At 64.8% G+C, this 57535-nt stretch carries 52 protein-coding genes, 2 tRNA genes and 1 pseudogene (1 of these 55 cut by a window edge); 38 read left to right on the top strand and 17 right to left on the bottom strand.

Going from position 1 to position 57535, the window contains the following annotated elements; translation table 11 throughout:
* The 9 genes from obgE to NQJ30_RS08730 all read left to right on the top strand — a co-directional run.
* Window positions 1-1570: the 3' portion of a GTPase ObgE gene (gene obgE, locus NQJ30_RS08770; RefSeq protein ID WP_255769505.1), read on the top strand. 20 nt of this gene lie to the left of the window's left edge; only the last 1570 of its 1590 coding nucleotides appear in the window; its start codon lies off the left edge, out of view; its stop codon occupies window positions 1568-1570.
* Window positions 1560-2711: a glutamate 5-kinase gene (proB, locus tag NQJ30_RS08765; protein WP_255769504.1), complete on the top strand. Its 1152-nt coding sequence runs from the start codon at window positions 1560-1562 to the stop codon at window positions 2709-2711. The genes obgE and proB overlap by 11 nt, the downstream gene beginning before the upstream one ends.
* Window positions 2712-2737: 26 nt before the next feature.
* On the top strand, window positions 2738-4114 hold the full coding sequence (locus tag NQJ30_RS08760; protein ID WP_255769503.1) for a glutamate-5-semialdehyde dehydrogenase: 1377 nt from the start codon (window positions 2738-2740) through the stop codon (window positions 4112-4114).
* Window positions 4115-4193: 79 nt separating this feature from the next.
* The gene (locus NQJ30_RS08755; RefSeq protein ID WP_255769501.1) at window positions 4194-4427 is read left to right on the top strand and encodes a hypothetical protein; all 234 of its coding nucleotides are present in this window, start codon (window positions 4194-4196) and stop codon (window positions 4425-4427) included.
* Window positions 4372-5097, top strand: coding sequence for a nicotinate-nucleotide adenylyltransferase (gene nadD / locus NQJ30_RS08750; RefSeq protein ID WP_255769500.1), 726 nt, complete (start codon window positions 4372-4374; stop codon window positions 5095-5097). Before NQJ30_RS08755 ends, nadD begins: the two co-directional genes overlap by 56 nt.
* Window positions 5098-5104: 7 nt before the next feature.
* Window positions 5105-6325 (top strand): hypothetical protein, encoded by a 1221-nt coding sequence (locus NQJ30_RS08745; RefSeq protein ID WP_255769499.1) that lies wholly within the window; start codon window positions 5105-5107, stop codon window positions 6323-6325.
* A 46-nt stretch (window positions 6326-6371) separates the two neighbouring features.
* Window positions 6372-6773 (top strand): ribosome silencing factor, encoded by a 402-nt coding sequence (gene rsfS, locus NQJ30_RS08740; RefSeq protein WP_255769498.1) that lies wholly within the window; start codon window positions 6372-6374, stop codon window positions 6771-6773.
* Window positions 6774-6873: 100 nt separating this feature from the next.
* Window positions 6874-6946, top strand: a tRNA-Ala gene (locus tag NQJ30_RS08735).
* Between the two features lie 217 nt (window positions 6947-7163).
* Window positions 7164-7239, top strand: a tRNA-Ala gene (locus NQJ30_RS08730).
* Window positions 7240-7394: 155 nt separating this feature from the next.
* Here NQJ30_RS08730 and NQJ30_RS08725 read toward each other — a convergent pair.
* The gene (locus NQJ30_RS08725) at window positions 7395-8702 is read right to left on the bottom strand and encodes an SAM-dependent methyltransferase (protein WP_255769497.1); all 1308 of its coding nucleotides are present in this window, start codon (window positions 8700-8702) and stop codon (window positions 7395-7397) included.
* Between the two features lie 84 nt (window positions 8703-8786).
* On the opposite strand from NQJ30_RS08725, the gene NQJ30_RS08720 reads away from it, so the two are divergent.
* From NQJ30_RS08720 to NQJ30_RS08690, 7 genes are all read left to right on the top strand, one after another.
* A complete protein-coding gene (locus tag NQJ30_RS08720; RefSeq protein WP_255769496.1) occupies window positions 8787-9140 on the top strand; it encodes a zinc ribbon domain-containing protein YjdM in 354 nt (117 codons plus the stop codon).
* A gap of 19 nt (window positions 9141-9159) precedes the next feature.
* Entirely contained in the window at window positions 9160-10218 is a 1059-nt protein-coding gene (locus NQJ30_RS08715) for an FAD-dependent oxidoreductase (protein WP_255769495.1), read from the top strand.
* A 41-nt stretch (window positions 10219-10259) separates the two neighbouring features.
* Complete coding sequence (locus NQJ30_RS08710) at window positions 10260-11459, top strand: class I SAM-dependent methyltransferase (protein ID WP_255769494.1); 1200 nt, start codon at window positions 10260-10262, stop codon at window positions 11457-11459.
* A 158-nt stretch (window positions 11460-11617) separates the two neighbouring features.
* Complete coding sequence (locus tag NQJ30_RS08705; protein WP_255769571.1) at window positions 11618-12820, top strand: ROK family transcriptional regulator; 1203 nt, start codon at window positions 11618-11620, stop codon at window positions 12818-12820.
* A 106-nt stretch (window positions 12821-12926) separates the two neighbouring features.
* Entirely contained in the window at window positions 12927-14279 is a 1353-nt protein-coding gene (locus tag NQJ30_RS08700; protein ID WP_255769493.1) for an extracellular solute-binding protein, read from the top strand.
* 9 nt (window positions 14280-14288) lie between these two features.
* Window positions 14289-15200 (top strand): carbohydrate ABC transporter permease, encoded by a 912-nt coding sequence (locus NQJ30_RS08695; RefSeq protein WP_255769492.1) that lies wholly within the window; start codon window positions 14289-14291, stop codon window positions 15198-15200.
* Window positions 15197-16081 carry a carbohydrate ABC transporter permease gene (locus NQJ30_RS08690; protein ID WP_255769491.1) on the top strand — a complete coding sequence of 295 codons (885 nt, stop codon included), beginning with the start codon at window positions 15197-15199 and terminating at the stop codon, window positions 16079-16081. The genes NQJ30_RS08695 and NQJ30_RS08690 overlap by 4 nt, the downstream gene beginning before the upstream one ends.
* Window positions 16082-16109: 28 nt before the next feature.
* On the opposite strand, the gene NQJ30_RS08685 is transcribed toward NQJ30_RS08690, so the two are convergent.
* On the bottom strand, window positions 16110-16307 hold the full coding sequence (locus NQJ30_RS08685; RefSeq protein WP_255769490.1) for a hypothetical protein: 198 nt from the start codon (window positions 16305-16307) through the stop codon (window positions 16110-16112).
* Between the two features lie 154 nt (window positions 16308-16461).
* On the opposite strand from NQJ30_RS08685, the gene NQJ30_RS08680 reads away from it, so the two are divergent.
* The 8 genes from NQJ30_RS08680 (at window position 16462) to metE (ending at window position 25477) form a co-directional block, all read left to right on the top strand.
* Entirely contained in the window at window positions 16462-17469 is a 1008-nt protein-coding gene (locus NQJ30_RS08680; RefSeq protein ID WP_255769489.1) for an AAA family ATPase, read from the top strand.
* Between the two features lie 8 nt (window positions 17470-17477).
* On the top strand, window positions 17478-18362 hold the full coding sequence (locus NQJ30_RS08675) for a DUF58 domain-containing protein (RefSeq protein ID WP_255769488.1): 885 nt from the start codon (window positions 17478-17480) through the stop codon (window positions 18360-18362).
* A complete protein-coding gene (locus tag NQJ30_RS08670) occupies window positions 18352-18822 on the top strand; it encodes a hypothetical protein (RefSeq protein ID WP_255769487.1) in 471 nt (156 codons plus the stop codon). The genes NQJ30_RS08675 and NQJ30_RS08670 overlap by 11 nt, the downstream gene beginning before the upstream one ends.
* Complete coding sequence (locus NQJ30_RS08665) at window positions 18813-19883, top strand: VWA domain-containing protein (RefSeq protein WP_255769569.1); 1071 nt, start codon at window positions 18813-18815, stop codon at window positions 19881-19883. Before NQJ30_RS08670 ends, NQJ30_RS08665 begins: the two co-directional genes overlap by 10 nt.
* Window positions 19880-20977: a vWA domain-containing protein gene (locus NQJ30_RS08660; RefSeq protein ID WP_255769486.1), complete on the top strand. Its 1098-nt coding sequence runs from the start codon at window positions 19880-19882 to the stop codon at window positions 20975-20977. Before NQJ30_RS08665 ends, NQJ30_RS08660 begins: the two co-directional genes overlap by 4 nt.
* The gene (locus NQJ30_RS08655; RefSeq protein ID WP_255769485.1) at window positions 20974-21783 is read left to right on the top strand and encodes a hypothetical protein; all 810 of its coding nucleotides are present in this window, start codon (window positions 20974-20976) and stop codon (window positions 21781-21783) included. Before NQJ30_RS08660 ends, NQJ30_RS08655 begins: the two co-directional genes overlap by 4 nt.
* 319 nt (window positions 21784-22102) lie before the next feature.
* Window positions 22103-23086 (top strand): methylenetetrahydrofolate reductase, encoded by a 984-nt coding sequence (locus NQJ30_RS08650; RefSeq protein ID WP_255769484.1) that lies wholly within the window; start codon window positions 22103-22105, stop codon window positions 23084-23086.
* A gap of 51 nt (window positions 23087-23137) precedes the next feature.
* Complete coding sequence (gene metE / locus NQJ30_RS08645; RefSeq protein ID WP_255769483.1) at window positions 23138-25477, top strand: 5-methyltetrahydropteroyltriglutamate--homocysteine S-methyltransferase; 2340 nt, start codon at window positions 23138-23140, stop codon at window positions 25475-25477.
* A gap of 117 nt (window positions 25478-25594) precedes the next feature.
* On the opposite strand, the gene NQJ30_RS08640 is transcribed toward metE, so the two are convergent.
* The 3 genes from NQJ30_RS08640 to NQJ30_RS08630 form a co-directional block, all read right to left on the bottom strand.
* Entirely contained in the window at window positions 25595-26296 is a 702-nt protein-coding gene (locus NQJ30_RS08640; RefSeq protein WP_255769481.1) for a hypothetical protein, read from the bottom strand.
* A 61-nt stretch (window positions 26297-26357) separates the two neighbouring features.
* Complete coding sequence (locus tag NQJ30_RS08635) at window positions 26358-26864, bottom strand: DUF2004 domain-containing protein (protein ID WP_255769480.1); 507 nt, start codon at window positions 26862-26864, stop codon at window positions 26358-26360.
* Between the two features lie 45 nt (window positions 26865-26909).
* A complete protein-coding gene (locus NQJ30_RS08630; RefSeq protein WP_255769479.1) occupies window positions 26910-27827 on the bottom strand; it encodes a LysR family transcriptional regulator in 918 nt (305 codons plus the stop codon).
* A gap of 124 nt (window positions 27828-27951) precedes the next feature.
* Here NQJ30_RS08630 and NQJ30_RS08625 point away from each other — a divergent pair, with 124 nt between their 5' ends.
* Genes NQJ30_RS08625 through NQJ30_RS08615 form a run of 3 tightly spaced genes read left to right on the top strand, consistent with a single transcriptional unit; the run spans window position 27952 to window position 31477 of the window.
* On the top strand, window positions 27952-29370 hold the full coding sequence (locus NQJ30_RS08625; protein ID WP_308215172.1) for an NAD(P)/FAD-dependent oxidoreductase: 1419 nt from the start codon (window positions 27952-27954) through the stop codon (window positions 29368-29370).
* Window positions 29367-30098, top strand: a complete 732-nt coding sequence (locus NQJ30_RS08620; protein ID WP_255769478.1) for a DUF1365 domain-containing protein — start codon at window positions 29367-29369, stop codon at window positions 30096-30098. Before NQJ30_RS08625 ends, NQJ30_RS08620 begins: the two co-directional genes overlap by 4 nt.
* Window positions 30095-31477, top strand: coding sequence for a class I SAM-dependent methyltransferase (locus NQJ30_RS08615; protein WP_255769477.1), 1383 nt, complete (start codon window positions 30095-30097; stop codon window positions 31475-31477). Before NQJ30_RS08620 ends, NQJ30_RS08615 begins: the two co-directional genes overlap by 4 nt.
* A gap of 112 nt (window positions 31478-31589) precedes the next feature.
* Here the strand turns inward: NQJ30_RS08615 and NQJ30_RS08610 are convergent.
* The 3 genes and pseudogenes from NQJ30_RS08610 to NQJ30_RS08600 all read right to left on the bottom strand — a co-directional run bounded on the left by NQJ30_RS08610 (window position 31590) and on the right by NQJ30_RS08600 (window position 35097).
* Window positions 31590-33127, bottom strand: a pseudogene (locus NQJ30_RS08610) (DUF222 domain-containing protein).
* Between the two features lie 137 nt (window positions 33128-33264).
* Window positions 33265-34302: an LLM class flavin-dependent oxidoreductase gene (locus NQJ30_RS08605; protein WP_255769476.1), complete on the bottom strand. Its 1038-nt coding sequence runs from the start codon at window positions 34300-34302 to the stop codon at window positions 33265-33267.
* A 45-nt stretch (window positions 34303-34347) separates the two neighbouring features.
* Complete coding sequence (locus NQJ30_RS08600) at window positions 34348-35097, bottom strand: NADPH-dependent F420 reductase (protein ID WP_255769475.1); 750 nt, start codon at window positions 35095-35097, stop codon at window positions 34348-34350.
* A 20-nt stretch (window positions 35098-35117) separates the two neighbouring features.
* On the opposite strand from NQJ30_RS08600, the gene NQJ30_RS08595 reads away from it, so the two are divergent.
* The 5 genes from NQJ30_RS08595 (at window position 35118) to nrdF (ending at window position 40011) form a co-directional block, all read left to right on the top strand.
* Window positions 35118-35621: a MarR family winged helix-turn-helix transcriptional regulator gene (locus tag NQJ30_RS08595; RefSeq protein ID WP_255769474.1), complete on the top strand. Its 504-nt coding sequence runs from the start codon at window positions 35118-35120 to the stop codon at window positions 35619-35621.
* Window positions 35622-35980: 359 nt separating this feature from the next.
* Window positions 35981-36226: a glutaredoxin-like protein NrdH gene (gene nrdH / locus NQJ30_RS08590; RefSeq protein ID WP_190988196.1), complete on the top strand. Its 246-nt coding sequence runs from the start codon at window positions 35981-35983 to the stop codon at window positions 36224-36226.
* A gap of 55 nt (window positions 36227-36281) precedes the next feature.
* Complete coding sequence (nrdI, locus tag NQJ30_RS08585) at window positions 36282-36755, top strand: class Ib ribonucleoside-diphosphate reductase assembly flavoprotein NrdI (RefSeq protein WP_255769473.1); 474 nt, start codon at window positions 36282-36284, stop codon at window positions 36753-36755.
* A 65-nt stretch (window positions 36756-36820) separates the two neighbouring features.
* Window positions 36821-38941, top strand: a complete 2121-nt coding sequence (gene nrdE, locus NQJ30_RS08580; protein WP_255769565.1) for a class 1b ribonucleoside-diphosphate reductase subunit alpha — start codon at window positions 36821-36823, stop codon at window positions 38939-38941.
* A gap of 95 nt (window positions 38942-39036) precedes the next feature.
* On the top strand, window positions 39037-40011 hold the full coding sequence (gene nrdF, locus NQJ30_RS08575; RefSeq protein ID WP_255769472.1) for a class 1b ribonucleoside-diphosphate reductase subunit beta: 975 nt from the start codon (window positions 39037-39039) through the stop codon (window positions 40009-40011).
* 139 nt (window positions 40012-40150) lie between these two features.
* On the opposite strand, the gene NQJ30_RS08570 is transcribed toward nrdF, so the two are convergent.
* The 7 genes from NQJ30_RS08570 to NQJ30_RS08540 all read right to left on the bottom strand — a co-directional run bounded on the left by NQJ30_RS08570 (window position 40151) and on the right by NQJ30_RS08540 (window position 51180).
* Window positions 40151-40798: a hypothetical protein gene (locus tag NQJ30_RS08570; RefSeq protein WP_255769471.1), complete on the bottom strand. Its 648-nt coding sequence runs from the start codon at window positions 40796-40798 to the stop codon at window positions 40151-40153.
* A 29-nt stretch (window positions 40799-40827) separates the two neighbouring features.
* Window positions 40828-41838, bottom strand: a complete 1011-nt coding sequence (locus NQJ30_RS08565) for a hypothetical protein (protein ID WP_255769470.1) — start codon at window positions 41836-41838, stop codon at window positions 40828-40830.
* 124 nt (window positions 41839-41962) lie between these two features.
* Window positions 41963-45184: a type I restriction endonuclease subunit R gene (locus tag NQJ30_RS08560; RefSeq protein ID WP_441339092.1), complete on the bottom strand. Its 3222-nt coding sequence runs from the start codon at window positions 45182-45184 to the stop codon at window positions 41963-41965.
* A 32-nt stretch (window positions 45185-45216) separates the two neighbouring features.
* Window positions 45217-46209: a PDDEXK nuclease domain-containing protein gene (locus tag NQJ30_RS08555; RefSeq protein WP_255769469.1), complete on the bottom strand. Its 993-nt coding sequence runs from the start codon at window positions 46207-46209 to the stop codon at window positions 45217-45219.
* 137 nt (window positions 46210-46346) lie between these two features.
* Window positions 46347-47417 (bottom strand): restriction endonuclease subunit S, encoded by a 1071-nt coding sequence (locus NQJ30_RS08550; RefSeq protein ID WP_255769561.1) that lies wholly within the window; start codon window positions 47415-47417, stop codon window positions 46347-46349.
* A gap of 74 nt (window positions 47418-47491) precedes the next feature.
* Window positions 47492-49120: a class I SAM-dependent DNA methyltransferase gene (locus NQJ30_RS08545; RefSeq protein WP_255769468.1), complete on the bottom strand. Its 1629-nt coding sequence runs from the start codon at window positions 49118-49120 to the stop codon at window positions 47492-47494.
* Entirely contained in the window at window positions 49120-51180 is a 2061-nt protein-coding gene (locus NQJ30_RS08540) for a hypothetical protein (protein WP_255769467.1), read from the bottom strand. Before NQJ30_RS08540 ends, NQJ30_RS08545 begins: the two co-directional genes overlap by 1 nt.
* A gap of 243 nt (window positions 51181-51423) precedes the next feature.
* Between NQJ30_RS08540 and NQJ30_RS08535 the strand changes: the two genes are divergently transcribed.
* The 4 genes from NQJ30_RS08535 (at window position 51424) to NQJ30_RS08520 (ending at window position 54513) form a co-directional block, all read left to right on the top strand.
* Window positions 51424-52086 carry a hypothetical protein gene (locus NQJ30_RS08535; RefSeq protein WP_255769466.1) on the top strand — a complete coding sequence of 221 codons (663 nt, stop codon included), beginning with the start codon at window positions 51424-51426 and terminating at the stop codon, window positions 52084-52086.
* 46 nt (window positions 52087-52132) lie between these two features.
* Entirely contained in the window at window positions 52133-52774 is a 642-nt protein-coding gene (locus tag NQJ30_RS08530) for a DUF4352 domain-containing protein (protein ID WP_255769465.1), read from the top strand.
* 265 nt (window positions 52775-53039) lie between these two features.
* A complete protein-coding gene (locus NQJ30_RS08525; RefSeq protein WP_255769464.1) occupies window positions 53040-54098 on the top strand; it encodes a hypothetical protein in 1059 nt (352 codons plus the stop codon).
* A 142-nt stretch (window positions 54099-54240) separates the two neighbouring features.
* Window positions 54241-54513: a hypothetical protein gene (locus NQJ30_RS08520; protein WP_255769463.1), complete on the top strand. Its 273-nt coding sequence runs from the start codon at window positions 54241-54243 to the stop codon at window positions 54511-54513.
* Between the two features lie 25 nt (window positions 54514-54538).
* Here the strand turns inward: NQJ30_RS08520 and NQJ30_RS08515 are convergent, their stop codons facing one another.
* The gene (locus tag NQJ30_RS08515; protein WP_255769461.1) at window positions 54539-55087 is read right to left on the bottom strand and encodes a DUF3090 domain-containing protein; all 549 of its coding nucleotides are present in this window, start codon (window positions 55085-55087) and stop codon (window positions 54539-54541) included.
* A 161-nt stretch (window positions 55088-55248) separates the two neighbouring features.
* Between NQJ30_RS08515 and NQJ30_RS08510 the strand changes: the two genes are divergently transcribed.
* Window positions 55249-56463, top strand: coding sequence for a hypothetical protein (locus NQJ30_RS08510; protein WP_255769460.1), 1215 nt, complete (start codon window positions 55249-55251; stop codon window positions 56461-56463).
* Between the two features lie 328 nt (window positions 56464-56791).
* The gene (locus NQJ30_RS08505; protein ID WP_255769459.1) at window positions 56792-57031 is read left to right on the top strand and encodes a DUF2188 domain-containing protein; all 240 of its coding nucleotides are present in this window, start codon (window positions 56792-56794) and stop codon (window positions 57029-57031) included.
* Window positions 57032-57119: 88 nt separating this feature from the next.
* Here NQJ30_RS08505 and NQJ30_RS08500 read toward each other — a convergent pair.
* A partial coding sequence (locus tag NQJ30_RS08500) for a CAP domain-containing protein (protein WP_255769458.1) occupies window positions 57120-57535 on the bottom strand: 416 nt, incomplete at its 5' end.

The raw sequence follows: 57535 nt of genomic DNA, 5'->3' as shown, positions 1-57535 counted from the left end.
GGTAGTACTGCACGTATCCGGCGGTACCGGCGGCCACGGCTGTGTCTCCGTCCACCGGGAGAAGTTCAAGCCCCTGGGCGGTCCCGACGGCGGCAACGGCGGCGACGGCGGCGACGTCATCCTGCGTGTTGATCACCAGACCACCACCCTGCTGGACTACCACCACGCCCCGCACCGCCACGCCACCAACGGCGGCCCCGGGATGGGCGACTGGCGCGGCGGAAAGAGCGGCGAGACGCTCATCCTGCCCGTTCCGGACGGCACTGTGGTCAAGTCCAAGGACGGCACCGTCCTGGCGGACCTCGTGGGCGAAGGCGCCGAATTCATTGCGGCCGCCGGCGGCCAGGGCGGCCTCGGCAACGCTGCACTGTCCTCGCAGAAACGGCGGGCACCGGGCTTTGCGCTGCTGGGCATCGAAGGCGACTCCAGCGACATCGTGCTGGAACTGAAGTCCATCGCGGACATCGCCCTGGTGGGATTCCCGTCTGCCGGCAAGTCCAGCCTGATCGCGGCCATGTCCGCTGCGCGGCCCAAGATTGCCGATTACCCTTTCACCACGCTGATCCCCAACCTGGGTGTTGTCCAGGCCGGCGAGGTCCGCTTCACCATCGCCGATGTTCCCGGCCTCATCGAGGGCGCCAGCGAGGGGAAGGGCCTGGGTCACCACTTCCTGCGCCACGTCGAACGCTGCGCCGCCCTGGTGCACGTGCTGGACTGCGGCACGCTCGAAGCCGACCGCGATCCGCTGTCAGACCTGGCCATCATCGAGGCCGAACTGGAAAAGTACGCCGTTGACATGAGCTACGCCGGCACCGACGGCGAAGTGGTTCCGCTGAACCACCGCCCCCGCCTGGTGGCCCTGAACAAGGTGGACCTGCCGGACGGCAAGGACATGGCGGAATTCGTCCGCCCCGAACTGGAATCCCGCGGTTACCGGGTCTTCGAAATTTCGGCCACCAGTCACGAAGGCCTGCGCCAGCTGGGCTTTGCCATGGCCGAAATCGTCAAGGCCGCCCGCGACACCCTGGCCGCAACGCCGCCGAAGGTGCAGCCGCCCGTCCTGCGGCCCCGTGCAGTCAATGAAGCCGGCTTCAAGATCCGCCGCGAAGAGAAGAACATGGAGCCGCTGTTCCGCGTCCTCGGCGACAAGCCCGTGCGCTGGGTCAAGCAGACCGACTTCACCAATGAGGAAGCCATTGGCTACCTCGCGGACCGGCTCGCGAAGCTGGGCGTCGAAAACGAACTGTTCAAGCAGGGCGCGAAGCCGGGGGACACCGTGGTGATCGGCGAGGACGACGGCGTGGTCTTCGACTGGGAGCCCACCATGATGGCCGGCGCCGAACTGCTGGCTTCGCCCCGTGGCACCGACGTCCGTTTCGCCGACATCGGAGACCGCCCCACCCGCGGCCAGAAGCGCGAGGAGCAGCAGGAACGCAAGGAAGCCAAGGCCGCCGCACGTGCCGAGCTCGAAGCCGAGCGCAAGGCCGGGATCTGGACCGAATCCGTCAGCAGCCGCCGGGTCGCCAAGCCGCTCAAGGAGAGTGGACTGGACTCAGACGATGACCAGTAGTGCCGTCACGGCGGTGCCGCACCCGCGGCCCGCCGACCGCGGCGTGATCGCCAACGCCCGCAGGATCGTTGTCAAGGTCGGGTCCTCCTCGCTGACCAGCATCAAGGGCGGCATTTCGGAGGAAGCGGTGACCGCCCTGGCGGACGCCCTCGCAGCCAAGCGCAATGCCGGGACCGAGATCATCCTGGTGTCCTCGGGTGCCATCGCGGCGGGCCTTGCACCGCTGGGCCTTGCCAAGCGTCCACGCGACCTCGCCACCCAGCAGGCCGCGGCCAGCGTGGGGCAGGGCCTGCTGATGGCACGCTACACCCAGGCCTTCGGCGCCCACGGCGTCACCGTCAGCCAGGTGCTGCTCACGGCCGAGGACCTGATGCGGCGCAGCCAGCACACCAACGCCTTCCGCGCGTTGAACCGGCTGGTCAACCTCGGTGTGGTGCCGGTGGTCAACGAAAACGACACCGTAGCCACGCACGAAATCCGGTTCGGCGACAACGACCGGCTTGCTGCCCTGGTGGCCCACCTGGTCCGGGCCGATGCCCTGGTACTGCTCTCCGACGTCGACTCCCTTTACGACGGCCCGCCATCCCACGGTGCGAAGCGGATTCCGCTCGTCGAAGGCCCGCATGACCTCGAGGGCGTCACCATCGGCAAGGCCGGCAAAGCGGGGGTCGGCACGGGCGGCATGACCACGAAAGTCGAGGCGGCCACGATCGCCGCCGGCTCCGGCATCCACGCCCTGGTCACCTCCACGCCCAACGCTGCGGCTGTGCTGGCCGGAGAGGATGTTGGCACCTGGTTCACCGTGAACGGTGCCCGGAAACCCGTGCGGCTGCTGTGGCTCGCCCACCTCGCGTCCGTTCGCGGCCAACTGATCCTCGACGACGGCGCGGTCAAGGCGGTGCGCCACCGCCACACGTCGCTGCTCCCTGCCGGCATCTCCGCCGTCGAGGGTGACTTTGAAGCGGGCGACGCTGTCGAAATGGTGAGTACGGACGGCACCGTCATCGCACGGGGGCTGGTCAACTACTCCGCGGCGGAATTGCCGCAGATGCTGGGCCGCTCCACGAAGGAGCTCGGTAAGTCGCTGGGCCGGGGTTATGACCGTGAAGTTGTTCACGTTGATGACCTGGTGCTGGTCTGAGGGCCGCACTCGCCTAAACTTGGATCATGACTGAGGCCCTGACCCACCCCACTGCTGCGACTCCCGAAGACAACACGGGACTTTCCGGTGCGCCGAAGGCGCCGGACGCGACATCGCCGGCGGGTGCGGTGCCGCTGTCGACGGAGGACGTCGAGGCCGCTGTCCACGCTATCGCCGACCGCTCCAAGCAGGCATCCCGGCGGATGTCCCGGGCCAACCGGGCCTGGAAGGACCGTGGCCTCCGCGCCATCGGGGCCGCCCTGCTGGAGAAGAAGAGCCTGATCCTGGCCGCCAATGCAAAGGATGTGGCTGCCGGCAAGGCCAGCGGGACCTCTGCCGCCATGCTGGACCGGCTGACCCTGAGCGATGCCCGGATCACCGGGCTGGTGGACGCCCTGGAGAACCTCGCCACCCTGCCGGATCCCGTGGGTAATGTGGTCCGCGGCCAGACCCTGCCCAACGGCCTCCGCCTGCGCCAGGTCAATGTGCCCATGGGCGTCGTGGCCGCCATCTACGAGGCCCGCCCCAACGTCACTGTTGACATCGCCGGCCTCGCGCTCAAGAGCGGCAACACCGTCATTCTCCGCGGCGGCACGGCCGCGGCCGCTACCAACGATGCCCTGGTGCAGGTGATCCGCGACGCCCTGCACAGCGTGGGCCTGCCGTCCGACGCCGTGCAGACGGTGGACCAGTACGGCCGGGAGGGCGCCAACGCGCTGATGCGGGCGCGCGGCCGCGTGGACGTCCTGATTCCCCGTGGCGGCCGGGAGCTGATCCAGTCCGTCGTGTTGAACGCCGCCGTTCCCGTCATCGAAACCGGTGAAGGTAACGTTCACATCTTCATCGACGAATCCGCCAGTGAAGAGATGGCGGTGGAGATCCTGCTGAACGCCAAAACCCAGCGGCCCAGCGTCTGCAACACCGTGGAAACGCTGCTGGTCCACTCCCGCTCCACCGTGCTGCCGGCCGTGGCTGCCGCGCTGCGTGGCGCCGGAGTCACCCTGCACGCGGATGAGCGCATCCGGGCTGCCCTGCCCGCGTCCATCGAGTCCACGCCGGCCACGGATGTGGACTGGGAAACCGAGTACATGGACCTTGACCTGGCCGTGGCCATGGTGGACAGCCTGGATGACGCCGTGAAGCACATCCGCACCTGGTCCACTGGCCATACCGAGGCGATCCTCACCAACAACCTCGCCAATGCGGAGAGGTTCATTGCGGAGATCGACTCGGCAGCGGTCATCGTCAACGCGTCCACCCGGTTTACCGACGGCGGCGAGCTGGGTCTGGGTGCCGAAGTAGGCATCTCCACCCAGAAGCTGCACGCCCGCGGGCCGATGGGCCTCACTGAGCTGACCACCACCAAGTGGATTGTGCAGGGCGAGGGCCAGGTCCGCAGCTAACAACGCGGTAACATAGACAGAAGACCGGAACGGCGGGAAAATATCCGCTGCCCACATCCTTGAAAACCTAGGGGAGAAAATGCTGCTCCAGCAGATCGCCATGACCGTTGCCGCCGCCGCTGAACATGAGGAAGCGGCGCCTCTGATCGCACCTCCGTTTGTGATCGGCGGCGTGATGTTCGTGATCCTGCTGGGACTGATGTTTGTCACGCTGTCCTACTCCAACCTGGGTAACCGGCACGCGGCGACCGAAGAGCATGCAGATCCGCACCGCCAGCACCCCAATAAGCACGACCACGGCCAAGGCCACTGACATTTCCCGTGTTCTGCACCCTGACGGTGCGCAAGGACGGCTGCGCCTGGGCGTGATGGGCGGGACGTTCGATCCCATCCATCACGGCCACCTTGTGGCGGCCAGTGAGGTTGCCGCCAAGTTCGGTCTGGACGAAGTGGTCTTCGTCCCCACCGGGCAGCCGTGGCAGAAAACGCACAAGCAGGTCAGCCAGCCTGAACACCGGTACCTTATGACGGTGATCGCCACTGCATCGAATCCCCGTTTCACGGTAAGCAGGGTGGATATCGACCGGCCCGGTCCGACGTACACCATAGACACCCTGCGCGACCTCCGGACCCAGCGTCCGGAGGCTGACCTGTTCTTCATCACCGGCGCGGACGCCCTCGCGCAGATCCTGTCCTGGAAAGACATCGATGAGCTGTGGTCATTGGCCCATTTCGTCGGTGTGACCCGTCCCGGACATGTGCTTGACGGCATGGGCCGTGAGGATGTCAGCCTGTTGGAGGTGCCCGCCATGGCGATTTCCTCCACCGACTGCCGGGTGCGGGTGGCCGCGAACAACCCGGTCTGGTACCTGGTGCCGGACGGGGTGGTGCAATACATCGCCAAATACGGGCTGTATGCGGGGGATACCCCTCCCGATGCGGTGCGAATTACTAAAATAGACGAGCCAGCAAGTACTGAATGAGTTTTCAATGAGTCAGGAACAGCCCCCCGTCCGCAGCCGCCGCGAACTGCGGCAGGCCAGAGATGAGAAGACGGCTACCGGGTCCACGGGCCCGGGCCAGGTTTCGCCTGCCTCAAAACAACGCCGCGCTGCTGACGCGCCGGTGGATTCCGTCCCGGAACAGACCCAGGCCCAACGGTCATCGCAGATCCGCGCCCGGGACCGTGCCGCGCTTCGCACCATTAAGGAACTTGAGGAAAAGGAAGGCCATCTTTCGGCGGGCGGACCGCCCACGCGCCGGCAGCTGAGGCTTCAGCAACTCAAGGAACAGGCCGTCACTTCGGCCAACCCCATCATCGCGGCCCCCATGGGCAAGCCGCTTCCTGCTGCCCCCGCGTCCCCGGCGGCCGCCAAGCCCGGATCCGTTGGACCGCGGCCGGCAGCTGCCCCCGGCACCGGAGCGGGGCTTCCGGACGGCATGAGCGTGGAGCAGGCCCTTGCAGCCCGCGCCCTGATTGCCGAGCAGGCCAAGAACCAGCTCGCCAAAATGGAACACATAGCTTCCCTCGACCCCGAGGCCGTGGACCCGGACATCCTCGCCGAACAGATCGCCCTGGCCGAGCGTGCCGCGGTCCTCAACCGCCGGGCCATGGCCAAACAGAAATTGGCAGAACAGGCGGCACCGCCCGCCGCATCCACGCAGGCCGTTCCCGCGGCCTCGAAGACCGGTCCGTCGGCCGTACAGTCCGGTCCGGCCACCGCAGACAACCTCGCCATGGTCACGCCCCTCGAATTTGAGCACGTGCCAGGGCTGGACCGGCCGGTCATGAAACCCCCGGCAACCTCGTACGTGCCGGTGCAGACCCAGTCCGGAGCCAAAGTCCGGCCGGGGAGCAAGGGCCGCCGTCCCGCAGCCGCATCACGGCAGGCGGCCCCGGCACAGGCGCCGCGGGCATCGACGGGCCGCTCCCGGGTCATCGCCCGGGCCGAGGCTGCTGCCCGCGCCGCGGCTGAACCGAAGCGACTGATTCCCAGTGTTTCGGACGTTCCGGGAAACGAGGGGGACGGCCAGTTTGAGGACCTTCGTATTCCGGCCCGCTCCGCCCACGGCCTGGAGCCGCTGGACGCGGCGACGGCAGGCCTGACCCGCGCAAAGCGGCTCAGGCTGATGCAGGTCCTGGTCCTGGCTTTCGGGATCGTGGCTCTCATTTCAGGCGTCATTCTCATCGCCACCGGCATCTCGCGCTGACCCGCTGCGCCCCCTGACAAAGCTTTAGAAAACTACAAGGAGTCCCGTGACTGCATCCGATTCATCCATCACCACAGCCCGCCACGCCGCCAAAGCGGCTGCAGACAAGATCGCCCACGACATTGTGGCGCTCGATGTCAGCGAACGCCTCGCCCTGGCGGACGTCTTCCTCATCGCCTCCGCACCGAGCGAACGCCAGGTCAATGCCATCGTGGACGGCATCGAGGAAGAGCTGTCCAAGCAGGACCTTCGTCCGGTACGCCGTGAAGGCCGCGCCGGCGGACGCTGGGTGCTGCTCGACTACTCGGACATTGTGATCCACGTCCAGCACGAGGAAGACCGCGTGTTCTACGCCTTGGAGCGCCTCTGGAAGGATTGCCCTGTCGTCGACCTGCAGCTTGACGAAGACACATCCGCCAAGGCATCAGCCGCTTCAGACGCCGAATAACCAGCCTCACCGGCGCGAATATGCCCGATTTGGAATTTTCGGAAATGCTGGTCTAAGATATTTGAGTTGCTCCGGGGAGACCGGGAAGCAACGAAGGTCCGGGGCTGTGGCGCAGCTGGTAGCGCACCTGCATGGCATGCAGGGGGTCAGGGGTTCGAGTCCCCTCAGCTCCACCGGATAGTCCGCCGGAATCGAAAGATTCCGGCGGACTTTTTTGTTGTCCCGGGCCGCCCGTCAATTCACCCCCGTCCTGCCTATTCCCGCGTCGTCCGGGGCGGGAATAAACCAGGGATTGCCGGCCGGAGCTCCCGATTGGCGCGCGGCGCGGATTTCCATTAAGCTAATCAGGTTGCTTCGACAGGCCGGAAAGGCCGGGAGAGCAGCGGTTTTGGGGCTGTGGCGCAGCTGGTAGCGCACCTGCATGGCATGCAGGGGGTCAGGGGTTCGAGTCCCCTCAGCTCCACCAAACGGACCACGTGTCCAACAAAAAGAGCCACCCCGCCGGGTGGCTCTTTTCGTTTTGCCGGCGCTTCAAACGCAGACGGTTTAGACGCAGACGGTTTAGACGCAGACGGTTCAAACGCAGACGGTTCAAATGTCGACGTTCTAAATCCAGGCCCGTCAGATCCAGTCGGTCCGTCGCAGCGGCGGCGCGTCTCCGCCGGCGCGCTGGACCAGGATCTGGTTCACCCCCGTCAGGCCGTTTTCAAAACCGAGGGCGCTTGACGCCATGTATAGCCGCCAGATCCGGGCCCTGCCCCGGCTGGTGAGGGCCACTGCTTCGTCCCAGTTGGTTTCCAGTCGCCGCACCCAGGCACGAAGAGTCAGCGCGTAATGCTGGCGCAACGCCTCCACGTCCAGGACCTCGAACCCGCCCCCTTCCAGCGCTGTGACCATCTCGCCGAGGCTGAGCATTTCGCCGTCCGGGAAGACATAGCGCGGGATGAACGAGTCCGGGTCCGGCTTGGTGGGGCCGGCGTTCCAGGAGATGGCGTGGTTGAGGAGCCGGCCCCCGGGGCGGAGCAGCCCATGGAGGACCTCCACATAGTGGGGCGTCTGTTCCCGGCCAACGTGCTCGGACATGCCGATGGAACTGATCGCGTCAAAGGGGCCGTCCCGGACATCCCGGTAATCCTGCACCCGGATGTCAATCTTCTCCGTCAGGCCTGCATCCGCGGCGCGCTTACGGGCAAGCAGTGCCTGTTCCGAGGAGAGGGTCACTCCCACCACGGTGACGCCGTAGTTCCGGGCGGCGTGCAGGGCAAAGCTGCCCCACCCGCAGCCCACGTCCAGTACCCTCATCCCGGGCTGGAGGCCCAGCTTCCGGCATACCAGGTCCAGCTTGGCCTTCTGCGCCCCGTCCAGACCGGCCGGAAGGCCGTTGTTGTCCGCATAAGAGGGCTCGCCCCACACAGCACACGAGTACACCATCGACGCCCCCAGCACGAGGGCATAAAAGTCATTGCCGACGTCGTAGTGGTGCGAGATGGCCGCAGCATCCCGCTGCCGCGTGTGGAGCCGGCCCTTCCGGGTCACCCTTGCTTCTTCCGGCGGCGGGGCAGGGTTGGGGCCCACCGCCCCCAGCCGGACGGCCGTACTCACCAGCGTGCCCAGTTCGCGGGGCGTCAGTGGCCGGAACGGACCGGGTTCGGAAAACTTGCCCGCCGAGCTCAGGGCCGTGAAGGCAGCGAAAATGTCGCCAGGAGCGTCGATGTCCCCGGCAACATAGGCCCTGCTCAGCCCCAGCTGACCGGGCGACCACAGGATCCGCCGCAACGCCCGGCGGTGCCGAAACTCGAGGACGGGGGCCTCCGGCGGCCCGGCCTCCGATCCATCCCAGGCACGCAACCTGAGCGGTATCTCATCAGTTCCAAGGACGATGCCCAGCGCTTTCGCCAGCAGCGGCGCTGCCCGATTGTCCGTTGCCATGGTGAGTGCCTTTCTTCAGGTATGGCCCAACAGTACGACGGCGGTGCGCGCCTGTCAGTGCGGCGGCCCGATTATCATGGGGGAGTGAATGAGTCGCTGCCGCCGTGCCCCGAATGTGCCAGTCCCTACGCCTATGAGATGGGTGCGCTCCTGGTCTGTCCGGAATGCGGCCACGAGTGGGCCGCCGGGGCAACGTCCGACGTCGGCGAGCCGGGGCCGCGTGTCATCAAGGATGCGGTGGGCAACGTCCTCGCGGACGGCGACACCGTGACGGTGGTCAAGGACCTGAAGATCAAAGGCAGCTCCGGCGTGATCAAGGTGGGAACCAAGGTCCGCGGGATCAGGCTCATCGACGGCGTGGGAGACCACGACATCGACTGCAAAGTGGACGGTGTGGGCCCCATGCAGCTGAAATCCTCCGTGGTGAAGAAGGTCTAGCGGAACCCGGCCTGCAGACATGGACAAAGTAACCACGGACGTTGTGGTCATCGGCGCAGGGCAGGCGGGACTCTCGGCGGCCTACCACCTGAAGCGCAGGGGAGTGGGGTACAGGATCCTCGACGCCGAACAGGGCCCGGGCGGTGCATGGCGGCACCGCTGGAAAACCCTCATCATGGAAACGGTCAACGGCATCAGTGACCTCCCCGGAATCGCCAAACCCGATGTTGATCCCGCGGAACCCAGCTCCGAGTTCCTGAGCAGGTACTTCGACGCCTACGAACGGGAGCTCGGGATCCACGTCCTGCGCCCGGTCAAGGTCACCTCAGTTGCCAGGGAGGACACGGATCCGGCCGGGAGGCTTCTGGTCAGCTCCGACCGGGGTGCCTGCTCAGCCAAAGCGGTCATCAACGCCACGGGCACCTGGACCAGGCCCTTCTGGCCCATCTACCCCGGCCGCGCCACGTTCCGGGGGCGGCAGTTGCATGTTGCTGACTACGTCTCCGCCGAGGAATTCCGCGGAAAGCACGTCATCGTGGTGGGCGGCGGGATTTCCGCCGTCGGGCTGCTGGATGAGATTTCCCAGGTGACCGCCACCAGCTGGTTCACCCGGCGCGAGCCCGAGTGGCGGGACGCCACCTTCGACGCCCAGGCGGGGCACGACGCCGTCGCCCTCGTGGAAGAACGCGTCCGGCAGGGACTGCCCCCGCAGAGCGTCGTGGCCGTCACCGGCCTGATCTGGACGCCCGCCCTGCGGGCTGCGCAAAAGCGCGGCGCGCTGGACCGGCAGCCCATGTTTACGTCCATAGAGCCCGACGGCGTCCGGCTCACCGACGGCAGTCTCCTCCGGGCAGACGTGATCCTGTGGGCCACCGGATTCCGCGCGGAGCTCGAACACCTCGCGCCGCTTCACCTCAGGGGACCCGGCGGCGGGATCGCGATGGACGGAACCCAGGTGGTAGCCGAACCGCGCGTGCACCTGGTGGGCTACGGCCCGTCGTCGTCCACCATCGGCGCGAACCGCGCGGGCAGGGCGGCCGTTGCCGCCATCCTGAAGCTGCCCGCGTTTCAGCAGTGACAGCCCAACCACCCAGCAGACCCGCAAACGGCAGGAACCACGTGGCAGAGAACAGCCTTGAGGACATCTTCGGCATGCTCAGGCGATACCCGGATGTTGAGGCACCCAACCTGCAGGCCTGGGATGCCACGGACAAGCTCCTGCTTGACGCCGCGGCCGGCCGGGTAGGTCCGGAAATCCGCCTGGCAGTCATCGGCGACCGCTACGGCGCCCTCACCCTGGGCGCCTTGGCGTCCCTCGGTGTCCGGCGGGTCCGTGTCCACGAGGACCTCATCACGGGTGAACGTGCCCTGCGGAACAACGCAAGCGCCCTGGGGCTGGCCGGCTATGAGCAGCTGCCGCTGGGGGAGCAATTGCTTGCCGGCGCCGGGCTGGTGCTGCTGCAATTGCCCCGGACCCTGGCGGAACTCGAAGAAATCGCCGAAGCCGTGGCCCGGTACGCCGACCCGGATGTTGTGCTCATCGCCGGCGGCCGGGTCAAGCACATGTCGCTGGGGATGAACGCCGTCCTGGAGCGCCACTTCCGGACCGTACAGCCTCAACTGGCCCGGCAGAAGTCCCGGCTCATCATTGCCGGCGGGGCCAGGCAGGCCTCTGCGGATACGGCCGGGGAGGCGGACGCACGAAGCCCCCACGCCGCCGTCGGACACGCCGCCGTCGGGCGCCCGGCCGTTGGACATCCCGCCGTCGAACACCTTGCCGAGCTGGACCTTGACGTAGCCGCGCACGGCGCGGTCTTCGCCGGAACCAAGCTGGACATAGGCACCAGGTTCCTCCTGACATTCCTGCCGGAGATGCCGGCGGCCCGGCATGCCGTGGATCTGGGGTGCGGCACCGGGATCCTCGCGGCCATGTACGCACGGCAGAATCCCGAAAGCCGGGTTACGGCCACGGACCGCTCGGCCGCCGCCGTCGCCTCGGCGGAAGCCACTGCCCGGGCCAACGGCCTCGCGGACCGGATCACCGCGCTGCAGGATGACGCCATGAGCACACTGCCGGCGGCCAGCGCCGATCTTGTCCTGCTGAACCCGCCGTTCCACCTGGGCGCCAGCGTCCACGCCGGGGCCGGCATCAAGCTGTTTGAGGCGGCCGCCAGAGTCCTCGCCCCCGGTGGCCAGTTGTGGACAGTCTTCAACCGGCACCTGCAGTATCTCCCGGCACTGGAGCGGCTGGTCGGCCCCACGACGGTCAGGGGCAACAACCCGAAATTCACGGTGGCTGTCAGCACCAGGCGGGCGTAGCCGTCCGGCCGCGTCGTTGCCTGCCTCCGGCTCTGGGCGTGCGTCAGGCGGTAACGTACCATTCAGACATCATCAGTACCCGGCCGCAAACTATAGGGGAGACCGTGTCAGAACTACGCCAGCCCTCGGCTCCACGGCGCGGGACCAACCTGCCGCGCATGGGGGACTTTAACCTCACGGTAATCCTCGATGCCATCCGCCGTTCCTCGGGCGGCCTGAGCCGTGTGGAACTCGCCCAGATCGTGGGCCTCTCGCCGCAGACCATCTCCAACATCTCGCGCCGCCTGCTGGACCAGCACCTGATTGTGGAAGCCGGAAAGGAAGGCAGCGGCCCGGGCAAACCGCGCACCATGCTGCGCCTCAATCCGGCGGGCATGTATGCCGTGGGCGTCCACCTGGACCCCGCCGTGACCACTTTTGTGGTTTTGGACCTCGTCGGTGCAGTGGTGCAGCACTCCCGCATCAAGACCCCTGGCGGCAATGATCCCGCCGCCGTGATTGCCACCATGGCCACCAAAATCGGTGAGCTGGTTGCCGATTCCGGTGTGGACGTGACCAAGATCGCCGGCTTGGGCCTGGCTGCGCCCGGACCGATCGACCTGGACAACGGCACCGTGGTTGACCCGCCCCTGCTGCCGGGCTGGGACCGCGTTGAACTCCGTGACGCCCTGGCCAAGGCCACCGGCTACTCCGTCCTGGTGGACAAGGACGTCACCAGCGCCGCCGTCGCTGAAACCTGGGCCGGCGGCCCCAGCGGCGCGGGCAGCTTCGTGTTTATGTACATGGGCACCGGCATCGGCTGCGGCATCGTGCTCAACGATGAAGTGGTGCGGGGAACCTCGGGGAATGCCGGCGAAATCGGCCATATAGTGGTGGATCCGGATGGCCCGGTTTGTGACTGCGGCCTCCGGGGCTGTGTAAAATCGTCCGTTATTCCGAAGGTGCTGGTGGCGGAAGCCGTCGCGGCCGGAATCCTTGACGGTTCCGCGGACCACAACAGCGGCGCCGAGGTGCAGCAGAGCTTCGCACAGTTATGTGACCTCGCCGACGCCGGCGATGAGAAGGCGCTGGCCATCATCGACAAGTCCGCTGTCCTCGTGGCCCGGGCCGTCTCGGTAGTCACCAACACGCTTGATGTGGAAAGGGTGGTGTTCGGCGGCCCGTTCTGGAGCAGGATCGCGGACCGCTACCTTGAGAAGATCCCGGCCCTGGTGGATGCCAACAGCGCGGCCCGCCTGATCCACACCATAGAGGTTGTGGGCACGGGAGTGGGCGAGGACGTGGGCGCCGTTGGAGCTGCCTGCCTGGTCCTCGAGCACACCCTGGCGCCCCGGGCGCAGCGGCTTCTCCTGGAAGTCTAGCCAGGGCTCCTTGCCTGCGGCAGGAGCCCCATCTAGCATGTGCATATCGCCGCGGCTGGGGGCCCGCAGTTACAAGGGACGGCAGCCATTATTTGAATGGAGCATCATGCGTCCTCGGGCCTTGAAAATTTTGTCAGTGTTTGCCGCTGTGGCCATGGCGCTGGCTGCCTGTTCACCGGCCGCCCCTCAAGCGGAAACCAAAACCCTCAAGGTGGTCTACCAGAAGACGGACTCCTTCAGCGCACTGGACACTCTCTTCCAGTCCGCCAAGCAGGAATTTGAGGCCGCCCATCAGGGTGTCACTGTTGCGTTGGAACCCATCCAGGCGAACGACGACGATTACGGAACCAAACTTGCTCTGGCCCTCCGCTCAGCCTCCACCGCCCCGGACGTTTTCTACGAGGACACCTTCAAGGTGCGCTCCGACGTCGATGCCGGGTACCTCCTGAAACTGGACAGTCTTCTCGACGGGTGGAAGGACTGGGACTCGTTTGAGGATGGCGCCAAGGCGGCAGGACTGGGGGACGACGGCGGCACGTACGCGGTCCCGCTGGGCACCGACACCCGGGCCATCTGGTACAACAAGAAAGTCCTCACCGCCGCCGGCATCAGTGTCCCGTGGGAACCCCGCACCTGGCAGGATATCCTGGACACGGCGCGGAAGATCAAGGCCGGCAACCCCGCAGTGGTGCCGTTCAACATGTATGCCGGCAAGGCCACCGGTGAAGGCACCGTAATGCAAAGCTTCTATGAGCTGCTGTACGGAACCGGGGCCGAACTCTACGACGCCAATGCCAAAAAGTGGGTGCTGGGTTCGCAGGGCTTCACGGATTCGCTGGCCTTCCTCAAAACCCTCTACGACGAAAAGCTGGCTGTTTCGCCGGCCGAGGCGCTCGACGCAAATGTGTGGAAGAAGGTCTTCGGGGAGTGGCTCCCGCAGGGCAAAATGGCCGCCACGGTGGAAGGCTCCTATACGCCCTCCTTCTGGCAGAAAGGCGGCAGCTACGAGTGGCCCGACTACGGTCAGGACATGGGCGTGGCCGCATTTCCCACCCAGAAAGGCCAGGCGCCCGGCGGGGTCAGCATGTCCGGCGGGTGGACGCTCGCGGTCGGGGCCGCGACCAAGGATCCCCAACTGGCGTTCGACTTCCTTTCCGCCGCCTTGAACCAGAAGAACTCCCTGGCCTTCAACATCGCAAGCTCCCAGATCGCAGTCCGCAAGGACGTTGCCTCCGACGCCGCCTATCAGGCGGCCAACCCGTTTGTGAAGGACGTGTCCCAACTCGTGTCCGTCACGCACTACCGCCCCGCCACAGCCGACTACCCACGGATCTCGGCAGCTGTCCAGGAGGCAACCGAGGCTGTGATCACGGGCGCGAAATCCCCTGAGCAGGCCGCCGCAGAGTACGACTCGGCGGTGAAGGGCATCGTAGGTGACGCCAAAACCGTCGTGAAGTAGCTTGTGGCAATGTCCACGTCCCCGCGGCAGCGCGCCGTCAGCCGGGTTCATCCGCTGCTCCGGCGGCGGGCGCGGCTGCTCCCGGTGATCCCGGCCGTGCTGCTCCTGCTGGTGTTCCTGGCCGGACCGGTCCTGTGGGCCTTCCACGCCTCGTTCACCAACGCCGCCCTGACCGGCCGCAATGCCCGCAGTCCCGGCTGGGTGGGGTTGGAGAACTACCAGCGCCTTTTCACCGATCCGGTCCTGCCCCTGTCCCTTGCCTTGACCGTTATCTTCGTCGCGGGCTCAGCCATCGTGGGCCAGAACGTCCTGGGACTGGCCATCGCCGTCCTGATGCGGCGGGCGCGCCGGCCGGTGACCGCCGTCGTCGGAACCGCAGTGGTGGCCGCCTGGGTACTGCCGGAAATCGTGGCGGCGTTCGCCGCGTACGCTTACTTCAGCCGCGACGGGACGCTGAACCAGTTACTGGGTTCCGTGGGCCTGGGCCGTCCCGACTGGCTGTATTCATTCCCCATGGTGGCCATCATGCTTGCCAACATCTGGCGCGGCACGGCCTTTTCCATGCTGGTGTACCGGGCCGCCCTGGACGAAGTTCCCGGCGAGGTCACGGAGGCCGCGCTGATGGACGGTGCCGGCGGCTGGCAGCGGCTGGCCTACGTGACCCTCCCCATGATCAGGGGCAGCATCGCCACCAACCTGATGCTCATCACCCTGCAGACCCTCGCCGTCTTCACCCTCATCTGGGTCATGACGGCGGGCGGCCCTGCCAATGCCAGCACCACCCTTCCGGTGCTGGCTTACCAGGAGGCATTCAAGTTTGGTGACATCGGCTATGGGACGGCCGTGGCGTCCGTCCTGATCCTGATCGGCCTGGTTTTCGGTGCAGCCTATGTCCGCCTCCTCCGGGAGTCCAAGCCATGACGACGCCGGTGCGGGGCACCGCCGGGAGCAGGCGGCGGACGGCAGGCGGTGCGGTGTCGCGGGCACAGCAGCGCGCCCGGGTCCCGGCGGACGCTGCCCTGATCCTGATTGGTGCCTGCTTTGTCCTGCCCCTGCTGTGGCTGGTGCTCGCTTCCGTGGATGCCTCAGCCGGGCACGAGGCAAGGCTCCCGCGCGAGGTCTCCCTGGCCAATTTCACCGCGATCATGACGCCCGGGCTGCTCTTCCAGCCACTGTGGAACAGCATGGTCCTGTCCGCAGGAACTGCTGCCGTCAACCTCGCAGCGGCCGTCCTGGCCGCGTATCCGCTCTCCCGGTACCAGTCCCGGTTCAACCGCCCGTTCCTGTATACGATCCTGTTCGGCACGTGCCTGCCGATAACGGCCATCATGGTCCCGGTCTACGGGCTGTTCGTTCAACTGGACCTGTTGGATTCGATGCCCGCCACGATTTTCTTTATGGCCACCACCACCCTGCCCATGGCGATCTGGATGACGAAGAACTTCATGGATGCCGTGCCGCTATCACTGGAGGAGGCAGCCTGGGTGGACGGAGCCTCCGGACTCACGGCGCTGCGGACCATTGTGCTTCCCCTGATGCGGCAGGGGCTGGGCGTGGTGTTCATCTTTGTGTTCATCCAGGCCTGGGGAAACTTCTTTGTCCCCTTCGTGCTGCTGCTGACCGAAGCGCGGCAGCCCGCGGCCGTGTCGATCTTCAGCTTCTTCGGACAGCACGGGGCTGTGGCCTACGGGCAGTTGGCCGCTTTTTCCATCCTGTATTCAGTGCCGGTCCTGGCCCTCTACGTCGTGGTGGCCCGCGGCGCGGGCAGCTCCTTCGCCCTGTCAGGTGCCGTGAAAGGCTAGCGCGGCCCCCACGCGCAAGTCCCTGCGGTCAGTCAATGTCCTCCACGACAGTCCCGAACGGGATGGCGTCGTCCAAATGGGCCTGGTGGCCGTGCGGCAGGTTGAGTACCCGCACGCCGTGGGACTTATCCGCTGCCGACTGCATCAGGATGGGCCGCACGGTGTTGACGAAACTCTCGCTTTTGCCTGCGAGATACTCCTGGTAACTGGCTGGTAGCTCAATCATTCCAACAGAATAGACCCGAGGGACCTGCCATGGGGAGGGGTCCCCATTGCAGGCCGGACACCGGGTGGCTTGGATAGGATGGCGGGCGGAGAGCCGCCGTGCGGCCACACAGCAGACCGCAGTCACCAGGCATCAGCCATCAGGGGGAGATCCATTGCTTCAGACCAGTTCGCCCGCACGAATCGAACCGGCGGAACTGGCCCGGGCACAGCAGGTGGCCGCCAACATTTCCCGCAGCTTCGACGCCAAGGTGGTGGGCCAGGAACGGCTTCGGGAGTCCCTGCTGGTGGGCCTCTTCACCGGCGGCCACATCCTGCTCGAAAGCGTTCCGGGGCTGGCCAAAACCACGGCGGCCCAGACCGTGGCCGAGGCCGTCAGCGCGGACTTCCGGCGGATCCAGTGCACCCCGGACCTGCTGCCGAGCGACATCGTGGGCACACAGATCTATGACGCCGCGAAGGGTACTTTCATCACGCAGCTCGGGCCGGTGCACGCCAACATTGTCCTGCTCGATGAGATCAACCGCTCCAGCGCCAAGACACAGAGCGCCATGCTCGAAGCTATGCAGGAACGGCAGACCTCCATCGGGGGCCAAGAATACAGGCTGCCCTCGCCGTTCCTGGTGCTCGCCACGCAGAACCCGATCGAGCAGGAAGGCACATACCAGCTGCCGGAAGCCCAAATGGACCGCTTTATGCTCAAGGATGTGCTGGATTACCCGTCGCCCGCCGAGGAAACGGAGATCCTCCGGCGCATTGACGCCGGGGTGTTCACGGCGGAGCAGAAACCGGCGGCCGCGGCTTCCCTGGACGCCGTGGCCGGCGTGCAGGAAGTGGCCCGCCGGATCTATATCGACCCCGCCATCATCAACTACATCGTGGGCCTGGTGTTTGTCACCCGCAACGCCGTGCAGTACATCGACCGCCGCCTCGCCGGCTTCATTGAATTCGGCGCCAGCCCCCGCGCCAGCATTGCCTTCAGCCAGGCCGCCCGGGCCGTGGCACTCCTGAGCGGCAGGGACCACGTGATTCCGGAGGACGTGAAATCGCTCGCCCACCGCGTCCTGCGGCACCGCCTGATCCTGGGGTTCGACGCCGTTGCAGAACAGGTTCCCGTGGAGGCGGTCATTGACGCCGTCGTGGCGTCCGTCCAGACTCCCTGAGCCGCACAGTGACCAGCCTCCTGACGCGGGTGAAGTCGAAGATGTCCATCTTCGCCCACCGCCAAGCCCGCGGCATGCTCGACGGCGAGTACGGTTCGGTGTTCCGCGGCCGCAGCCTCGACTTTGACGATCTCCGGGCCTACGTCCCGGGCGACGACGTCCGCGACATCGACTGGAAAGCGTCCGCCCGGCACGGGTCGCCGCTCATCAAACGGTATGTGGCGGTGCGGCGGCAGACCGTTCTGCTGGTCACGGATACCGGCCGGAACATGGCGGCCGAGGCTCGCGACGGCGAACCCAAAAAAGACGTCGCCGTCATGGCCCTCGGGGTGGTGGGCTACCTCGCGCAGCGGCACGGTGACGTGGTGGGCCTGGTCTGCGGGGACAGTCAGCGCACGCACGCCATCCCGGCGAAGGCCGGCGAAGCCCACCTGGAACGGCTCCTGCGGAAGATCGATTCCGCCCCCACCCTGGACGCGGGGCCCAGCCGGATCGAGGCGCAGCTGGATCACGTGGCACGCACGGTGAAGGGCAGGTTCCTGCTGTTCGTCGTAGCGGACGAAGTCGCTGCCGGCCCGGACCTCGAACAGCTGCTGCGCCGGCTGCGTGCCCAGCACGAAATCCTCTGGCTCACGATCCGCGACGCGAACCTCGCCGGGGAAGGCGACTCCGGCCAGGACGCCTTCAGCGTGGCGGACTCCTCGGCGCTGATGGCACACCTGGCCGCATCCCCGGCGGTCGCCGAAGCGTACGCCAAGGCAGCGGGGGAGCGGGATGCCGGCAGGCAGGCCATGTTCCGCCGCGCAGGCATCAGTGAAGGCCGCGTGACCGGCACCAGCATGGTAATGACTGAACTGTTCGCCCTCCTGGAAAGGCACCGGCGTGCAGGCTGATCCCGGACTCATCGGACCCCTCCAGTACAGCCAGGGCTGGATGTGGGCGGGCATTGCCCTCCTCGCGCTCGCCCTGGGCTGGTACTGCTTCGTGTTCCTCAGCACCCGCCAACGGCGGAGACCCGCCCCGCCTGCCCGGTTCACCGCGCCGTCGGACCTTCCTGCACTCAAGCAGGCCTACCTGCACCGGATCGACGCCGTGGCCGCCGGTGCCGCCGACGGCTCGCTGACTTACCGCGAATCGCACCAGGAGCTGAGCCTGCTGGTCCGCAGCTTCGTCCGCGACGTCACCGGTGTGGACGCCCCCAGGATGACCCTTGCCGAGCTGCGCGGGCACCCGCTTCCCGGCATCGCCGAGGCCGTCGGAAGGACCTACCCCGGCGAGTTCGGGCCCGAACCCCTGCCCCCCCTCCTGGAATCGGCAGAGCAGGCCCGGCAGGCGGTGTGGCAATGGAACTGACGTTCTGGTGGGTGATTCCGCTCGCGCTGCTGCTGGCGGCCGTGGCTTTCTGGCGCACGTTCCGCGCGGACCCGCGGGCAGACGCACGACGGCGGCCGGTGGCCCATGCGGACCGCCTTACCGCCCTGCCTGAATACCAGGCGGCCCTCCGGCGCCACCGCCGCTGGCTCGCCGTGGCGGCGCTCGCGGCAGGGACCTTGCTGGTGTCCGCTGTGGCCGCGGCGGCGCGCCCCGTTGAACTGACCACCATCCGGCCCGAACAGCGGAACCGGGACATCATGCTGTGCCTGGACAGTTCCGGCTCGATGAGCAGTGCAGACTCGGCCGTCGTGGAGATCTTTGGTGTCCTGGCGAAGGAATTCGACGGCGAAAGGATTGGCCTCACCATTTTCGACAGCAGCGCGGTGCAGGTCTTTCCGCTGACCGATGACTACGACTATGTGCAGGAACAGCTCAAGCTGGCCAAGGCCGCCTTCGACGGAGACCCGGGCAGCGCGGGCTTCCTGGATGGCACCTGGAGCGGCCGGGGATCCTCGCTGATCGGCGATGGCCTGGCGTCCTGCGTCAAGGGGTTCCCCGCCGCGAATTCCGCTGCGAATTCTGCGGCGGATTCCGGCACTGGTGCTGGCACCGGTGCCGCCACGGGCGGCGCCGGAAGCAGCCCGGACCCTGCCGCCCAGCGATCCCGGTCCGTCATTCTTGCCACCGACAACTACTTGTCAGGTGACCCGATCTTCACCCTCGAACAGGCGAGCGCCCTGGCCCGGGATCGTGGCGTCCGGGTATACGCGTTGAATCCCGGCGACTTCGACTACGGTCCCGGCCCGGGCCAGCCCGCTGCCCGGCTGCGGGCCACAGCTGAAGCCGGCGGCGGTGCGTACTATGCGCTGAACAGCCCGGATGCCGTGGCGGACATCGTCCGCCGGGTGCAGGCCACGGAAGCAGCCGCAATGCAGGGTGCGCCGCGCGCCGTGGTTTCGGACCTGCCCGACCTTCCCCTGACGGTGGCGCTCCTGTCCGGGCTGGTCCTGGCCGGCGCGTCCTGGCGGTTGCGGCCATGACCCTGCAGCCCGTCCTTCCCTGGTGGCTGATGGCCACACTCTTTGCCGCCGCCGGGCTGTTCCTGGCCTGGCGGCTGGTCCTGGCGTTCCGGGGGCGCGGCGCCGGACGCGACCCCGGACGCGACCGCTACGCCGGGGGCGACCGCCGCGAATTCCATGACTGGCTGCTGAGGAGCGGCCTGGTGCTGCTGCTCCTGGCCGCCGCGCTCAGGCCCGGAATTCCCGGCGGCGGTGCCCAGGCCGCTACGGCGGACGTGAATGTCTTCTTTGTGGTGGACACCAGCAGCAGCATCGTTGCCGAAGACTACGGCAACCACTCACCACGGTTGGATGGTGTCAGGCAGGACATCATGGCCATCGCCGGTGAACTGGCCGGCGCCCGTTTTTCCCTCCTGACGTTCGACAGCAACGCCGTTGTCCGCATGCCCCTCACCACGGACACGTCCGCACTGGACACCGCCGCCGCGGTCCTGCAGCCTCAGGTGACAGCCTTTTCCAAGGGGAGCAGCATCACTGCCGCCGGAAAGCTCCTGGTTGAGCGGCTGCGATCCGCGCGCGACAGCCACCCCGAACGGCCCCGCCTGGTCTATTACCTGGGCGACGGGGAACAGACCAGCGCCACGGCGCCCGAAGCCATCAAGGTTGACGCCGGCCTGGTCAACGGGGGCGCTGTCCTGGGCTACGGCACACCGGAAGGCGGGCGGATGAAGGAGAACACCGGGCCGCGGTCCGCCGCTGACGGCGGGCCGGCCTACATCCAGGACCGGACCTCAGGAAAGGGCGGGGACGCGCTGTCCGTCATCGACGAAGGCAGGCTGCAGTGGATCGCCCGCCAGTTGGGGGTTCCCTACGTCCACCGTTCGGCCGGTGCGCCGGTGGCGCCGATGATGCAGGCAGCAGATCCCGGCGCGCTCGAGCGGGATCCGGGCCAATTGGGGCTTGACGGGCGGACTGAGCTCTATTGGATCTTCGCCCTGGGAGCGTTCCTGCTGGGACTGCGGGAGTCGGTACTGTTGCTGCGCCACTGGCGGCGGCTTCCGCCTGCACGCTTAAGTCCGGACGCGGCGCGGCCCCTGGCGGAGGCACGGAAATGAATCATCCGGCACAGGCACCCCCGAGTTCCCGATCCTCCGGCGGCCCGTCCGTACATCGCGATTCCCCGGGGAACCAGTCCCCGCGGGACCGGCTGCAGCGCCGCCGTCGGCTGCTCCGGTGGTCCCTCCTGCCGGTCCTGCTCATGCTCTGCCTGGCCGCCAAGCTGCTCAGCGTAGGGGTATTCGCCGGAACGGCCGGCAGCGCCTTCGAAGCCGGCAATTCCGGCGCACTGGCGGATGCCGCCGCGGGGCTGCGCATCGCCAACTTCACCGAACCGCACAAGGCGCCCCTCGCGGCCGGCGACGGCCTGTTCCTCGCCGGGGACTACGCCGGAGCGCGCCGCAGCTTCGAGGAAGCCCTGCAGCTGGCGGGTCAGACCGACGGCTGCGTCATCCGGGTCAATCTGGCCCTGAGCATCGAACGCCTCGGTGATGCCAAGGCCATGGCGGGGGACCCGGCTGCGGCTGCCCGGCTCTTCGCCGAGGGCCTTGCGGTAGTGGAGGGAGCCCCGGCCGGTTGCTTCGACTCCAGCGCCGGCGGCAGCGCCGGTGCCGCGGCGGACAAGCTGAAGCAGGCCGGGGAACGGCTGACGCGGAAGGGCGAAGCGGCCGCCGGCGCCTTGGCTCCTGGGCCTGGCACCCACTCCGGGGAGCCCGCGCAGCCGGCCGAACCGGGGACCCAGAGCCAGCTCGACCAGCTCAACGAGAGCAGCCGCCAGGCCCAGGGCCAGCGGAACGCCGGGCAGGAGCGGGATGAGTACCTTCGGGACGATAACTTCGGCAGCGGGGCGGAACGGCCGTGGTAGGCGAAGAAAATTCTGCACGGTCACGAAACAAGGCGTAAAGCTGCGTCTTAATTCGGTGATGAACTTGAACCGGGTCCTGCCGGCTCCTAGAGTTCTATACAAGTTACCGAGGTAACGTGTCAGCGATCCTCCTTTCTGGAGGGTGTGGGTGCCCCCATGTGGGCCTGACATTTGCTCACGGAGAACTTCGTGTCAGGCGTATCAGTCGCGGCTGCGTCCCTGTGAAGTTTTTTCGTGTTCCCCAAACTCAATTCATTGCCGGCTTATGGTCACGTCTTGCTGACCGGACACCGCCAATGGCCCAAAGCCAAGGACGCAAATGTCACCGCCAAGCCTTATCGAAACACCTCCCAATCTCTCCGAGACTGCCCCTGTGGCCCTCTCCTATGAGCTGTTCCCGCCGCGTTCGCCCGCTGCTGCGGAGTCGCTCTGGACCACCATCCGGGAACTGGAAACCACTGAGCCGGACTATGTCTCCGTCACCTACGGTGCCAGCGGATCCAACCGGGACACCGCCGTCGAACTCATCAACCGAATCGTTCTGGACACCACCCTCCGGCCGCTGGCCCACCTGACCTGCGTGGGCAACACGCCGGACGAACTGGCTGAGATCATCGGGGACCTGCTGGACAACGGGGTGCGCGGCATCCTGGCGCTCAGGGGCGACCGTCCCCAGGACGGCGAACCGCCGGTTGCCGGTTCGCTGCGCTACGCGCAGGACCTGATCGAACTCATCCGCCGCGTGGAACAGCGGCGATCGGCGCTGCTGTGCGCCGGCAAGATCGCCATTGGCGTGGCCGCCTACCCCACGCGGCACCCGGAGTCACCCAGCGAGGCCCATGACGTGGAAGTCCTGCTCGCCAAGCAGCGGTCGGGCGCCGACTTCGCCATCACGCAGGTCTACTTCCGCACCGAGCAGTACGCGGACCTCGTCAGCCGGGCACGCCGCGCCGGCGTCACCATCCCCATCATCCCGGGCGTCATGCCGCTGACCAGCCTGCGGCGCGTCACCCGCCTGGGTGAACTGGCCGGCGTGGAGCCGTCACCGGAACTCCTGGCCCGCCTGGCCGCTGCCGAGACCGAGGCCGAACGTCTTCGCATCGGCGTCCGGGCCACCGTGGACCTGGCCAACGCGGCCCTCGACGCCGGTGCGCCCGGCATCCACCTGTACACCTTCAATGAACATGTGAGCGCACTCGAGGTGCTGGACAAACTGGCACTTCCGCGCCATGTACGTTCCGTGGGCCGCCGCAGCGCCGCTGTCCGGCCCACCGCCGCACGGCACCCCCAGCTGGCCAGCTGACCGCCGGCACTTTCAGACTCCCTCACAGCTCCAACCTTCAAGGAATCTCCCATGACTGATCAGAACACTTCCGCCACCCCTTTTCCGGCCGCTTCCCTCCTGGGCTACCCGCGCATCGGACGCCGCCGCGAGCTCAAGAAAGCCGTGGAGGCCTACTGGGCCGGCACGATTGACGCAGCGGCACTGGACGCAGCCGCCAAGGACATCCAGCTGACCATCGCCAAGCGCCTGCAGGACCTCGGCCTCACCGAGGCCGCCGCCGTTCCCGGCACCTTCTCTTACTACGACCAGGTACTGGACGCCACCGCCCACCTCGGCGCAGTGCCCGCCCGTTTCGGCAAGCTCCTCAATGCCGACGGCCAGCTGGACATCGACGGCTACTTCACCTTGGCCCGCGGCACCAAGGACCAGCAGCCGCTGGAAATGACCAAGTGGTTCGACACCAACTACCACTACCTAGTCCCGGAGATCGGCCCGGAAACGGAGTTCAGCCTCGCCTCCAACCGCATCGTTGAGGAATTCGAATTCGCCTTGGCCAACGGCATCGAGACCCGCCCCTACATCGTGGGCCCGGTGACGTACCTGCTGCTTTCCAAGGCATCCGACGACGCTCCGGCCGGATTCGCGCCGTTGTCCCGCCTCGAGGACGTCCTTCCCGTGTATGTCCAGCTGCTCGAGAAGCTCGCCGCCGCAGGTGCCAGCTGGATCCAGCTCGACGAGCCCGCCCCGGTAGTTGACCAGGACACCCCGGCCGCCGAAATCGAAGCCGCCGTCGCCCGTGCCTACGAAGTCCTCAGCGCCGCGGCCAGCCGCCCGCAGATCCTCGTCTCCACCCCTTACGGTGCGCTGGACGGACAGCTCGGCACACTGGCCGCCACCAACATCGACGCCCTGCACATCGACGCCTTCAAGGGCGCCGTTCCTTCCGCAGCGGCACTCGCGGGCCTCGGCAACAAGACCCTGGTTGCGGGCGTCGTGGACGGCCACAACATCTGGCGCAACGACCTCGCGGCCTCCGCCGCCAAGCTGGACGAACTGAAGGCTGCGGCCGGAAAGCTCGCAGTGAGCACGTCCACCTCCACCCAGCACGTCCCGCACGACATCACCGAAGAGGGCCAGCTCACGGCGGAGCTCCGCAGCTGGCTGGCGTTCGCCGACCAGAAGGCGGTTGAGGTCAGGACCCTCGCGGACTATCTGGCCGATCCGGCTTCCGCCCAGGCAGCCATCGATGAGGCCTCGGCCGTCATCGCCGCCCGCGCCACCGCGGAAGGCGTTCGCCGCAACGATGTCCGCGCCCGCACCGGGGCCCTGACCGCCGCGGACTTCAGCCGCTCGGACTATGCGGTCCGTGAAGCCGCCCAGGAAAAGGCCCTGCACCTGCCGCCGCTGCCCACCACCACGATTGGATCCTTCCCCCAGACCGCGGAGATCCGTTCGGCCCGTGCCCGCAACAACAAGGGCGATCTCACCAACGCGCAGTACGAACAGCTCATGAAGGACGAGATTAAGCGCGTGGTGGAGCTGCAGGAAGAACTCGGCTACGACGTACTGGTCCACGGCGAGCCCGAGCGCAATGACATGGTGCAGTACTTCGCCGAGAACCTCGAAGGCTTCGACGTAACCGTCCACGGCTGGGTCCAGTCCTACGGTTCACGCTGCACCCGGCCGTCCATCCTGTGGGGTGACGTCACCCGCAGCGCGCCCATCACGGTGAAGTGGGCCGAGTACGCCCAGTCGCTGACCAACAAGCCCATGAAGGGCATGCTCACCGGTCCCGTCACCATCCTGGCCTGGTCCTTCGTCCGCGACGACCAGCCGCTGGGCGAGACCGCCAACCAGGTTGGCCTGGCGCTGCGCGACGAAATCGCCGACCTCGAAGCCGCTGGGATCAAGGTCATCCAGGTGGACGAGCCAGCACTGCGCGAACTCCTGCCCCTGCGCAGGGCTGACCACGCCGCCTACCTGAAGTGGTCCGTGGACTCCTTCCGTCTGGCCACCGCCGGTGCTTCCGATGCCACGCAGATCCACACCCACCTCTGCTATTCGGAGTTCGGCGTGATCATCGACGCGATCGACGGACTCGACGCCGATGTCACGTCCATCGAAGCCGCCCGCTCACGCATGGAGGTTGTCCACGACCTTGAGTCCCATGGCTTCGGACGCGGTGTCGGGCCCGGCGTCTACGACATCCACTCGCCCCGCGTTCCCGGCGAAGCTGAAGTCACCGAACTGCTGGCCACCGCCGTGAAGCATGTTCCGTCCCGCCAGCTCTGGGTCAACCCGGACTGCGGCCTGAAGACCCGCGGCTACGCCGAGACGGAAGAGTCCCTGCGCAACCTGGTCAAGGCCACCAAGACGGTCCGCGCCGGGCTGCTCACTACGGCCAAGTAGGGTTCCAGCCCAAAAACCGGGCAAAGCTCGACGGCGGCCGGTCACCGTGGGTGACCGGCCGCCGTCGTGCGTCTATTCACTGAGTGCTCCTCAAGTGCCCCGCTGAGTCCGCCGCCGTCAAGAAGGCACTTTCGGAGCGTTCGCTGGCATCCGCAGGGCACTGACGAGCAGCCACACCGTCCAGGCGACGGTCACCACAATCCCGACCAGGGTGGGCCATGCGTTGGCGGCCGCGAAACCGGACGCTCCGATGATCCAGCCCTGGACCAGGTAAGCCACCCCGGACAGTCCCATGAGGTAACCGATGAATGGCGACACGTGCCGTGTCGCCGCCACCACGATGCCAAAGAGGACCAAGGCGGCTCCCAGCAGGAAGCTCTGGTAACTGCGCATGCCCCACTCGAGCCAGCGGATGCCTTCGGCGGTGGCGAAGCGCATGGATTTCTCGGGTTCGGCGGCGCCAGCCCATGCATCAACGGCGTGTTTAAGGGCAACACCGTCCACCGCCTGGAGCGCGGCGTAAAGTGCCAGGGCGATGGCCGCGGACAGGGCTCCGAAGCGGGCCGTCACGGAGAGCAGGCCGGGCCGGACAACGAGTGCGGGCAACAGGACAAACAACCCGCCGATCACCAGCGCCATGCCAACAAACTGGACCAGATGCACCAGGGTCCAGATCCCGCTCGCGGCATATGCCTCAAAGGACGCCACGTGGTCATTGGCGTCAGGGGATTCGGCATGGAACAAGCCAGCCGTCAGGGAAACCACCACGCCGGCAAACAACAACTCCGCCGCCAGCCGCCATCGCCTGCGCTTGTCCATAGCTAATGGTGGAAACGGGTCGGGCACCGCGGTAGGGCTAAAAGTCCCCCATCGAAAGGGGTCAGGACTCCCAGACGATTTCGTCGTCCACAACGCCGTCCTCGTCAGCCGAAGCAACCAGCACCTCGTCCGTAAAGTGGGCGCCGAGGGTGAAATCAAGGACAAAGTACCGTTCAGGCTGGCCCGGATAGATGCCCACGTGGCCGAGTTTGAGGGCTTTGAGGAACACGTCGGGAGTGAGCTGGCTGCGCTCCTGGACGCCGAAGATTTTCTGCAGTGTCTCCCGCTTCAGGGCGCTGCAATGGAAATTGAGGTATTCCTGCGGGCTGGTGCCTTCCTGCCCCAGCTCTTCGGCGATCATCTCCCGGACTTCGTCCACCAGCTCAGGAAGGAAGCGGAGCCGGTAGTCCACCTTGTGCATGGCGGCTTCGTCGAAATGGTCATGGGCATCGATGTTCAGGTCGAGTTCCAGCGTTTGGCCCCCGAGCTCATGTCTGGCAGCGATGTTGTGGTCCCTGCCGTGGTTGAGCTCGATTTCTCCAAAGTGCTGGCTCGCTACCCTGTTCATACCTTCAACATAGACCCGAAGTGCCGTGCATTCCAGCGTTCGCGGCTATTTCCCCGCCGTACCAAGGCCCGCCAGGGTATCGGCGAGCAGGTCCACAAACAGCTGCACCCGTGCCGTCTTTTTCTCGTTAAGGAGCAGCGCGAAGACGTTGCGGGCCAGCCGGATCTCCGGCACGTCCAGCACCACAACGCCGGTGGGCCGGCTCCGCAGCGCCAGCTCCGGCACCAGCGCGGCACCCAGCCCGGCAGCAGCCATTTCCAGGCTCGCGTGGAAATCGTCACTGCGTGCCACCACACGCGGGTGCAGGTTGCAGCCGGCAAAGAGCCGGTCGATCACCACGGCATCGGGACTTCCGGGATGGTGCATGATCCACGGCAGTTCGGACAGGTGGTCGGCAGCCACTTTCGCCTCTGCCCCGAACCCCCAGCCGGCCGGCAGCACCACCCGGAAGTTGTCGTCACCGATCCACTGCCTGTTGAGGGTTTCCGGCCACGCGGGCCCGGACTGGCCCACCTGAAAGACCAGTGCCAGATCAAGGTCGCCCCCGGAACGCAGTCCGTGGATGGCCTGCGACGGCTCGGCCACGGACACCCTGAGATCAATGCCGAGGTCCTTCCATGCAGGGTTCTTCAGGATGCGGGGCAGGACGTAGGTGGCCAGGCTGGGGAAGATGCCCAGCCTGAGTTCCTGGCTGGAGCTGTCCTGGGTTTTGGCGGCGGCGGCCATCAGGGCCTCGATGTCGGTCAGCACCTTGGCGGCGTGGCGGGTCATGACCACTGCGGCTTCGGTGGGAACCACGCTGCGGGCCGAGCGCTGGAAGAGGATCACGCCGGCCTCCCGTTCCAGGGCGGACATCTGCTGGGAGACCGCCGAGGCCGTGTAGCCCAGGCGCGCCGCGGCAGCTGCGAACGAACCCAGCCGGGTAACCTCGAGGAGGGTCTTCAGATGTACGGGATTGAGCACCTGCCCACACTACTGCTGCCGGCTCGCTGATGAGAAAGTTCCGCCCCGCCAACCCATCCACCCCAGTTGCTGTTCCGAATTGCCCTTGTCTAGCCAACGGCAAACGGTCAGCAGAGGAGCGAAGTTGTCACTGAACCCAGCATCGAGCGGAGGGGCGGCCCGGCGTATCGCCGTCGTGGGTAGCGGAGTGGCCGGCCTGACGGCCGCCTACATCCTGAACCGGCATGATCACGTCACGCTCTTCGAGGCTGACAGCAGGCTGGGCGGCCACGCCCACACGCACAGCGTCCCCCAGCCGGACGGCTCCGCCCTCGGCATCGATACCGGATTCATCGTCCACAATGAGCGGACCTATCCCACCCTGCTGCGCCTGTTTGCGGAGCTGGGCGTCAAGACCCAGAATTCTGAAATGAGCATGTCCATCCGGTGCGACGGTTGCGGCCTGGAATACGCGGGGGCACGCGACGGCGGCAAAGGGATCATCGCCCGGCCGTCCAGCCTGCTGCGCGGCCGCTACCTGCTGATGCTGGCGGAAATCATGCGCTTCTACCGCCGGGCGCGGGCGCTGATCGATGCGACAACAACGTCCGACGGCGGCTCCGGCACCGCAAGCTCCGGAACCCGAAGCTCCGGCGGCGGGGAGCTCACCCTTGGCGAATTCCTCGAGCAGGAGCGCTTCAGCCCGTACTTCATCTCCCACTTCATGACGCCCGTGGTGAGCGCCGTCTGGTCCTGTGACCCGACGACGGCCCTGTCCTATCCGGCACGGTACCTGTTCACCTTCCTGGGCCATCACGGCCTGCTGGGGATTAAGGGTTCTCCCCAGTGGCGGACCGTCACCGGCGGTTCCGGCCAGTATGTGGAGAAGCTGGCCGCCACGCTTCCTGATATCCGGCTCAACAGTCCCGTCACTGCCATCCGTCGGCACGCGCTGGGCGTCGAAGTGGATACTGCCGAGGGGATCGAGGATTTCGAAGCCGTGGTCATCGCCACCCACCCGGCCCAGGCCCTCGGCTTCCTTGCCGATGCCACGCCGGAGGAAAAAGAAGCACTCGGCGCCATGCCCTACTCGGTCAACCACACCGTTTTCCACCGGGACCCGGCCGTCCTGCCCGCCGCAGTCAACGCCCGGGCATCATGGAACTACCGGCTCCCCGGCTGCGACGCCAGGCCGGACAAGGTCCTGGTCAGTTACGACCTCACCCGTCTCCAGCGGTTGCAGCCGGCTGATGGCCGGCCGTACCTGGTGAGCCTGGGGGAGTCGGACCTGATCAGGGAGGACACTGTGCTGGAACGCATGGTGTACGAGCACCCCCAATACACCCCGGAGTCGCTCCGGGCACAGCAGCAGATTGCGGCGCTGAGCGACAGCCGGATCGCCTACGCCGGCGCCTATCTGGGCTGGGGTTTCCACGAAGACGGCGCACTGTCCGGAGTCCGTGCCGCCGCCAGCCTGGGACGAGCCTGGGACGCGCCCGATGTCGACGAACCAGGGACGCCGGCAGCCGAACCCGACCTGATCGCGGCAGCGGAGGGCGCATGAGCACAACAGCAGCCATCTACCGCACGTCCATCTCCCACGTGCGGCAGACCCCGCTGAAGAACGCGTTCACCTACCGCAGTTACAGCTGGTTTGTGGATGTGGACAGGCTGCCGCGCCTGCCCGGCGTACTGCAACTGCTAGCTGACTTCCGCGCCGCCGACCACCTGGGCGATCCTGCAGCCACCATCCGCAGCAACGTCGAAGCGTTCCTGCGTACCCGGGGGATAGAGCCCGACGGCGGACCCATCCGGATGCTGACCAGCGCACGGGTGTTCGGCCACGTTTTCAACCCGCTCACCTTGTTCTGGTGCTACCGGGAGTCCGGGGAGCTGCAATGCGTCATCGCCGAGGTCCACAACACCTACGGGGAACGGCACTGCTACCTGCTGGAAACGGACGCGTCCGGCCGGGCCAGCGTCCCCAAGGCGTTCTATGTCTCACCGTTCAACGATGTTGACGGGCAGTACCGGATGAAGGTGCCTGCTCCCGGGGATCGGCTGGCTGTGTCCATCGTCCTGGAACGCGAAGGGCACCGGCCTTTCGTCGCCACCATGGACGGGGACCGGCGGCCGGCCACCATCGGCAACATCCTGGCCGCCGCCATCGCGGTGCCGGCCGCGCCGCTGCTGGTATCCGCACTAATTCGTTTTCAGGGCGTTAAACTCTGGGCAAGGCGCCTGCCCGTCGTCAAAAGGCCACATCACCCCTCACAGGAGGCAGTTCAATGACAATGACCGACGAGAACGGAACGGCCGCTGCGCAGGTTCCCGCCGCCAAGTCCGCACGGCAGCCCCCTACCGGGCACAACACTGTAGGCAGTGGCGCCGCCGGGGTACCGGCGTCGCCCGCCACCATCGATCCGGACGTCTGGCCCGGAGTTGCCCACGCGCCGTCGGGCACTAAGGCCGTTGTGGCCGGCAAGGCCGCCGGCCTGCTCTTCAAAGCAGCGGTCCGCAGGTTGCCCCTGCGGGTGGCGTACCCGGACGGTTCCGTCCTCGGCACCGGTGGCCCGGAGGCGCCGGCCATGACCATGGTCAGGCCGGAGGCGTTTGAGCGGCGGATCGGTGACAACGGCCTGATCGGGCTGGGGGAATCATTTATGGCGGGGGACTGGGAGGCATCGGACCTCGCGGGAGTTCTGGAGGTCTTCGCCGCGTCCGTGGACACCCTGATCCCCAAGCCGCTGCAGACCCTCCGGACCCTGTACCTGCCGCGGACCCCGCGGCATGAGCGCAACGAAGAGCAGAACACGCGGAGCAACATTTCACGCCACTACGATCTGTCCAACGAGCTCTTCGCGAACTTCCTGGACGCCACCATGAGCTATTCCTCGGCGCTGTTCCCGCAGAGCCAAGGCGCGTTGGCCTCGGTCCCCTGGGACGCCCTGGCGGAGGCGCAGCAGGCCAAGATCGACAGGCTGCTGGACAAAGCCGGCGTGGGATCCGGCACGCGGCTGCTGGAAATCGGCACCGGCTGGGGCGAACTGGCGCTCCGGGCTGCTGCCCGGGGGGCGACCGTCTACAGCGTGACGTTGTCCAGCGAGCAGCGGGCGCTGGCGCAGGAACGCATTGCTGCTGCCGGCTACGCGGACCGGGTGACAGTGGCACTGCAGGACTACCGGGCGGTGGAAGGCGAGTTCGACGCCGTCGTATCTGTGGAAATGATTGAGGCGGTTGGCTATGAATACTGGCCCATCTACTTTCAGACCATCGACAGGGTGCTGGCCCCGGGCGGAAAGGTGGCCATCCAGGCCATCACCATGCCGCACGGCCGCATGCTGGCCACGCGCAACGCCTACACCTGGGTGCACAAGTACATCTTCCCCGGCGGCTTCCTGCCGTCTGTGCGCGCGATCGAGGGCGTGACCCAGCAGCACACCACTTTGCGGGTGCGTGAGCGGATGGGCATGGGCGACCACTACGCGGCCACCCTGCGGCTGTGGGAGGAACGGTTCATGGCGCGCTCGCAGGAGGTGGGGGAGTTGGGGTTCGACGCCGTCTTCCAGCGGATGTGGCTGTTCTACCTGTGCTACTCCCGGGCCGGGTTCCAGTCCGGCTACCTGGATGTGCAGCAGATTGTGCTGGACCGCCGGGAGGCGCAGCTGTAGCAGTCGGGAAAGCGCAGCTGCAGCAGCCGGGAGGCGCGGCTCCAGGAGCCGGGAAAGCGCAGCTGCAGCAACCGGGAGGCGCAGCTGCAGCAACGGTCCCGACCTTCGGGTCTCAGGCCCGGGCGTGGAGGATCCACTCGAGGCCGTCTTCTCCCAGGGAAACCCCGGTGTGGACGAGGTCCGTGTGGCCGTGCTGAGCACCGTGTTGAGGTTGGAGGTTTGCGGGCCATTGTGGTGGTTCCCAGTCCTGGTGTTCGCTTTTGTAGGGCCGGCCTGAGGGTGACATCCAGCCGGGTGGTTCGTCCTGGGTGGCCGGGTAGGTTCCCAGGCGCTGGTATGTCTTAGCCTGTGGTGTTTGGGGCAGGGCTGTCCCAGATTCGACACCCCGGTGGTGCCGCCCTTGGCCCAGGCGAGGAGGTGGTCCGCTTCGTTGTCCAGCGAGTTGTTGCTGCACCCCGGGAAGGGGCATTTTCCGTCCCGCAGCCGCAACCACTGCCGCATGGCCTTGGTGAGCCGGTAGCTGGTCCGGCCGATCTCCAGCGGCGCCCCGTCCCGCGGGTCCACCAGGACCCGGTAGAACGAGTCAGCGCCGTTGGCCACGAGGTCTCTGGCCATCGAGGCCGGGATCGGCCCGTACCCGTCCAGCATCGCCGGTTCGTCGGTGGCGCCGAGCAGCGAAAACACCGGCACGGTCACCAGGACCTGGGCCCTCGGGGACGGGACCCGGCCTGGGCCGTATTCTGTCGGGTCCATGCCGGCACTCCCGTCCGGACTGCCGTCCGGGGTGCCGTTCGGATTGTCGTCGGCGTCGAGTCCTTGGCTTCCGCGTCCGGTGTTTCCGCTGCTCAGGAGCGCGGTGGCGAGGACGTCGGCGCGGAGTTGGGTGAGGGTGCGGTCCTCGTCCGGGCCCTGCAGGCCGCGGGCGATGGCGGTGGTCCGGTTCCAGATCGCAGCCGCCTGGTCCGCGGGCAGGTACGCCGAGAGCCAGGCCATCCCGTCCTGGTCCGGGGCGTACTCGACGCGGCGGTCCAGGACACCTTTGGCGTGGCGCTGCTCGATGCTTTCGGTGTGATGGCGTTCGCGCCACGTACGGGCCTTGTGCCGGAACCGGGAGGCCGGCATCTCCCCGGCGGGGCACCCCCGCACTATATCGAGGGCGTTAGGGTCCAGGAAGTGGGCCTCCAACGCCGCCGCACCGGCCCGGTCCAGGGTGGCGGCTTCGTCCGCCATGACCCGGGCGTGCTGCCAGGAAATGGTCCCGGACCTCAGGGCGGCCAGGGTCAACGGCAGTCTGGTGGTGAGAGCGTGCGAAACGGCCAGGAACGAACCCGCCGCGCGGTCACCGATAGTCAGGGCACACCCAACCTCGGCCGTGACTGCCATCTCCTGGGCCTGGACCGAAGCGTCCGGAGGGGCCGACGACTCCGCGGTCGCAACAAATTTCGCTGCAGTCAGAGCCTTCAAGCCGGCCATCTGTGCGTCCGCAGCCTTAGCCCCGGTCAGAATATCCAGGCAATCCTCGGACACTTCCTGCAACGGATCAGCCCCCGGAGAGGGCGCACCGGGACCAGACTCGTTCACCACGCCGGTCAGCACAGCCACGGCAGCCTCGATGTCGGCATATGCCTTCGCCACCACCGGATTCCTCATGCAACCATCATGACAAGGGGGTCTGACATTCAAGCGGGACGGCCGTTAATGCCCCGCTCATCTGTCCGCGCGGCGCCAGGATTTTTGCGGCCTGGGTGTCAGGACGGCCATGCCGGTGATCTGCGGCTTCCGGCGCGTTACTGGTTCTTCAGGAGCCGTTGGACGCGGGGTTTGACCTCGGTGGCGAGCAGAGTGAGGGATTCGAGGAAGTGTTCGTGGGGCAGGCCGCCGATGTCCATCTGCAGGAAGTGGCGCATGTGACCCATGTGTCCGTGCAGGTCCACGATGCGCCGTGCGACTTCGTCAGGGTCTCCCACGTAGTACGCGCCGGGGAAGTCGGCCTGCGTCAGGAAATGGCGCTTGTCCGGCGTCGGCCAACCACGGAGCTTGCCCATTTCGATGTTGAGGTTGTACCAACCGGGATAGAACCGTTCCAGTGCTTCCTGTTTGGTCGGGGCGATGAGGCCGAGGGTCGCCACGGAGACCTTGATGTCCGCGCCGGTGTGTCCGGCCTGGGCAGCTGTTTGCCGGTACAGCTCTGCCAGCGGCGCGAACCTGGACGGAATGCCGCCGATGATGCCGTAGGAGATGGGCAGGCCCAGCTTTCCGGCACGGACTGAGGACGGGGCGCTTCCACCGGTCGCGAGCCAGAGGGGCAGGCTGCCGTTGACTGGGCGGGGTACGACGGCCAGGTCGTGGAGGGCGGGCCGGACCGTCCCGGTCCACGTGATGTTTTCGGTTGGGCTGTTGTTGATCGTCGTCAGCAGATCGAGCTTTTCGGCGAAGAGTCGGTCGTAGTCCTTCAAGTCGTAGCCGAATAACGGGAATGTTTCCACCGAGGATCCGCGGCCAGCGGTGATTTCCACGCGGCCCCCGCCGGAGATGGCGTCGGCGGTGGCGAACTGCTGGAAGACCCGCACCGGGTCGTCGGTACTGATGATGCTCGCCCCGCTGCCGAGCTTGATCTGCTTCGTGGCGGCCGCTGCTGCGGCGATCACGGTGCCAGGGGAGGAGGCGGGCATATCCACGGTGTGATGCTCCCCGATCCCGAAGTAGTCCAGACCGTTCCGGTCTGCGAAGACGATGGCCTCATGAAGGTTGCGGATGCCCTCGGCGGTCGGCCTAAGGCTCCCGTCGGGATTGCGCGGGGTGTCGCTGTAGGCGCCGAGTTCCATGATGTTCTCCTAAGTGCAGTGCTTGGGGTTGGGTGAAGGCCGGAGCTAGAGACGGACCGGCTCACGGTCCGTGGTGAGGATGGAACGCAGCTGGTCCGCCGTGTGGCTCCCGTTGAAGATTTCGGTACCCGGTTGGAAGCTGCGTCCGGCCTTGAGTGGCCCTGCGTCCACCGCGTCGTAGCCGATCCGGTTAATGAATTGGCCAACCAGAGCCTTGGAGTCGTGGTGATCGCCGGCCAGGGCGAGGGCCCGTCGGCCTCCCGAACCGGTTTCCTGGCCGTCCATCTCGAGATCGTGGTAGCCGATGTGGTTGAGCGTCTTCACGATTTTCGCATCCGCCAGGTAGGCCTGAACGATTTCGCTGCTCGTTCTGTCATCGTTCTCGAAGTCGTCAATCTCGCCGTCCACGGGCGCCCAGTAGTTCATCGCCTCGATGACTGTCTTGCCGGCCAGAAGGCCCGGGTCGATGGTGCGGTACTTATGCAGCGGCACGGCGATGACCACGATGTCGGCCTCAGTGGCCTCCGCGGCGGTTACAGCGATGGCTCCGGGCGTCATGATCTGCACCATGAGGGCGATGTCCTCAGCAGGTTTGGAGGTCGCGACCATGACGTCGTAGCCGGCTTTGAGAGCCTGGCGGCCGACGGCCGTTCCGACCCTTCCCGCGCCGAGGATCCCTATTGTCCGGGGTTCCACCGGATGATTCTGCGAGGTGCTCATGCTGGGGATCCTTCCGGGAGCAATATATGTTGTTATACAGACTATATGTTCAGCAGAACATCTGCACAACTTCACTGTTGCCGTAGGATGGTTGCATGACCGAAAGTGCACGGCCCCGTCCCGGAATCACAGCGGCAGCCGTTCCTGGCGATCTTGGTTGGAATCTGGGCATGGTGCTGCGCGGATACCAGACCCGCTTCGAGGACGCTGTTGCGCAGATGCCTGCCGGAATCCGCGGCTTCCAGGTGCTGTCCGCCGTCGTACATAAAGACCCCCCGAATCAGCAGGCCCTCGGTGCGCACCTCGCCATCGACCGAACGGTCCTGACTTACCTTCTCGACACCCTGGTGGCCGCCGGTGTGGTGGAGCGTGTCCCTGACCCTTCCGATCGCCGGGCGAGGAAGATTATCGCCACGGAAGATGGACGCCAGATGCTTGCGGCTCATGAGGAGCGGGTTGCTGCCGCAGAAGCAGAACTTCTTGGCGGACTCGAAGAGGTCGACGCCAATTCCTTGAGTGTCCTCCTCGGCGAGTTGGCAAGAAGCGTCCACCGCGCCCAGCCGGGAGCCAGTCCCTGCGAAGCGATGGATCACCTCTAGATCGGGAGAGACCGGCGTCTCACTGCCGCGTCCCGTCGAATGCCGTTGGCCACAACATGTAGTGGTCCGGAACGCTTTTCCGGCCCCAAGCTGCCAGGCGCGACACGCCGTCCAGCACGCGACACGCGGCGGGTTAAATGTGGCTAAGTACTCCACAGGGTGTGGATGAAGTGCGTAAAAATCGCTGGAATCCGGGACATTTTGAAGGGCCCGCCTGTGGATTAACGGTGCATTAAATGACATACTTGTAATACATCATCTTGGGGTTCCGAAGAGCCGTCTGCACTACATGTAGTATCGACGTACAGCTTGGGCGGGACATAGACGAGCGAAGATTTCGATAAAGGGGACAGGGAACCATGACCGTTACGGTTTACACAAAACCTGCATGTGTGCAGTGCAATGCAACCTACCGAGCACTGGACAAAAAAGGCATCGCTTACCAGAGCGTTGACATCTCTCAGGACGCCGATGCGCTTGAGCGCCTAAAGGCGCTTGGCTACATGCAGGCACCTGTTGTGGTCACCGATCAGGACCACTGGTCAGGCTTCCGCCCGGACAAGATCGAGGAACTTGCCCAGGCGGCCGTCTCCTCCGTGGCGTAACCTCCCACTTCCCGCCAGCCGGCACTCTTTCGAACTCACACATGAGGTGACTCCCGTGGCAGCACTGGCAGAGGCCAGGGCCCAGACGGCCCCGTTGCCGCCTGTCACCACGCAGAGCCGGCTCATCTACTTTTCCTCCACCTCCGAGAACACCCGCCGTTTCATTGTGAAGCTGGGCTGCGATGCGGCGCGGATCCCGCTCCAGGCAAAGGACGCGCCGCTTCTCGCCACCCAGCCGTACGTGCTGGTGGTGCCGACGTACGGCGGTACCGGCGGAGCGGGCTCGGTGCCCAAGCAGGTCATCCGCTTCCTGAACAACTCGCAGAACAGGCAACTGATCCGCGGTGTCATCGGTGCAGGCAACACAAACTTTGGGGACAACTACTGCATGGCCGCGGACATCATCGCGGCGAAATGCCAGATACCCCGGCTTTACCGCTTTGAACTTATGGGCACGCCAGAAGACGTTGCCCGCGTAAACAATGGATTGGACACGTTTTGGACACGACTGTCGCAGACACAGAAGTAACCAGGGCCGAAGGCCAGGGCACTGCAGCCGCCGAAAAGCGGAGTGCCGCCGTCGAGAAGCCGGAGATGCCGGCCGCGTACAAGGGACTGGGCTATCACGAGCTCAACGCCATGCTGAACCTGTACGGCGCGAACGGCGAGATCCAGTTCGAAGCCGACCGTGAGGCTGCCCACCAGTACTTCCTGCAGCACGTTAACAACAACACCGTGTTCTTCCACGACCTGGAAGAGAAGCTCGACTACCTGGTGAAAAACCAGTACTACGAGCGCGAGACCCTCGACCAGTACACGATGAACTTCATCCGCGAGCTCTACAACCGCGCGTACAAGAAGAAGTTCCGCTTCGAAACCTTCCTGGGTGCGTTCAAGTTCTACACGTCCTACACGCTGAAGACGTTCGACGGCAAGCGCTTCCTGGAGCGCTACGAGGACCGTGTCTGCATGGTGGCCCTGCACCTTGCCCGCGGCGACGAGAAGCTCGCCACCCAGATGGTGGACGAGATCATCGAGGGCCGCTTCCAGCCGGCCACCCCCACGTTCCTGAACGCCGGGAAGAAGCAGCGCGGCGAGCTGGTCTCCTGCTTCCTGCTCCGCATCGAAGACAACATGGAGTCGATCGGGCGGTCCATCAACTCCGCGCTGCAGCTGTCCAAGCGCGGCGGCGGTGTGGCGTTTGCGCTGACCAACATCCGCGAAGTGGGCGCCCCCATCAAGCAGATCGAGAACCAGTCCTCCGGCGTCATCCCCGTGATGAAGCTCCTCGAGGACAGCTTCTCCTACGCCAACCAGCTCGGTGCCCGCCAGGGTGCGGGCGCCGTGTACCTGCACGCGCACCACCCGGACATCTACCGCTTCCTGGACACCAAGCGCGAGAACGCGGACGAGAAGATCCGCATCAAGACCCTCTCGCTGGGCGTTGTCATCCCGGACATCACGTTCGAGCTGGCCAAGAAGGACGAGGACATGTACCTGTTCTCGCCGTACGACGTCGAAAAGGTCTACGGCATGCCGTTCTCCGACGTCTCGGTCACCGAGAAGTACTACGAGATGGTGGACGATTCCCGGATCAAGAAGACCAAGATCAAGGCGCGTGAGTTCTTCCAGACGCTCGCCGAGATCCAGTTCGAATCTGGCTACCCGTACATCATGTTCGAGGACACCGTGAACCGGGAAAACCCGATTGACGGCAAGATCATCATGTCCAACCTGTGCTCGGAGATCCTGCAGGTTTCGCAGCCCACCACGTACCACGATGACCTGTCCTACGACCAGACCGGCAAGGACATCTCCTGCAACCTGGGTTCGCTGAACATTGCCAAGACCATGGACAGCCCGGACTTTGGCCTGACCATCGAGACGGCCATCCGGTCCCTCTCGGCTGTCTCGGACATGTCCAACATCACCTCGGTGCCATCCATTGCACGCGGCAACGACCAGAGTCACGCAATCGGCCTGGGCCAGATGAACCTGCACGGCTACCTGGCCCGCGAGCGGGTGCACTACGGCTCCGAAGAGGGCCTGGACTTCACCAACATCTACTTCTACTCGGTGGTGTTCCACGCGGTCCGCGCCTCCAACCTGCTGGCCATCCAGACCGGCCAGACCTTCGGCGGCTTCGAGAAGTCCAAGTACGCCTCCGGCGAGTTCTTCGACAAGTACACGGAGCAGGAGTGGGTGCCGCAGACCGAGAAGGTTGCGGAACTGTTCAAGAACATCCACATCCCCACGCAGGATGACTGGCGCGAGCTGAAGGCCTCGGTTATGAAGCACGGCATCTACAACCAGAACCTGCAGGCCGTGCCGCCCACCGGCTCGATCTCCTACATCAACAACTCCACCTCCTCGATCCACCCGGTGGCCTCCAAGATCGAGATCCGCAAGGAAGGCAAGCTGGGCCGGGTGTACTACCCGGCGCCGTACCTCACCAACGAGAACCTGGAGTACTACCAGGATGCCTACGAGATCGGCTACGAGAAGGTCATCGACACCTACGCCGCCGCCACCCAGCACGTGGACCAGGGCCTGTCGCTGACGCTGTTCTTCAAGGACACCGCCACCACGCGCGACATCAACAAGGCCCAGATTTACGCCTGGAAGAAGGGCATCAAGACCATTTACTACATCCGTCTCCGCCAGTTGGCGCTGGAAGGGACAGAGGTTGAGGGCTGCGTTTCCTGCATGCTTTAATCTTCAACTAAATCGGTGAGCGTACGACGGCGGGTGCCCGCCCGCCGTCGTACGCTTAACTCCAAAGAACAAACCCAACATTTTTAGGGGATGACATGACCGAAAAGGTCAAGCTGCTTAGCCACGTCGAAGCGATCAACTGGAACCGCATCCAGGACGAAAAAGATGTTGACGTCTGGAACCGCCTAGTCAACAACTTCTGGCTGCCGGAGAAGATCCCGCTGTCCAACGACGTGCAGTCATGGGCCACGCTGACCCCGGATGAGCAGCAGCTCACCATGCGCGTGTTCACGGGCCTGACCCTGCTGGACACCATCCAGGGCACCGTCGGCGCCGTCTCCCTGATCCCGGATGCAGTGACTCCGCACGAAGAAGCCGTGTACACCAACATCGCCTTCATGGAGTCAGTGCACGCCAAGAGCTACTCCTCCATCTTCTCCACGCTGGCCTCCACCAAGGAGATCGACGAGGCATTCCGCTGGTCCACCGAGAACGCGAACCTTCAGAAGAAGGCGCAAATCGTCATGGACTACTACCAGGGTGACGACCCGCTGAAGCGCAAGGTCGCCTCCACCCTGCTGGAGAGTTTCCTGTTCTACTCGGGCTTCTACCTGCCCATGTACTGGTCCTCTCGCGCCAAGCTGACGAACACGGCCGACCTGATCCGCCTGATCATCCGCGATGAAGCCGTGCACGGCTACTACATCGGCTACAAGTTCCAGAAGGGCCTCGAGGGTCTGTCCGAGGAGCGCAAGCAGGAGATCAAGGACTACACCTTCGAGCTGCTGTTTGAGCTGTACGAAAACGAAGTCCAGTACACTCACGACCTCTACGACTCCGTCGGCCTCGCCGAGGACGTCAAGAAGTTCCTGCACTACAACGCCAACAAGGCGCTCATGAACCTGGGCTACGAGGCCATGTTCCCGGCGTCCGTCACCGACGTGAACCCGGCGATCCTCTCGGCCCTGTCCCCGAACGCTGACGAGAACCACGACTTCTTCTCGGGGTCAGGCTCGTCTTACGTGATCGGAAAGGCTGTTAACACTGAAGACGAGGACTGGGACTTCTAGTCGCCTTGTACCGAATACTGAAACAAATCATGGCCCCGGATCCTCGTCAGGAGGATCCGGGGCCATGACGCTACTTAACTACTTAACTACGCAGGCACGGAATCTTTGGAGACTGCGGTTGCGTTTTGGTTCGTCTCAGTCACGGCTGAAGCAACAGCGACTCGAGGATGGCCTGCGCGTCGTGTCTACTTAGTACCTGGCGAACCCTTGTCCCAGGAGCCGCAGCGCTGCCTTTGGTCAGAATAAGCGGGCCCAAGACATCGGCTTGCTGATCTGATGATCCAACGACCAAAGTCACAGCGCATTCCGAAAGGAGCTTTGACTCGTGCACTATCCTGCTGGGAATTCGGTAGGTACTACCCGCAGAATGGATATCATCGCTAATAAGGGTCAATTTGTATCTGCCTGCTGGTTCGAACTCGTTGGTTAGTCCGTATCTGACTCTAAGACCGGTAAAGTCGCCCGACTCATCAGGTTCCGGTTTTAGATTTATATTTCGAACAGAACCCTTAAGAATTAGGCTCGAAAGATTCCAGGTGTGATCATGTATTGCACCTCCGGCGTCGGGCGGGGAAAGCTTTGGATTCCATACGTGGAGTCGCGCAAATTCTCCAGCCCCGAGTGGCGTCAGGTTTTGCAGGTCGTAGTGCACAAAGCCGAGGGGATGCAATGTCACATCTACCCGGTCCAGCCCCCTGACTAGATCTGTGAGCACTAAGTCTGGCTCTTTAGGGGCGACTATTGGTATGCGGCCGGCTTTCAGATCATCCACAAGTTGAGCGAGCATGCTAACTCTTTTCGTCTCAGCGTTCGTCATCAGACCGCAATGCACAATCGCGTGATTTCGGCAACGTCGAGCCCTGCAAGCTGCGAATCGGGCACGAGGCGCTCCAGACCGCGGGGTGTGGATATGTGAGTGTTGCGAAGAATGCTCTCTGTGTGTTCAACAGTAAGGGCGTCGGCGCTGTGGAGTTCCATTTCGTTGTGTTGGAAATCAATCTTCGGAGATTGATCCAATGAACGTTCCAACTCATCGTCAAGAGACTGGTAAAACCAGGACTCTGGTCGGCAGAATAGCCCCGGGCTTGAGAGGTCTGAGACTGTCATCATCGCTCCGGCATTACTCAAATCAACCCTGAGTGGGCTATAGGTCTGGTTCAAGTACAAAAAGGGTGTGATGCGTGAACGTGCGCTGTGCCAAGCCGCAGAGATGATACAAGCCAAGAGGTCATTTTTCACCGATGCCGCAGTCGCCTGTTCAGTTGCACCGTTCTTTCGATGAGTATTCCGGTACTTGGCGTATTGCGAACAAAGTGCGTTATTTCGGGGATCTAAGATCAACATTTTGTATGTGACATCTCGGGTTTTAATTCGAGTGAGAGAGGGTAGCACGCGGCTCCGTTGCCAACGGCCTGAGCCGCCTCGGAACTTCCACACGCTGGCTGTCTCCGACGCCAGTAGAGCATCCAGTTCACTTTCAATAAAAGACGGCTCGATGTGATACGGGGCTTTTCTCTTTGTGAGCACATCCAGCTTCTGGCTGACTGTTTCCAGCGCGCGTGAATTGGCTCCTTCTGATTCGATAAGTTTGGAGATTTTATCGTCACGGTCCTTCTCGAGTCGTACCTGATGGACCTGGGTCTCTAACAAAATTGCCACCAACGCCAGGAGTGAAAAAGATACGATGCGCAGCGTCCAAGGCTGCTCATTGCCGAGGTAGCCGAGCATACTCACAATCTGCAACCCTCCCGCTATAGCGGCAGCGACGAACAACACTCGGTTGGTAATTGTCAGGTCGCTAATATATGCGGTTAGTTCTTGTTTCATTTTGTATGGTCCTCATGCTAATGCGCAACGGTGTCGTTAAAATCTCTTAATGCGTGAGTGTCCCCGGCAGTGGTTTATACGGGTGGGGGCAATCGGCTTGCCGGGTAGCCCCAACGAAATTCTGTTACAACCATTGCTTAGGACCGCTACGCCCCTCAACAAACCGGGGCGCCATGGACTCCATCTGCTCCATGACGAGCTTGATGGCCTCGGGCTGCTTGTCCGGCGGATACCCGTTGAGGACAAGCAGCCGCTTGATTGAAGAGCGGAGCTTGGCACGGACGTCGTCCCGTACGGTCCAATCGGTGCGTACATCGCGCCGCATGACATTCACGAGCTGCCGCGCAATCTCGGCCAGCTTCCCTTCGCCCTGCACCTCCACCGCAGACTCGTTCGAAGCAACGGCATCGTAGAACGCGAGCTCGTCCGAGTTCAGTGGGGGAGTGAAGTGCGCACCGCGGTTGCCTTCCAGGGCAACTTCACGGGCCAGCTCCACCAGCTCGGCAATGACCTCCGCTGAGGTGAGCTGCTGGTTGGTGTACTTCTTCATCAGCTCGGTAATGCGTTCGGAGAAGGCACGCTGCCGGATCACGTTGTTCCGGGTTGTCGCCACGGACTCCTCGGCAATGAGTTTCCGCAGGGCTTCGATGGCCAGCTGAGGGTTCCGGGCCTTCTGCGTCTTCGCGATGAACTCGGGTGTCAGGTCGTCCAAGGAAGGCTTCGGCATGCCGGCGGCCTCGTAGATGTCGAGTATCTCCCCGGAAGAGGTAGCGGAAGCTATCAGCTCGCCCAGCAGCCGCTGGATGTCCTCCGGCACTGGCTCGCCGGACGCCTGGCGGTCGTTGGCGTCGAACTTCGCCATCCAGACCCGGATCTCCTCGTACATCTTCACCTCGGGCAGCAGCGGAGCCATTGCCGCGGCGCCCGAACACAGCGCCCAAGCCCGCGAGAGCTGGCCGGACAACCGGCGGTAGGCTGCGGCGAGGGTCTCCTCGTCGGGCGAAGGCGAAACGAATGGCGTCGCCGGCGACCGCAGGTAGTTCACCGCGCCGGTCACCGCATTCAGGAAGGCCTTCGGGCCGCCCTTCATCAAAACACCCCGCCAGTCGTACCCGGCCAGCAGGCCGGCGATCTTCGCCACCAGGTCAGTGGTCACCGCAATAGCGTCGTCGATGTTCTTGCCCACCGGCTTCTTCTGCTGGTCAGTGTCCGTGTACTCGGCCAGCGCCTTCGCCAGGTTCTCCGCCAGCGGTGCGTACGCCACCAGGAGCCCGTCCTCCTTGCCGCGGAACGTCCGGTTCACACGGGCCAGCGTCTGCATCAGCAGCGCACCCCGCAGCGGCCGGTCCAGGTACAGGGTGTGCAGGGGAGGGGAGTCGTAGCCGGTGAGCATCATGTCCTTGACGATCACCATCTCCAGTTCGTCATCGACGTCCTTGAGCCGTTCCTTGAGCTGGGCATTCAGCGAATCGCGGCGCACGTGATTCACCACCGGGGGCGCGTCGGACGGCGTGCCTGAGTACACCACCTTGATCTTCCCCTTGGACAGGTCATCCGAGTGCCATTCCGGCCGCAGCGCCACAATGGCCGCGTACAGGTTGGCGCAGATCTCCCGCGTGCCGCCCACGATCATCGCCTTGCCCGGCGACTCAATGAACTTCCTCATCCGCGTGCTGCGGTTCTCCCAGTGCGTCACCAGGTCCTCGGCCAGCGCCGCAATGCGCTGCGGCGCACCGTAGACGGCGTTGACGACGGCGACACTCGCCTCGATGCGCGCCCGTTCCGTGTCGTCGAGCCCCGTGGTGAGTTCGTCGGCGGACCGGTCCAGGTCCTCTTCGGTCATCCCGGCCGCCAACTCAACTTTGATCAGCCGCGGCTCGAAGTAGACAGGTACCGTGGCGCCGTCCTCCACGGCGCGCGACAGGTCGTAGATGTCAATGTAATCGCCGAAGACGTCCCGCGTATTGCGGTCATCAAAAGAGATCGGCGTCCCGGTGAACGCGATCAGGGTTGCATGGGGCAGCGCGTCGCGAAGGTGCCGCGCATAGCCGTCCAGGTCGTCATAGTGGCTGCGGTGCGCCTCGTCCACCACCACGATGATGTTCCGCCGGTCAGACAGCAGCGGGTGGTCGGCCCCGGCGTCCTTCTCGGCTTTACTCCGGCCGAACTTCTGCAGGGTGGTGAAGTAGATGCCGCCGGTGGTCCGGTTTGAGAGTTCGTCCCGCAGTTCATGACGACGGCGGATCTGCTTGGGTGCCTCGGCCAGGAGCAGGCTTTTGGCGAACCCTTCGTACAGCTGGCCATCCAGTTCGTTCCGGTCCGTGATGACCACAACGGTGGGGTTCTTCAGCCGCGGGTGCCGTGCCACAAGGTTGGTGTAAAGCTCCATCTCCATGGACTTGCCGGAGCCCTGGGTGTGCCAGACGACGCCAGCCTTCCCGTTGCTTTCCACGGCCTGGACTGTACTGCCCACGGCCTTGGTCACGGCAAAGTACTGGTGCGGTTTGGCGATCCTTTTCACCAAACCCTCGGAGCCGCCGTCGAACGCGGTGAAGTTATTAACCAGCTGAAGGAAGCGGGTCTGGTTGTACATCCCGTTCAGGGCTGTCTCCAGCTGGGTGACCGCCTCCCCGTCTTCCATGTAGCCAGGAGCGACAGGGACGCCGTCGTCGTCCACGTTCCAGGGTGAGAAGTGGTTGAGCGGTGTGAACGGCGTGCCGTATTTGGCCTCGATGCCGTCGGAGGCGAGGGTGAAGACGCAGAAGCGGAAGGCGAGCGGGAATTCTCGGAGGTAGGTCTGGAGCTGGGCGTGCGCGGCGGCGACGTCGGCCGTGGCGCTGCCGGCCTTCTTGAGCTCGACGATGCTGACGGGCATGCCGTTGCAGTACAGCACGAGGTCGAAGCGGCGTTTGTAGTCACCCTGGATGAGCGTGACCTGGTTGACAGCGAGCCAGTCGTTCTGGTCCGGGTCGGGGCTGAGCAGACGGATGGTGGGGTTGGCTTCGAGGCCGTCGGTGTCGATGTAGCTGAGCCGGTAGCCGTCCACGAAGTAGCCGTGGATCCGGTGGTTTTCGGCCATCGGATCGTTGGATTTGGGCGACGCAATTTCTGCGGCGGCCTGCTGGAGATACTGCAGCGGCACCGTGGGATTGAATTTCTGCAGGGCCGCCAGCAAGCGCGAGCGGATCAGGAGTTCGTCCCAGGTGTCGCGTTGGCCGGTGCCTGGAGCGATGTCTTGGCCGGTCATCGGCTTCCAATCGAGTTCGCCCAGACGCTCCTTGGCCACCCCTTCCCAGTCTGCTTCGGAAAAACCGATGGCCGGGATTTTGACGGGTGTTGTGCTCACAGATATTCCCCCAAAGTCTTTTACTGCACAGCTTATCCATCGCCCGAGAGTTCCGCTTCAAGTTCGCTGATACTGGGCAGGGTGGAAACGAATTCCTCGGGCAATGATTTGACGATTTCCGATTCCCATTCAGCGACCCCGATGGGTTTGGAGAACCCTTGAAGCGAGTATTCCGCCACCACATTGTTCTTGGTCTTGCAGAGCAAAAGCCCGATGGTGGGCCTGTCCTCCGGGTGCGCCATGAGGTCGTCGACGGCGGACATGTACATGTTGATCTGGCCCACGTATTCGGGCTTGAAGGCTGTGGCTTTGAGTTCGACCACCACAAAGCAGCGCAGCCTGAAGTTGTAAAACAACAGGTCGGCAAAGAACTCATCGTCGCCGATGGTGAGCCGGACCTGCCGGCCGACAAACGCAAACCCCTGGCCGAGTTCTAGGAGGAACCTTTCGACGTGAAGAATGAGCTGGTTCTCCAGGCCGCGTTCGTTGCGCTGGTCAGTCATTGCCACAAAGTCGAAGACGTATGGATCCTTGAATGACTGCTCGGCGAGATCCGAGTCCGACGGCGGCAGCGTCGCCTTGAAGTTGTTGATCGCCTTGCCGGAGCGTTCGTGGAGGTTCGTCTGGATGTGATGGGCCAGGACGTTCCGCGACCAACCACTTTCGACGGCGGCGGCCGCGTACCAGAGCCGGGTTTCCGGGTCGCTGAGCTTCTCGAGCAGCGCTATCTGGTGGTACCACGGCAATGTTGCAAGCGGCGCTTGCAACATTGGGAAGTCCGTCCAGGCCTGCGCGAACGACTTCATGTAGCGGAGGTTGCGGGGTGAGAACCCGCGCGCATCCGGAAACGCCGAGCGGATGTCGGCGGAGAGTCGGGTTACCACCTTGGCGCCCCAGCCCTCTGCCGACTCCCGGTCGGCAAGCTCGCGGCCGATCGTCCAGTGCGACAGCAGCATCTCACGGTTGACGGCAGCGACCGCCCTTGAACGGCCGGCGCTGATCTCCTTGGAAACGTTGGCTAGCAAGTCTGGATACCAGTCCGGCATGCCAGCTCTGGCAGGCGTTGACTCGAACGATGCTGGCTCCGACATAATGTGGTCCCTTCGCGGTGGCTGTGGTTCGCACGAACATATCGGCAGCCACTGACAATTTGTGCCCAAGGTCAGACAGCCGCAGCGACCAGCGATTCCGCATCCTTGACGCGCAGCTTCCCGGACATGAGCTGGGGGAGGAGGGTGTCGCGGGTTGCTGCCAGGGTCGCGTTCTCCTCGTTCCGTTGGGCGGTAATGTCGAACAGTTCAGTTGCCAGCAGCGTGAATTCTTGAATGGCGGAAGCCGTCGGCAATCTGATTGGCGCTGCATGAGCCTGATTTCGATTAAGCCCTGGCACGGCGGAATCGTTGTTCATCTCGTCGAGACGAAGCGTTCGTAAAAGGAAGTAGCTGAAGACCTGGCTGACTTCATCGAGTTTCGGAACGACGTAGTACGCCGTATCGATCGGGAAGAACGGCCTGTGCGACCAATGGACAGCCCCGGCTGTCCCCTTTCGCCCTACAATTACGCCCGGTTCCGGGCACAGGGCTTGATCGTGTGAGCCTGTGACACCTCCGCTACCGAAGACGTCCACGGGTCCAGGCCTGCGCGTACTCGTCGGCAATGCCTTCCCGTATTCCAACGACATGATATCGCTCAGCGTCGCCATATCTGCGGCATTCCGCATCATCAGCCGGAAGTTCGACTCGGCCAGGTCCCGGGCCGTAGCGGCCAGTTTGGTATTGGCAGCGATCTTGTCGTCGAGGGCGCCTAGGACCTCCGCGATGGCCTGCTGTTCGCGAAGGGACGGCAGCGGAATGGTAAGGCGGTTCAGAATTCCGAGGTTAATGTGAGGTACACCGGTACTGATGGCATTGTCCACAATCTGTCTATTGAACGGTTGCGATGCGCATGCATAGTAGACGTACATAGCAAGCGCCTTGGACGGGTCCACCCGTAGCCGCATTTGGCTTTGGGATACGACGTATAGGGGATAGGGATCCGCCGGGACGAGGGCAACCTGTCCTAGCGTTCCCCGCTGCGTAAAGACGACGTCGTCGGGAGCCGCCGTATTTCTTGACAGGTCTCGTGCAACTTTTCCCTCCGAAACGAAAGCGAAGTCACCACCCAAGTGCCTTCCGAAGCCGAGATTCGTTCCACGAATTACGGGAACCCCGCTCGCCCTGTAGTCATTGTTCACTAATGAAGAACCAAATGGACCACCAACCAGCCCCTTAGCGGAAGCGATATCCGCCAGTGGTAGGTGGGGCGCGATCACTGCACCCTCCCCAGCTGCGCGCGCACGACCTGAGCCAGCCGCTCGGACTCGTCGAACTGCTCCAGCAGTTCCTTCGACAGCCGGGCGATCTTCTCCTCGACCGGCTCGCCGTCGTCCGCCACTTCGGCGGCCCCCACGTACCTTCCGGGAGTCAACGCGTAGTCGGCAGCCTTGATCTCGGAAAGGGAAGCCGAATAGCAGAATCCGGGCTCGTCGTCGTACGTCAATCCTTCCTCAGTGGCCGAGGAGGTGCCGCGCCATGCGTGGTAGGTCCCGGCGATCTTGGCGATGTCCTCCTCGGACAACGCACGCTCGGCGCGGTCCACCATGTAGCCCAGGTCCCGGGCGTCGATGAAGAGCACCTGACCGGTCCGGTCCACGGAACCCCGAGGGCCGGCGGTCTTGTCTTTCGCGAAGAACCAGGTGCACACCGGGATGCCGGTGGACCGGAAGAGCTGGGTGGGCAGCGCCACCATGCAGGACACCAAATCGGCCTCCACCAGCTGGGCGCGGATCTCGCCCTCGCCGCCGGAGTTTGAGGACATGGAGCCGTTGGCCATCACCACGCCTGCAGAACCACCGGGCGCGAGCTTGGAAATGATGTGCTGGATCCACGCGTAGTTGGCGTTGCCGGCCGGCGGGACGCCGTACTTCCAGCGGGGGTCGGACTCGGAGCGGGCCCAGTCCTTGATGTTGAACGGCGGGTTGGCCATGATGAAGTCCGCGCCGTTGGCTCCGGTCAGCTCCGGATGCTGGTCGCGGGCAAATGTGTCGCCCCAGCGGGACGCCAGGTTGGCGTTGAGCCCGTGGATGGCCAGGTTCATCTTCGCCATCCGCCAGGTGCGTTCGTTCAGCTCCTGGCCGTACACGGAGATGTCCGAGCCCTCCTTGTTGTGGGCCTCTAGGAACTTCTCCGTCTGGACGAACATGCCGCCAGAACCGCAGCACGGGTCGTACACCCGTCCGCGGTTCGGCTCCATCACCTCCACCAGTACCCGGACAACGCCGGCAGGAGTGTAGAACTCACCGCCGCGCTTGCCCTCGGCCCGCGCGAACTTCTCCAGGAAGTATTCATACACCTCGCCGAGGAGGTCGCGGGCCTTACTGACTCCCTGGCCGGTGAACCGGGCCGAGTTCAGCAGGTCCATCAGCTCGCCCAGTCGCCGCTGGTCCACGTTGTCCCGGTTGAAGATGCGGGGGAGCGTGGCCGCCAGAGAGGTGTTGGCGGCCATGACCAGGTCCATGGCCTCGTCAATCAGCTGTCCGATGCTCTTCGGTGCTGCCCCGTCCATTGCCGGGAGGCCCTTCGCGTTCGCGGCGAGGTACTCCCACCGCGCCTGCGCCGGCACCCAGAACACGCCGCGGCCGGTGTACTCATCCACGTCGTCGATCAGCTGGGCGATCTGCTCTTCGTTGAGCCCGTCCGCCTCCAGCTCGGCCTGGATCTGCGAACGCCGCTCCTCGAACGCGTCCGACACATACTTCAGGAATACCAGCCCCAGGATCACGTCCTTGTACTGCGAGGCGTCCATGGAACCGCGCAGCTTGTCCGCGGCCTTCCAGAGTGTGTCCTTGAGTTCTTTCATGGTGGACGGGGCGAGGTCCACCTTTACCTTTGGGGGCATTATTGAGTTCCTTCTTTTGGTCCGGCGTGGGTCATGGGGTCTGTCAGGGTGAGGCTTCCGCCCGCTACGCCGTCCGTAATCAGGGTAGCGAGTTCTTCCAGCTGTTGGAGACGCTGCCGGGCCAGCTCCTGCCCGTGGTGCAGCTGTTCGAGGGCCGCGGCGAGCGGCTGGCGTTGGGCATCCGGGGTGCGCCGCACCCGCCAGTTGCGCCACGCCTTGTCGGCTGCCGGCACGCTGTTGATGTCCGCGGCGACGACGTCGGGCACCAGGCCGCCGGGGTCGCCGTCGTCGATCCGCAGAATCCGGGCAGGGAAGACTACGACGGCGCCGCCCTCCGCATCGACCACGGCAGCGGGCCGCGGACTGGTAAAGAAAACTACGTCACCGGGTTCGGTGAGGCGCCCCGCCGGGTGCGCGGCGGCAAAGTCCAGGAGGCTGATGAACCGCGGCGCGGCCCCGTGCGGTTGCAGCAGTTCCGTGCTGCCGATGACCCTGGTGCCGGACGTCCGGTTGAGTTTGCCCTCGTCAACGCGGTTGCCTTTGACGTACCTGAGCGTTCCTGCGGTGAGCATCTCCTGGACAATCGCCGGGGACATCCTCGTTTGCCGTTCCGCAAGCTCGATACCCGGGAGCGCCGGAGATGCTGCAGCGGCGGGGGAGAGGAGCCGCACGAGTTCGTCAATCCGCAGCGCATTCTCGGCGCCGCGTGCCGCCGTCGTGCTTTTGGCAGCCGGGACGCTGACCAGCGCACCTTTACCAGCCAGAAGACCGCGGGTCTGGACCAACCGGGCAAACCGGAATGAGTGCGCTCGGATGGTGGCGTGATCGCCCATCGATGCGACGACGTCGCTGATCAGGTCCTGGCTGACGTCGAGGCTGAGCGGGACGGCGCCAAGGTCAGCCACCATGGTCCATCGCTCCGCGATCGGGACGTCGGCGAACGACGGGCCCAGCACCCACAGCGCCTGCTGCTCGCGCGGTTTGGCGCGTAGGAGCCCCGCCTCCAGCCGGACGATGGCCCGCACCCTGCCCGAGCGCAGGAGGTCCGAGCGAAGGTTTCCTGCTTCTCCCGTCAGCGCGTCACACAGGACCCGTGCGGGCGCGATGATCACGGCGCGCTGCGAGTCGTCCATTTGCAGGACGATGTTCTCCACCGCCGAGAGAACGCCTTGGGTGTCCATACCGGGGTTGCCCGGTGCCGGATACTGCGCCACGTGCACGGCCGGTCCGCTGACTGCAAAGGCACCGTGGGCATCGATCTTCACGGGTTGGCTGTCCGCCCCGTGTACTGCCAGGCGCCGGCGCGCCAGGCGTGATGCGGTTCCGTGGTGGTCGGCAGCCAGAAATGTGAGGTGACGTGATTCGCCGGACTCCGCCGCGATGCTGAGCATTACGTCACTCCCGCCGGGCGTCGAATCGACGAAGAGGAACCTGCCGTCCAACGTGGCCGCCAGTTCCAGGGCTGTTTCTGCGACAAGTTTCAGAGCGGTGCCGGTCAGTGCAGTGTCCGACTGTTCGCGCAACCCCGACTTGAAGCGGTGGGCCAGCAACTTCTCGAAGGCTGCCGGGGCGCTGAAGGCACTGTCCGCCAGCCGGTCCGCGAAGTCAGCAAGGCCGGGAAGCGCCGAGCCAAGGGACTCGAGCTCGCTGTAGAGGAACATATCGTCCGGGTCTGCTTCATCCGCGGCATCCAGGAGTTCTGCCGGCGAGCTCTGCGCCAGGGCCTGTCCCGTGACGACCTTCAGTGCCAGGAGTGAGGTCAGCCCGTCGAAGCTCTGCCGGCTGTCCCTTGTCCCGCTTCTTGCTGCAGCGAGGTTCGCATAAACCGCGACGTCGTTCCCCGCCTCCGGGTTGTTGCCCCGGCCAGTGGCCTGAAGCCAAGCGGTGATGTGGTTTGCGTCGAAGTGTTCGATGCCGTTGACGACCTCGGAGGCTGCGGGAAACGGCAGCGGGCCGGCGCTACTGCGCTTGCGCCACATGGACACCACCGGTCGCTGAACCCGGGCCAACCCGGCGACGTCGGAGAGCGTCATGCGTAGTGCTCCAGTGGTCGTGTCCATCGCCGCCCCCTTCAGTCGGAATCGTTTCCCTTGAGCCTAGTGGCCCGGACGGACATTCCTGTTTGGATGCTGATAACGCGGGTTATCAGTAGATGCAAGGCCTTGCTGCTGATGTCAACCGTAAGTTCATTTCTGCAGCCAAGAAGGAACCTTCCGGAGCTGCGGCGGCGGCGGGGAACCGCTTATTGGGGGAGCAGTATCCCGCCGCCGTTCAGCGGTTATCCACGATCAGAGGAAGAGCACATGTTGAACACAGATGATGCCGGCGCGCCGCTGCCAGACACGGCGGAGGATTCGGAACTCGATGCCCAGCCGGAAGCTACAGCGCCAAAGCGCAACCGGAAGAAGCGCATCGTGGTGGCGACTGTCGCCGTCGTCCTCCTTGGTGGAGCAATTGCCTTCGGCACCGTACTTCCCGACCCGAAGGGGAGCGAGGCGTACCAGGCCCTGGCCGATGAGAAGTCGACCGTGGAGATTGAGCGGGATGCGGCTCTATCGAGCTATGCCTCGGTCAAAGGCAAGTACGACACCCTGCAGAACGGTATCGCCTCCCGCGAAGCCAAGGTTTCCACCCGGGAGACCGAGGTGGGTAAGGCGGACGCGGCGGTCAAATCAGCGGAAGCCGCCGTGAAGGCCCGCGAAGAAGCGGTTACCGGGGCGGAGAAGGCGAAAGCCGCCAATACGGTCAGCGACGGTACCTGGACTGTGGGCGCTGACATCGAGCCGGGCACCTACAGGGCCGCGGCTGCCGTGGGATCCACCTGCTACTGGGGGATCTACCGCAGCGGCAGCAACGGCAGCGACATCATCGAAAACGACATCCCTGGAGGGGGCCGACCTGTGGTCACTCTCTCCCCGGGGCAGGACTTCAATTCAACCCGCTGCGGCAAATGGGAAAAGCAGTAACAGCGCAGCGCAGCATCACGACAACGCACTCTCGAAAGGCACCACCATGATTCACCAGAATTTTGATTCGTTCCCGCCCGCGCCGATTGCCCCGGCTCCGGTCAAGCGGCCGTTCTATAAGAAGAAGCGCTTTGTGATTCCGGCTGGCGTCCTGCTCCTCGGTATCGTGTTGGGCTCCTGTTCGGCCGGCACCAAGCCGGTGGCGGACTCCAGCCCCATCTCATCTGCTGCTACATCTTCGGCTCCTGCCGAGCCCGCAGCGCAGGCGGCGGCAGCACCATCGTCGGCCGCCCCGGCCGCTCCATCGGTGGGGACGCCGTTCACCGTGAAGATACGCAACGGCGACGTCGCCAAAATTACGATCGTCTCGGCTGTACGGACAGATACGGTGACCGCCACCGCCTTTGCAACGCCGCCGAAGAACGGGACCTACCTGCTCCTGGACGTGCTGTGGGAGACCGAAGCCGGCAAGACCAGCTCCAACCCGCTCTACTTCTCGGCCAAGGACGCAAACGGCCGCAAGGCGGACCTGAACATGTTTGCGGACAACCAGCTCGCCTCCGGCGATGTCCTGCCGGGCGACAAGTCCCGTGGGTTCATTGCCTTCGATATCGCTCCCGGCACCGCCACGGTGATCATTTCGGACCCCCTGCTGCAGGAAGCCGCGCGGATCCAGATCCCGGCGTAGGCAGGATACTCCACCCAGGCCCTAGTGCGGCGGCAGTGGGCCAGCGTAGCGCACCGACTGTTGCCGCATCATGCGGGACACTGATGAAGTTGCGGCGAAGGGGAAGTGTGTTCCGCGCCCATGAACCTAATTGCAGCGATGGTAGAGGGGCTCAGGGTTGAGCCTGTGGTTAGAGGGGACAACGTAATGACCGATAGCGAGGCTGTCACGCTGGAGACGCAGCTGGACGACGAAGAAGCCAACGCAGACATTGCGAAGGCGGTCAGTGCCCGTCACTCGATCGCACGCTGGCATTTCCCTCATTCCGGGCGGCGGTGTCGCGGCCGCCGGTCTCAAGACTGCAGGCAAGCAGGCAGCCAAGAAGACTGTTCAGGTAACCGCCAAGGAAGCGGCCAAGGTGGCCGCGAAGAACATGGCCATGGGTGCGGCTAAAAACGGCGCCAACCGGATCGCGGCACTGCTCCCTGCCGGGGATCAGCAGCTTCAATTCGAGCTCACCGCGGTCTTCGGCCTGGCTCTCGCTGACATCCACGGGAAGGCCTATGACCAGGACCAGGCTCATGCCCTGGTCTATGGGCTGACCAATGACCGGGTAAGTCAGGAACAAATCGCGATAATGGCCAAGGACGTCGCGGAGACTTCCCCCGAAGGTGTGGTGGCCGTTGGCCACAAAATCGCGGCCGGCGGCGGTGACTGGTCACACTGGGCCACAACTCTTGCAGACACCCTGCCCAGCGGGGCGGCCCAAAGCCTCGTCCGGACCATTCAGACGGGTCAGTTGAACACCGTGCGGGAAACCTTGAGCGGAAAACAACAGTCGGCAATCGAATACGGCGTGGGTGCGCTGACGGGAGGAGTTAGCCGCTTCGTGTTTGGCCGGGATGTCGTGGAGTCCGCCCGTAAAGCATTCCCCGCGGCTCCGGCGGAGTTCCCGGCTCATCTTGCCTTGCAGATTGAGTTGTCCGACGCCGACGATCGTGAGGCTGAGCCCAACCGGGCACTGGCAGCCTTGGAGGAGGCAGCAAAGTCCACGGGAAGCTGGCTGTCTGGTACGGCCAGCACAGTCGGGGACGGCGTGACCAAGAGTGCGGCCACTGTGGGGACGGGCGTGGCCAGCGCCGCGGCAGCAGTGTCCCGGCCGTTCCGTGCTGTGGACGTTGACGGCGACGGCATCCCGGATGAGCCGCAGGCCCTCACCGCGGTGAAGGGCCTTGGTGGTGCCCTTGCCGGCGCCACCGGCGCGGCGGGTGGAAGGGTTGCTGGGCTGTTCAAGTCGCGGAAGCGGGATACGGCTGACGCGCCGGAGAGGGCGCCCGAGGAATAGGTCCGGACGCAATTCTGGCGCCTTTGCTTTGCTGCCTATCTAAGACAAACCGGCCGTGGTAGCTTCTGCTTGGAGTAGGAGTTTCCTCGTGTGATTGCCCTCCAATCCGGCTCCTGATCCGCTTTTGAAAGCAGAGGCAACGATGGCAACTTTATTAATCTTCCATGAGGTCGACGACGTTGATCACTGGCTCAGTTCGCCGCGACGCCAGGAATTCTTTGGACCGGCGGGTATGACAGTGCGAACCTTTGTCGACCCGGAGAAGACCAATCGCGTCGGCCTGATCGTCGAAGTCCCGGACATGGAAACGTTCCGGCGAATGATGGAGTCCGAGGCAGCGGCTGACGCCATGAAGTTCGACGGCGTGCGCCCGGAAACGATCCTGACGCTGGTCGAACCCGAGCTCAGCACCTGACCCGGGGACGATGGTTGGCCGGGCGTCAGTTCTCGGGGAGGGTGCAGACGTGCCCTTCGGCGTCGATCGGGTATCCGCAGCTCGGGCAAATCGGACGCCCGGCGCCGACCACCTCACGGGTGCGCTGGGCGAACGCGCGGGCGGTACCCACCGGCATTCGCACCAGCAGCATTTCGGGCCCGTCAGCGCCGTCCTCAGCAAGTAATTCGTCATCGTCATCGGGATCGGCAGTCGGGTAGGCCTCGATGACGACCTGCGCCGTCGTTGGGTCCCAACCCAAGGTCATGGCTCCGGTCCGGAACTGCTCCTGCACGGCGTCGAGCTGGTCGTTATCGACAAGTTCGGTGGGAGTTCCCGTGGGAACGCTGAAGGGGTTGCCCTCAAGGGAAATGAGTTGGTCGAGAATTTCGTCGATCTTCTCGGCGAGCAGAGCCGACTGCTGCTTCTCGAGGGCAATACTCACGATCTGCGTTCCAGCGCGCACCTGCAGGTAGAAGGTGCGTGCGCCCGGAAGGCCGATGGTGCCAACGACGACCCGATCAGGCCAGGAAAACTCGTGAACCAGTGTAGGCATGTCAGTATTTTAGGCCCATGGGGGTCAATAGCCATGAGGTTCGTCGCGCTTTTGTGCTGGATCATGCCCGCGCGACGTCAGGCCCCACGTATAAGTGGAATCCGGCAGTGCGAGTCAGTAGCGTCATACCATCAGCGTATTTTCCGGCAGACAGGTGAAATGTGGGCAAGAGCAGCAAGAAACGCCGCGTGGAAAAGGGGCAGGCCGGAAGTCATCATCCAGGTTCGGTTTCCCTCAACCTTTTTCGGGCCAGCCGCGCCCTGGACGCCCTGGCGCCGGCCTTTGTTCACTGGTTCGACGACGGCTCGCCCGGCGCTGCAGCAGCCGCAGTGCATTACCTGAAGCTGGTTGAACCCGTCCTGGGCCGGTATCTGGACAGGTCAGCGTTGCCGGACGTGACAAATCTGGAGATGGTTCCCTTTGCCGCTGCCATCTCGGATGAAATCGTCGCCGCCGCAGACGGTTCGGCCGCCGGGCTTCCGGACGGCGAGAACGCCGCCTACGTCGTTGACGCTGCCCATGCCTATGTCGGGTTCCTGTCCGAAACCGGCCGGTGGACCGGAACCGAGGAGCAGCTTGGGGAACTGCTGAACTTTTTCGACGGGCTCGCCGACGGCGACGATGAGCCCCGGCTCCTGGATGTTCCGCAGGTTCCCCCGGAGACCGCGTTCGAAGTCTACCGAGAGTTGCCCTTGATCCGAAGGGCGTTGGCATTGCTGCGGTGGATCGGCGATGGAAAGCCCGTCACGGCAACCGGGGCCCTTCGCTTGCGGGACGTCGAGGCAGCGGCCGCATGCGTCGGCGTGACGGCCAGGGGCGCCAGCAAAGCCACAGCCTCCCCTGATGGAGTCCCCACCGTGCGGAGCATGTACGAGGTGCCTCTGCTGGCACAGATATGGGCGGCGCTGGAGGCCGCCGAACTGATCGCCATCAAGCCCACAAAAGTGGTGCCCTTCGAGGCCGACGATTTCCTGACCGGGGACATGACCGTGCAGTTGGACGAGTACTCCATGTTCGTTTCCTGTTTCCTTGACCAGGCAGTTCTTCGCCACGATCCCGAACAGCCATGGGAGAAGTCCATTTCCGCCATGCAGGGATCCCTCCTGCTGGCGGCCTCGACTCCGGAGCCGCCCTCGCTGGAACGTGTCCTTGCCGCCCCGGACTACGCGCCGGAAACCGAGAAGACGATGACCGAGCTGCTGACCAAATTGGCGATAGGCCGCCTGGAGGCACTCGCGGAACTCGGGCTGCTCACCATCGATACGCATTTCCGGGTACCCCCGGCTCTCGTCGGAAGCATAGCGGATACGTTCGACAACCCCCTGGTGCTGGCCGAGCTTGGTCTGGACGGAGAGCCCGACGAGGAAGAAATGTAGCCACCGAATGTTATCCAGGCCGTAAACGATCCCGGCCACGACGAGCACAAGGAGTACCGGGAATGGATGGGGCTCGGCCCCGGCGAGACCTTGGATCCCACGGACTTTGACATCGAACAGGCCAATGAGGACTTGGCGGACCTCTTCTGACCGCGTTCTGACTCCGCTGGTTTCGCTCTCTGTCGACCGCCATCGCAAAGGGCTAATCCACAGGGGTCTTGTTTTTCCCTGGCTCTGGGAGTGGACTGATTTCATGGCTTGTGCCGCGGCCCGTCGTGTGCCCCCGGCGGAGCCTGGTCCAACCAGAAAACCACGGACGGAGATCGCCATGAGCGTAGCGACGCTCGAAAAGAAGGCAGTGAAGCGCGCCATTTTCCACGTACAACCTTGCGACGGGACGGATGGCAACAAGTGGGACCTGCATAAGTTCAGGACCAGCAAGCACCAGTATTTCCGCACTCAGAAGGAAGCATTGGCCGCTGCGCACGTGACCATCGGATCGCAGCCGGCGCATGTGGTGATGCACGCCCGGGACGGGCACGCATACCGGGAATTCGACCTGAACTGAATGTCACGGGCTGCCGGCGCTCACCAAACGTTGGCTGGTAGTCCCGTAGACAAGGAACGACGGCGGTCACCCGCCGTCGTTCCTTTGCCTAGTTGCTGTAGGTGGCGAAGTTTTGCGTGGCCACCAGCTGCGCCCCGTACAGGGAACCGGCGGCGAGTCGCGCGGAGCCGAAGCCAAAGTCGGTCAGGCCGGCGTTCAGCATATTAGCGTTGTGTCCCGGTGAGGCTTTCCATGCGGCAAAGAGCGCATCGGCGTCGGCATTCACGGCGATGTTCTCCGCGGAAGTGGTCCAACCGGACGGGATTTGGGCGGCCGCGCCCGGGTTGTGCCGGAAACCGGCGCTGCCTTGGGCATTGATGTCAGCCATCATGGTGTTTGACCAGCTCTGCGCCACGCTTGCGAGCCCGGCGTTGTAACGCAGGGCCGAGAGGCCGTTGGCCACCCGATACTCATTGATGAGTGCGAAGGAGCGCTGGGCTACGGCGTTGGACGGCATGCCCCCGG

This window comes from Pseudarthrobacter sulfonivorans, from assembly GCF_024391045.1.
GTDB classification, from domain to species: domain Bacteria; phylum Actinomycetota; class Actinomycetes; order Actinomycetales; family Micrococcaceae; genus Arthrobacter; species Arthrobacter sulfonivorans_B.
This window is presented reverse-complemented; position numbering and strand designations above follow the sequence as displayed.

What these genes read in the sequence shown, in the direction of transcription:
- nrdF (WP_255769472.1), top strand. Translation starts at nt 39,037, where the DNA reads ATGACCGAAAAGGTCAAGCTGCTTAGCCACGTCGAAGCGATCAACTGG.
- NQJ30_RS08700 (WP_255769493.1), top strand. Translation starts at nt 12,927, where the DNA reads ATGCGTCCTCGGGCCTTGAAAATTTTGTCAGTGTTTGCCGCTGTGGCC.
- NQJ30_RS08705 (WP_255769571.1), top strand. Translation starts at nt 11,618, where the DNA reads ATGGGGGACTTTAACCTCACGGTAATCCTCGATGCCATCCGCCGTTCC.
- NQJ30_RS08655 (WP_255769485.1), top strand. Translation starts at nt 20,974, where the DNA reads ATGAATCATCCGGCACAGGCACCCCCGAGTTCCCGATCCTCCGGCGGC.
- NQJ30_RS08570 (WP_255769471.1), bottom strand. Translation starts at nt 40,798, where the DNA reads ATGCTCGCTCAACTTGTGGATGATCTGAAAGCCGGCCGCATACCAATA.
- nrdH (WP_190988196.1), top strand. Translation starts at nt 35,981, where the DNA reads ATGACCGTTACGGTTTACACAAAACCTGCATGTGTGCAGTGCAATGCA.
- NQJ30_RS08690 (WP_255769491.1), top strand. Translation starts at nt 15,197, where the DNA reads ATGACGACGCCGGTGCGGGGCACCGCCGGGAGCAGGCGGCGGACGGCA.
- NQJ30_RS08725 (WP_255769497.1), bottom strand. Translation starts at nt 8,702, where the DNA reads ATGGCAACGGACAATCGGGCAGCGCCGCTGCTGGCGAAAGCGCTGGGC.
- NQJ30_RS08515 (WP_255769461.1), bottom strand. Translation starts at nt 55,087, where the DNA reads ATGCCTACACTGGTTCACGAGTTTTCCTGGCCTGATCGGGTCGTCGTT.
- NQJ30_RS08605 (WP_255769476.1), bottom strand. Translation starts at nt 34,302, where the DNA reads ATGGAACTCGGCGCCTACAGCGACACCCCGCGCAATCCCGACGGGAGC.
- NQJ30_RS08760 (WP_255769503.1), top strand. Translation starts at nt 2,738, where the DNA reads ATGACTGAGGCCCTGACCCACCCCACTGCTGCGACTCCCGAAGACAAC.
- NQJ30_RS08545 (WP_255769468.1), bottom strand. Translation starts at nt 49,120, where the DNA reads ATGCCCCCAAAGGTAAAGGTGGACCTCGCCCCGTCCACCATGAAAGAA.
- NQJ30_RS08640 (WP_255769481.1), bottom strand. Translation starts at nt 26,296, where the DNA reads ATGGACAAGCGCAGGCGATGGCGGCTGGCGGCGGAGTTGTTGTTTGCC.
- metE (WP_255769483.1), top strand. Translation starts at nt 23,138, where the DNA reads ATGACTGATCAGAACACTTCCGCCACCCCTTTTCCGGCCGCTTCCCTC.
- NQJ30_RS08695 (WP_255769492.1), top strand. Translation starts at nt 14,289, where the DNA reads ATGTCCACGTCCCCGCGGCAGCGCGCCGTCAGCCGGGTTCATCCGCTG.
- NQJ30_RS08665 (WP_255769569.1), top strand. Translation starts at nt 18,813, where the DNA reads ATGGAACTGACGTTCTGGTGGGTGATTCCGCTCGCGCTGCTGCTGGCG.
- NQJ30_RS08505 (WP_255769459.1), top strand. Translation starts at nt 56,792, where the DNA reads ATGAGCGTAGCGACGCTCGAAAAGAAGGCAGTGAAGCGCGCCATTTTC.
- nrdE (WP_255769565.1), top strand. Translation starts at nt 36,821, where the DNA reads ATGCCGGCCGCGTACAAGGGACTGGGCTATCACGAGCTCAACGCCATG.
- NQJ30_RS08535 (WP_255769466.1), top strand. Translation starts at nt 51,424, where the DNA reads ATGTTGAACACAGATGATGCCGGCGCGCCGCTGCCAGACACGGCGGAG.
- NQJ30_RS08755 (WP_255769501.1), top strand. Translation starts at nt 4,194, where the DNA reads ATGCTGCTCCAGCAGATCGCCATGACCGTTGCCGCCGCCGCTGAACAT.
- NQJ30_RS08660 (WP_255769486.1), top strand. Translation starts at nt 19,880, where the DNA reads ATGACCCTGCAGCCCGTCCTTCCCTGGTGGCTGATGGCCACACTCTTT.
- proB (WP_255769504.1), top strand. Translation starts at nt 1,560, where the DNA reads ATGACCAGTAGTGCCGTCACGGCGGTGCCGCACCCGCGGCCCGCCGAC.
- NQJ30_RS08540 (WP_255769467.1), bottom strand. Translation starts at nt 51,180, where the DNA reads ATGGACACGACCACTGGAGCACTACGCATGACGCTCTCCGACGTCGCC.
- NQJ30_RS08615 (WP_255769477.1), top strand. Translation starts at nt 30,095, where the DNA reads ATGACAATGACCGACGAGAACGGAACGGCCGCTGCGCAGGTTCCCGCC.
- NQJ30_RS08565 (WP_255769470.1), bottom strand. Translation starts at nt 41,838, where the DNA reads ATGAAACAAGAACTAACCGCATATATTAGCGACCTGACAATTACCAAC.
- NQJ30_RS08650 (WP_255769484.1), top strand. Translation starts at nt 22,103, where the DNA reads ATGTCACCGCCAAGCCTTATCGAAACACCTCCCAATCTCTCCGAGACT.
- nadD (WP_255769500.1), top strand. Translation starts at nt 4,372, where the DNA reads ATGCAGATCCGCACCGCCAGCACCCCAATAAGCACGACCACGGCCAAG.
- NQJ30_RS08620 (WP_255769478.1), top strand. Translation starts at nt 29,367, where the DNA reads ATGAGCACAACAGCAGCCATCTACCGCACGTCCATCTCCCACGTGCGG.
- NQJ30_RS08715 (WP_255769495.1), top strand. Translation starts at nt 9,160, where the DNA reads ATGGACAAAGTAACCACGGACGTTGTGGTCATCGGCGCAGGGCAGGCG.
- NQJ30_RS08685 (WP_255769490.1), bottom strand. Translation starts at nt 16,307, where the DNA reads ATGATTGAGCTACCAGCCAGTTACCAGGAGTATCTCGCAGGCAAAAGC.
- NQJ30_RS08520 (WP_255769463.1), top strand. Translation starts at nt 54,241, where the DNA reads ATGGCAACTTTATTAATCTTCCATGAGGTCGACGACGTTGATCACTGG.
- NQJ30_RS08530 (WP_255769465.1), top strand. Translation starts at nt 52,133, where the DNA reads ATGATTCACCAGAATTTTGATTCGTTCCCGCCCGCGCCGATTGCCCCG.
- NQJ30_RS08635 (WP_255769480.1), bottom strand. Translation starts at nt 26,864, where the DNA reads ATGAACAGGGTAGCGAGCCAGCACTTTGGAGAAATCGAGCTCAACCAC.
- NQJ30_RS08595 (WP_255769474.1), top strand. Translation starts at nt 35,118, where the DNA reads ATGACCGAAAGTGCACGGCCCCGTCCCGGAATCACAGCGGCAGCCGTT.
- NQJ30_RS08745 (WP_255769499.1), top strand. Translation starts at nt 5,105, where the DNA reads ATGAGTCAGGAACAGCCCCCCGTCCGCAGCCGCCGCGAACTGCGGCAG.